Below are 55,232 nucleotides of genomic sequence, written 5' to 3'. Positions count from 1 at the left end.
GGTCGACGAACTGCGGGATGAACGCAAGGACGAAAAACCCAGGCTTCGGATTGAGTGCTGCGGAGAGTAATCCCGTGAGGAAAATGCTCGGCAGTGATTGCCGAGTCGCCGGCTGGAAGCTAATCAGGCTACGAGAGCGTAGGACTTTTATGCCAAGCCAAAGCAAATAACCGGCGCCGATAAGCTTGACGACCCAGAAGGCAACGGCGGACGTCTGCATCAGCAAAGTCAGTCCTAGCGAAGCGGTTGCCACATGAAAGAGAATTCCCGCCCCAGATGCCATCCCCGACACGATAGCGGCGATCTTGCCCTGGCTGAGTCCTCGGCCTACGGCCAGCAGATTGTCCGGGCCTGGTGCGAGCACCAATAGCAAGCACGCGGCAGTATAGGCAAGCCAGATATTGATCGGAAACACGGCATTCTCCTTAAGCCTCACCGAGGCATCCATCCTCACGTAGCGCCAGAATGTGCACGTACCAGGCTGCAAAGTCAAAGCCACTTCATTTGAGAATATGTGTTTGAAGAGCCTATTCGCGGGCTTGTTACGCAGCGGCAAACGTGCGGCTGCGATTATGAGTTTGAACCCGTCGGCACGGCTTAACGGCCATGATCCGTATGCGTATTCAAAGGGCGTGCTCACGCGACTGCCGATGCAGCGGGCGAGTGAGATTACCGAGTTGCTGCCGCATGGATGGGCGCCCATTTAACCTCGCAAGGTCTGTTGGGCGGACGCTTACTGTCCAGGGCCTGGCCAGAAGGTTTTAGAAAATGCGTAAGGGGGGCTTGAAACTGGAAGCAGGCTGCAGCTTCCGTCTTCTAGATGCTGACAGTTCAGTTGGAAGAGTTGTTCAGCTGCTGAAGCTCAAGTTGCTTGGCAGCACTGGCTTCGAGGTTTGCACGCTCTTCATCCAGATACCGATAAATGCTTTGGAGGTTGGCGATTTTCTGTTTGATTTCTGCCATCTTCTTTTCAATGAGCTTAGCGCCGTCAGCACAATCGATCAGCTTGTTCCGCTGCGCATCCAGAATCTCGCCTATTTCCCCCAGGGAAAACCCCATGCTTTGCGCGCGCTGGATAAAGTCCAGATCCTGCAGAGTTTGCGCTGTGTAAACGCGATAGTTGTTAGTTTGCCGCAGCGATGAGATCAGGCCGATTTGCTCGTAGTAACGCAGCGTATGGCGGCTGGCGCCACTGCGGGCTTCGAGTTCGCCGATTTTCATGAAAACACCGCTTGACTGTAGAGTTGGGTCGATAGTTTACGCTTGATTTCTCACCTTAAACAAGGAACAGGGAAATGAGCGTGGAGTGCTTTGTCACGGGGGGTACCGGCTTCGTCGGTCAACATTTGGTGGCGTACCTGAGTGCAAAAGGTCACACCATTCGGGTGTTGATGCGTCGCCCGGAGCGACTAGCTGCACTGCGCGAGCAAGTCGACAATTTGGGAGGGAACGCAACCCGGGTATTTGCCGTAGCTGGCGATCTGGAACGGGACAACCTCGGGCTGAGTCTTGCTGACCGAGAAGTGCTAAGGCACGCCAGAGTCGTATTCCACCTGGGCGCCCACTTCGCTTGGGGGCTTTCAGTGGAGCATTCTCGTGCGGTGAATGTGGAAGGGGCAAAGCGCGTGGCGCTGTTGGCGGCTGAGCAAAAAAGCCGGTTAGTGATGATCGGCGGCTACATGCTGAAGAATCATGAACATCTGCAACGCATCGGAATTGATCCTCGTTATCCGGAGCTGACGAATTGGCCTGCCGTCTACCGGCATGTCGGTGGTTACGAGGGGAGCAAGCTGGAGGCGCATTTTGCGACCCTGGAGGTCATGTCCGCCAAGGGCGGGGAGATTACCGTTGTCCACCCCGCGACAGTTTGTGGCCACAGCCGCACAGGGCATATCCTTGACGGTCAGCCGCTGGTGGAGCTGATACGCAACCTTGTGCAGGGAAAGCTGACTGCAGTGCCCGGTACCGCCGAGCACTGGCTGCCACTGGTCACCGTGGATTACCTGGTTGAGCTGGTGGCGGTTTGTGCTTTTGATCCTGCCATGGTGGGCCAGGAATTGCTGGCGCTTGATGACCAAACTCCCAACTTGCGAGAACTCCTGGTACAGGTGGCACAACCTTTGGGCTTAAAGTCTCCCAAGCATTACATTTCACTCCGATTGCTGAAGTTGCTACTGATTATTCCTCCCGTCGCGCGGTTTTTGAATACAAAACCCGAAGCCTTGGACTTTATCCAGACCACTCGTTTTGATACAGCGGCGGTCGAGCAATTTGCCAACAGGCATGGAATAGCCAAACCGGATATACGTCAGTCATTGCAGCACACTGCCACGTTCGTCAACTCAAATTGCATAGCCAAGGGCAAGGCCCGCTAGCAATGGCGGCAGAGCACGCGGAAGTTGCTAAACGATTGCTCATCCCATGTGACGGTGAAGTAATGAATATCCAAACCGTAAGGAGCGAGAGTAGGTACCTGGAAAATGGCCAGCTCTGCTGAGATAGTTGGCATTCGGGTTTAAAAAGGCTTCGATAGATGACTTTGATAGCGCTATGAGGACGGGGAAAGCATCCAAAAATTTTTCACCTGGGTTATTCGCCCAGCCTTCACCTCAACCGCCGATTGACTCATACATCTTAATGGAGAGTCGAAATCCTTCGACTCTCTCCAATCCTGATCCGATCAAGCGCCCGGTTTAGTGCATCCAAGGCATCCAGGAGGGCTTTCGCCTCAGCTTCCCGGCCATCACCCCAAAGGCGTTCTGCCATTTTGTTCAGGGCCTGGATGGAGCGCTCAATTTCAGCAGCAGTCGCCGCTTTGCTTTCCGGTTGTTTCTTCAACATGAGTACCCTTCGGCAGGGAGGACGCGAATTAATTAAAAAGGGTCGCGAGATTTTACCTCGCGACCCTTTTTATTTGTCTCAGTTTTACTATTGATGCAATCAGCGCCGATCCAACCAAACCGTCTGCGCGTTACAAAACTCCCGCACCCCGAAATGCGACAGCTCCCGGCCAAAACCGCTTTTCTTCACACCACCAAACGTGACACGCGGGTCCGTCGCGCAATAGCCATTGATGAACACACCACCAGTTTCCAGTTCACCAGCCATCTGCTCTGCCAGCTGAGCATTACCCGTGTAGATAGTTGAGGCCAGTCCGAATTCGCTGTCATTGGCCAGCTCCAGCGCATGGGCGGCGTCGCGTGCGGTGATGATCGAGGCTACCGGGCCGAACAGTTCCTGTTTGAATGAGGTCATCCGGTCGGTGACGTCAGCGAAGACGGTGGGCTCGTAAAAGTTGCCGGGGCCTTCAGCTTTCTTGCCGCCCATCAGCAATGTCGCGCCTTCTTCCAGGGTGTTGCGAACCTGACGATCCAGTTCATCGCGCAGGTCGAAGCGGGCCATGGGGCCAATATAGGTGTCTGGGGCCAGTGGATCGCCGACGATCAGTTGGCGGGTGGCTTCGACGAACTTGTGGGTGAATGCCTGGGCAATGCCTTGCTCAACGATCAGGCGCTTGGCGGCTGCGCAGACTTGTCCGGTGTTCTGATAGCGGCCAATGACGGCGGCTTTGACTGCCTCGTCGAGGTCGGCATCGTTGAGCACAATGAACGGATCGGAGCCGCCCAGTTCCAGCACACACTTTTTCAAGGCTGCACCGGCCTGTGCGCCGATGGCAATACCGGCCCGGACGCTGCCGGTGAGCGTCACTGCGGCGATGCGTGGGTCGGCGATGGCCGTGGAGACGCCGTCCGGCGTGACGTTGATGACCTCGAAAACACCTTCGGGAAACTCAGCGTGTTTGAAGGCATCGCGTAACAGCCAGGCGCAGCCCATCACGTTGGGGGCATGTTTGAGGACGTAGGTGTTGCCGGCGATCAGCGCTGGAACGGCGCCGCGCAGGACCTGCCAGATCGGGAAATTCCACGGCATCACGGCGAGAATCGGCCCGAGCGGGCGGTATTCAATGCGTGCCTTGCCGCCCTCGACCATTGTCGGTTCGGCACTCAGCATGGCAGGGCCGTGTTCGGCGTACCACTGGCAAAGCTGCGCGCACTTTTCGATTTCACCGCGTGCCTGAGTGATGGGCTTGCCCATTTCCTGGGTGATCATGTTCGCCATCGTGGCGGCGTTGTCGCGCAATACCTGAGCCAGGGTGATCAACAACTGCGAGCGTTGATCAACGGGTTTGCTGCGCCAGACGCGGAAGCCGGCAGCGGCACGCGACAGTGCGGCGTCCAGGGTCGATGGGGATTCGAAAGGGTAGTGGCCGATCTGCTCGCCAGTGGCGGGGTTGATCGAAATGGCATGGGTGAGACTGGAAATTGGGGTCATGACACCGTCCTGCAGGGTGAGAATCAAAATGGCTGGTTCGCGCGCGCCAGAATGGCTTGGGCACGACCAATGACCGGTGCATCGACCATTTGCCCATCCATCACGAACACGCCTTCCCCGGAGCTGGCGGCATCGATGATGCGTCGCGCCCAGTGCAATTCTTCAGTGGTGGGTTGTAATGCCTGATGGATGATCGCCACTTGGCTCGGATGGATGCACAGTGCGCCGCCAAAGCCCATGTCGCGGGCAAATTCAACGGCGGCGTGCAGGCCGGTGGTGTCCTCGATCGAGGGGAAAACACCGTCCAGCGCAGGCGCCAGTCCGGCAACCCGGGTCCAGAGCAACACGGCATAACGGGCGTGGCTGAGCACTTCATCGGCGGCGCGGCTGCCGGTGGTCAGGTTCAGGTCCAGGCCCAGATCGAGACTGCCGAACGACAGCCTCTCAATACCTTGGGCGATGGCAATCGAGCCCAGTGCAGCCAAGCCTTTGGCGCTTTCGATGATCGGCCAGACCGGTTTGCCGGTGCTGCCTGCGGTGTGCACTTGCGCACAGGTTTCAGCCTTGGGCAGCAGAATGGCGGTCACACCGGCATGGCGTCGGCAAAGATCCAGGTCTGCAGCGTGTGCCCAGTGATCCGGGGCATTCACGCGAACCAGAATCCGGGCGTCCGGGTGGTCACTCAAGAAGCGCTGCAGGTTATCCCTGGCCTGTTCCTTGAGGTTTTCCTGTACGGCATCTTCCAGGTCGACGATGACCCGGTCCGCGCCGGTGGCGATGGCTTTGGGGATGCGCTCTGGACGCGTGGCCGGGACAAACAGGGCGGTGCGAACGATCGATGGATTCATGGGGTTTCTCCCTCGCTGAACTCGACTTCACCGATTTGTGCGGTGCCGTCCTGATTGCCCGCCCAAACCTGCGCCTTGCCGCTGTCGATCAGACGCCCGCCCACTTCGAAGGGTTGTGGTGAAATCAGCGGCCTGACACCTCGGAACGTGAAGCGCTTCAAGCGCGCGGTCGGGTGCGCTCTGGTGAAGGCACGCAAGTTGAGGGTGGCGATCAATGGACCATGCACTACCAACCCCGGATAGCCTTCGGTCTCTGTGACGTAGGGCCAGTCATAGTGAATCCGGTGGCCATTGAAGGTGACCGCGGAATAGCGGAACAGCAGGGTCGGCGAGGGGGCGACCGGGTCTCGCCATTGGCCTTCAGGGAGCGCTTCGGTGCCGCTCAGTTTGGGCGGTGTCGGTTCCCGGTAGACGATGTCTTGATCATCTTGCAGGGCGCGTTGGCCGTCCTGGAAATACTCATGGCGTACCGTGACGAACAGCAACGACCCGGTGCGACCGTGCTTCTCTTCGACGTTGAGAATGGTCGATACGCAGGTCACATCCGCCTCTACCTTCAAGGGCTGGTAGAACTCGATTCGGCTACCGGCCCACATGCGATTGCGGTTGTGGGCTGGTGGCAGGAAGCCGCCGAGCGCGGGATGGCCGTCCGGGCCCAGTTCGCTGGCGGCAACCGGCTCCTGAAAAAACGCCCAGTGCCACAGCGGCGGCAGCGCTTCGCCAGGCAGTGGCGCCACTTCGCTCAAGGTGGCGGCAATGCGTTTGACCAGGTTGAAGCTGATCCGGTCCTGGCTTTCCTGATGACGTCCGATCCACGCTGAAAAATCGATATTGCTCATACATGTCGCTCCTGTCGGTCGGTGATCAGGCCAGGGCGGCCATTTCTGGAATCGCTTCGAACAAATCCGCCACCAGGCCGTAATCGGCCACCTGGAAGATCGGCGCTTCTTCGTCCTTGTTGATCGCCACGATCACTTTGGAGTCTTTCATGCCGGCCAGGTGCTGGATCGCGCCGGAGATACCGACGGCGATGTACAGCTGTGGCGCAACGATCTTGCCGGTCTGACCGACTTGCATGTCGTTGGGGACGAAACCTGCGTCGACCGCGGCGCGCGAAGCACCGACGCCAGCGCCGAGCTTGTCGGCCAGGGCGTACAGGTGTTTGAAGTTGTCGCCGTTCTGCATGCCGCGCCCGCCGGAAACGACGATCCTGGCAGCGGTCAGTTCCGGACGATCGGACTTGGCCAGTTCTTCACTGACGAAGCTGGATTTCCCCTCGTCGAAAACGGTGGCGACCGCTTCGATGATCGCCGAACCACCTTCAGCGGCCACCGGGTCGAAACCGGTAGCCCGCACGGTGATCACTTTGACCGCCGCGTTGGACTGTACGGTGGCGATGGCGTTACCGGCGTAGATCGGGCGTTTGAAGGTGTCGGCGCTTTCGACCGAGATGATCTCGGAGATCTGGTCAACGTCCAGCTGAGCGGCTACGCGTGGCAGGATGTTTTTGCCGTTGGAAGTGGCCGAGGCCAGCACATGGCTGTAAATCGTGCGTTGCTCGATCACCAGACCTGCCACTAACGGGGCAACGTTTTCCGGCAGTTGATGCGCGTAGGCGGCGTTGTCGGCCACCAACACTTTCGCCACACCGGCAATTTTCGCCGCGGCTTCAGCCACGGCACCAACACCCGCGCCGGCCACCAGAACGTGGATGTCGCCACCGATTTTCGCGGCGGCAGCCACGGTGTTCAGCGTGGCCGGGGCCAGCACGTTGTTGTCCTGCTGGTCATTTGAATAGTCAGCAATTACCAGGATCGTCATTCAGATCACCTTCGCTTCGTTCTTCAATTTCTCCACCAGCTCAGCCACCGACTTGACCTTGATACCCGCGCTGCGTGCAGCTGGCGCTTCGACTTTCAGGGTCGAGTGGGTGGAGGCGGTGGAAACGCCCAAAGCGTCCGGAGTCAGCGTCTCGAGAGGCTTCTTCTTGGCTTTCATGATGTTTGGCAGAGACGCGTAGCGCGGCTCGTTCAAACGCAGGTCGGTGGTGACGATGGCCGGCAGTTTCAGGGAAACGGTCTGCGCGCCGCCGTCGATTTCACGGGTCACAGCAACGCTGTCGCCGCTGACTTCGACTTTCGACGCGAACGTGCCCTGACCGTAGCCGCTCAATGCCGCGAGCATCTGGCCAGTCTGGTTGTTGTCGCTGTCGATCGCTTGTTTGCCGAGGATCACCAGCTGAGGCTGTTCCTTGTCGACAACAGCCTTGAGCAGCTTGGCCACGGCCAGGGAAGTCAGGTCTTCAGCGGATTCGACGAGGATGGCGCGGTCGGCGCCCAGAGCCAGCGCGGTGCGCAGTTGCTCTTGAGCGGTGGACGGGCCGATGGAAACAACGACGATTTCAGTCGCAATACCGCTCTCTTTCAGACGTACCGCTTCTTCCACGGCGATTTCGCAGAACGGGTTCATCGACATCTTGACGTTAGCGAGGTCGACGCCGGAATGGTCCGCTTTCACACGAACCTTCACGTTGTAATCGACCACGCGTTTCACAGCTACGAGGATCTTCATTGGGCAGTGTTCTCTCGAAAAACGTTGATCGTTGCAGTCAGATAGCCCCGGCGGCGCGCATTTCTTCAATGCGCTCCGCTCCCAGCCCCAGTTCCCTGAGCAACTGTTCGGTGTGTTGACCAAGGCCCGGTACGGCATCCATGCGTGGCTCGAATGCGCTGTTGCTGCCGGGCGGGATCAGGCTTGGGACAGGGCCGGCAGAGGTTTCAACGGCTCGCCAACGGTCACGGGCCTGAAGTTGCGGGTGGTCCCAGACACCTTGCATGTCATTCACCCGAGCGTTGGCGATTTGCGCATGGTCGAGGCGATCGATCACCGCATCGAAGTTGAGCGTGGAGAACGATTCGATGATCAGTTCCCGTAGGGCGTTGCGGTTCTCGACGCGTTTGAAGTTGGCCGAGAAACGCGGGTCTTTTGCCAGTTCGGGGGCAAGCAGGACCTTCTCGCAAAACAGCTGCCATTCACGCTCGTTCTGCAAACCCAGCATCACGGTGGTGCCGTCACCGATAGGGAAGGGGCCATAGGGGTAAATGGTGGCGTGCGCTGCACCGGCGCGAGGGGGCGGAGGCGCGCCGTCGTAGGCGTAGTACATCGGGTAGTTCATCCATTCGACCAGGCTTTCGAGCATCGACACATCGAGGTGGCTGCCTTCGCCGGTTCGTTCGCGCAGCAGTAGGGCAGACAGAATTCCGGTGTAGGCGTACATGCCGGCCGCGATGTCGGCGATGGAGCAACCGGCCTTGGCCATTTCGTCCTCGCCCGGGCTGCCGGTGACCGACAGAAAGCCGCCTTCACTCTGGATCAACAGGTCGTAGGCTTTCTTCTTCTCGTAGGGACCACCGACGCCATAGCCTGAAATGTCACAGACAATCAGGCGTGGAAAGCGCTGGTGCAACACCTCAAATGACAATCCCATCCGCGCAGCGGCACCGGGCGCCAGGTTCTGTACGAGCACGTCGGCAGTGGCCAGCAAACTGTCCAGCACCTCGGTGGCCGAGTCCTGTTTCAGGTCGAGGGTCAGGCTTTCTTTCGAACGGTTGGTCCAGACGAAGTGCGAAGCCAGGCCGTTGACGCGTTGGTCGTAGCCCCGGGCGAAATCACCTGTGCCTGGACGTTCGACCTTGATTACCCGGGCGCCGAGGTCGGCCAATTGGCGTGTGCAGAAGGGCGCTGCAATAGCGTGCTCAAGGCTGACGACGGTCACGCCATCGAGCGGGCGGAGGCCTTTGGGCTGGCTCATGATGTTTATCTCTCTTGTTATTAGAAAGAGCGCGGCAGTTCGAGCAGGTGTTCGGCAACGTACGACAGGATCAGGTTGGTGGAGATGGGCGCTACCTGATACAGACGGGTTTCGCGGAACTTGCGCTCGACGTCGTATTCGCAGGCAAAGCCAAATCCGCCGTGGGTTTGCAGGCAAGCATTCGCGGCCTCCCAGGACGCCTTGGCCGCCAGGTACTTGGCCATGTTGGCGCTGGCCCCGGCGTTGAGGCCGCTGTCGTATTCCTCGCAGGCACGCCAGCGCATCAGGTCGGCCGCTTCGATCTCGATGTGGGCTTCGGCGATCGGGAACTGCACGCCCTGGTTCTGCCCGATCGGGCGCCCGAACACCACGCGGTCGCGGGCATAGGCACTGGCCTTTTCGATAAACCAGCGACCGTCACCGATGCACTCGGCGGCGATCAGGGTGCGTTCGGCATTCAGTCCGTCGAGGATGTACCGGAAGCCTTTGCCTTCTTCGCCAATCAGGCTGTCAGCGGGGATTTCCAGGTTGTCGAAGAACAACTCGTTGGTCTCGTGGTTGACCATGTTGGCGATGGGCTGCACGGTCATGCCATTGCCGATGGCCTCACGCAGGTCGACGAGGAAGATCGACATGCCTTCGGACTTTTTCTTCACGTCGGCCAAGGGTGTGGTGCGCGCCAGCAGGATCATCAGGTCGGAATGCTGGATCCGCGAGATCCACACCTTCTGCCCGTTGATCACGTACTTGTCGCCTTTGCGTACGGCGGTGGTCTTGATCTTGGTGGTGTCGGTGCCGGTGGTGGGCTCGGTCACGCCCATCGATTGCAGGCGCAATTCACCGTTGGCCAGCTTCGGCAGGTAGTAACTTTTCTGCGCCTCGCTGCCGTGACGCAGCAGGGTGAACATGTTGTACATCTGCCCGTGCACGGTCCCGGAATTGCCGCCGCAGCGGTTCACTTCTTCGAGGATCACCGAGGCCTCGGCAAGCCCCAGGCCGGAGCCGCCGTATTCAACCGGGATCATCGCCGCCAACCAACCAGCATCGGTCAGGGCCTTGACGAAGGTTTCCGGAAAGCCTTTTTCTTCGTCGATTTTGCGCCAGTAAGCGGCATCGAATTCTGCGCAAAGAGCGCGTACGCCCTCGCGGATGGCATTGAGTTCTTCAGCGTTGCGATCAGTCATTATTATTCTCCTCAACGTGCCACGCCTGGAATCAGCCCGGCGTGACTCGGTCCGGGTAGGGCGCAATCAGATCGGGTTGAAACCCAGCGCAGCACGAAAGCGATTCTTGATGTAGTGACCATCACGCGGTGGCAGCACCCGTGGCGGGTTTTCCGCTTTGATCTTGATCGTTGCGAGCTTGACGCCATCGCGGGTGGCGAAGCGCTCGCGCAGGTCGTGCACGCCTTGCATGTCGCGGATTTCGTCGGTCCAGCTGAAGCCGCAGGTCTTCGCCACCTGGTCCAGGGAAATACCGAAACCGGCGTGGCTGACTTGCATGCCGGTTTCGCCAAAGTGACCGTTATCCAGCACGGCGATGGTCAGGTTGGCGGGTTTTTGCAGCGCGACGGTGGCCAGTGCGCCGAAGCCCATGAGCAACTCGCCGTCGCCGGTGACCACCACCACCGACTTGTCCGGCTGGGCATTCGCCAGGCCCAGGCCGACCGTGATGGCGCTGCCCATGGCAGCCCAGAGGTAATAATTCAGGTCGTGGTCACCGGCGGCCATGACGTCATAGGACGCCGAGCCCAGGCCGGTCACGACCAGCACGTCTTTACGGTCGGCCAGCAAGGCCTTGACCACTTCGCGGCGGCACAGGGTGTGGTTGGCGCTTACTTGACCCATTTCTTTTCTCCAATCAGGCGCTGGCCGAGCAGCAGGGCAGTGGACGAATCACCGTTGAAGGCCATGGTCGCGGCACCGTGCAGCAGCGGGGCGACGTCTTCGGGAACGTCCGCGCGCCAGGTCATGACTTTCATCAGGTTCAGGGAGGCTTCGGTGGCCTGGCCCATCGGGTTCTGCCACGCGTTGAATTCGGCCCAGTCACCGCGCATGGTCACCACCATCAACAGTGGGAAACCGGCGCAGACTTGGAGCGCGAGGGTATTGATGCAGTTACCGACACCGCTGGACTGCATCAACAGGGCACCGCGTTCACCGCCCAGCCAGGCGCCGGCGAGGTAGCCGATACCTTCTTCTTCGGTGGTGAGGACGACGGCCTTGATGTCCGGGTCGGCATACGACATGCGGATGGCCGCCGAGTGGCCTGCATCCGGTACGAAGACCACATGTTTGACGTCGTGGGCCTTGAGCACGCGGAACACGTCCTCCTGCCAATCCTGTCCCACGGTTTGTTCAGCTTCTGTTGACATGCCAGTCTCCCAAGCAGTGCTGCTTTTGTGTTTTCACACATTCTGGGAGTGCTGATTGCTGCCGACGACTACCGTTTTTGTCTTTGAGATATGCCTGTTTTGTATAGCTTGGAGGTGAGTGCGTGGCGCAGCAGGGAACGGCGATAACCGCACATTATGGGAAGGGCAAAACCGAGCAGCAGCCTTGCGCAAAGCTGCCGAGCCTGGGCGCCGGGCCATAGCATTCGGGCATATCAGCTAGAGCGTGATCCGCTCTTATTGAGGAGGTGGGGCTAGGGTAGTTTTCCGGCTACGGGGTTACAGCGCGTAACCGACGCAACAACAATAAGAAGGGGTTACACCTAATGAAAAACAGGCTACCGGCTGCGGCAGGCATTCTGATCGCCATGCTATTGGGGGTTCTTATCGGTTACATGATTTTCCTGAACTTCCCGGACAAAGCGATGGCGACCAGGATCGCCGGTTATATCTCGATCATCTCTGACATTTTTCTACGCCTGATCAAAATGCTCATCGCTCCTCTGGTGTTCTCGACCCTGGTGGTGGGCATCGCTCATATGGGGGATGCAAGCGCTATCGGCCGGGTATTCGGCAAGGCACTGGGCTGGTTCGTGACAGCCTCATTGATCTCGCTGTCGGTGGGGTTGGTCATGGCGAACATGTTGCAGCCCGGGCACAACCTGGGGTTGCCGCTGCCAGACGTGACCAGTACGACCAACTTGCAAACGTCGGTATTTACCCTCAAGGATTTCATGACCCATCTGGTGCCCAAATCCTTCGCGGAGGCCATGGCCACCAACGAAATTCTGCAAATCGTGGTGTTCTCGATATTTTTCGGCGTCGCGTTGGCCTCCTTGGGCAAGAAAGCCGCCGGCCTGGTGAATGTCATCGAAGACCTGTCCCACGCAATGTTGAAGGTCACCGGTTATGTGATGAAGCTTGCACCACTGGCGGTGATGGCGGCCATGGCAGCGACCGTTGCAATCAATGGCCTGTCCATTCTGGTCAAGTTCGCCGTGTTCATGCGCGACTTCTATCTCGGGCTGATCGTGCTCTGGGGCATGTTGGTGTTTGCCGGCTGGATGTTCCTCGGACGGCGTGTGTTCAAACTGGTGGTGTTGATCAGAGAAGCGTTCCTTCTGTCTTTTGCCACTGCCAGTTCCGAGTCGGCTTACCCGAAGATTCTTCACGCGCTGGATCGTTTTGGAGTCAAACGCAGAATCTCCAGTTTCGTCATGCCCATGGGCTATTCCTTCAATCTGGATGGCTCGATGATGTACTGCACCTTTGCCGTGCTGTTCATCGCTCAGGCGTATGGCATCGAGATGTCTATCGGTACGCAGATCACCATGCTGTTGACGCTGATGCTGACCTCCAAAGGCATGGCCGGCGTGCCGCGTGCTTCGCTGGTGGTCATTGCAGCGACCCTGACTCAGTTCGATATCCCCGAAGCCGGTCTGCTGCTGATTCTAGGGATCGATACCTTTCTGGACATGGGCCGCTCGGCGACCAACGCGGTGGGCAATTCCATCGCAACCGCGGTGGTGGCCAAATGGGAGGGCGAGTTGGTGAGTGAGGACGAGGCCGAACGTCATGCAGCTGCGCTGGATATTCAGGGTGATACAGGAGAAAAACCGCTGACGGTCTGACCTGTTATCGGTGCATCTTCAAGATCAAAGGGTGAGCATTCACAGAGGTGGGTGCTCGCCCTTTGTCATGATCAGGACTTGCGTTGCAGGGTGTGATAACCCAGCTCTGACCTGGCTTCCCTGAGGGATTTGCCTTCAGCGATCAGGGCGCGGATACGGGCTTCCACCGCTTCGATCGAGCGGGCGCAGGCGGCCACTTCACGGGCACGTTCCCAAGGCACGATGACCACACCGTTGGCATCGGCGACCACAATGTCTCTGGCGCACACGCGGGCCTGGCCGATGGACACCGGCTGATTGACCGATGCTACTTCGACCCGATCTTTCCCGGTACGCATGAACCGGCCTTTGCTGAACAGTGGATAGCCGTCACCGAGTGCCTTGCTGACATCTCGGCAGACACCGTCGATAACGGTCGCTGCAATCCGTTGGTTCCCTGCATATTGGGTCATGATGTCGCCCCAGACGGTGCAATCGGTGCGCCCGTCGTTGTCGATCACCACCACGTCGCCTTCGGCCACATCGTCGATGAAATCTCCGACCGTTCCCGGTGGGCAACTGGCGCTGACGTAGCGCACGGTGAAGGCTGGCCCGACCACCACTTGCCGATAGTTATCCAGTGGCATGATGCCCAGGCACTGGCCAGGCAGGCCCAGCTTATCCAGGGCATCGGACACACCCGGCGTATCCAGGCCTTCAAACAGGGCAACCAATTCTTTGTCTTGGGGGGACATGTGTAACGCCTCGCAGTGATGACAGAATCGTTCAAACAGAAGCCGCTCACATGAGCGGCTCGGCTTTGTTCGCAATGCACTTCAAACCCGGGCGTTCAATCTCGCCCGAGGCTCGGAAATGGTCAGCAAGAGGATGAAGCTGATAAATGAGCCGACCGCCAACCAGGCGAACACATAGTTCCAGCCATAGTTGTCCAGCAGCAGCCCGGTAATGAACGGCGTCGCTGCGGCGCCCAACTGACCGACCATGTTCACGATGGCGTTGGAGATGGGGAACGTCTTTTTGGTGGTCAGCCCCATTGGGTAAACCATGTAGGAGGAGAAGCCCAGGCTCAGCACAACACCGGTCAGCATCAGCAACAAGCCATAGGGCAGGGGTTCGGCGGGCGAATTGATCAGCAGATACATCATCAGCGACGTGCCGAGCGCAGACAGCAGCATGCCGGGTTTGCGCCGCCCGTCCATTAGCCGGTCCGAGCAGAAACCACCCAGCAGGTTGCCGAGCACGGCGCCCACCCATGGCGCAGCCGACACCAGCCCCATGTTCATGATCGAGAACTGTTTGACCGTCATCAGGTAGGTCGGAATCCAGGCCAGCAGTACGCTCGATACGCCCAGTTGGAAACAATAACTGGTGGCGCAGCCCCAGATATTCCAGGACTTGAACACCTGCCGGTTGGTTTCCAGGGGCGTTTCATGGCGGGCACGTATGACTCGATCAAGTTTGCCCACCCAGGCTGGAATCTTCCGGGGGCGGGTTGGCTGAGTCGCTTCAGTGCTGCCGGTTTCTTCGATGATGTAGTTGAGTTCGGCTGCGTTGACGAATCGGCTCCGGGAAGGGTGATCGGTGACCATGAAGTACCAGATCACCGCCAGTACGATGCCGGGCAGGGCGAAAAAGTAGAAGATCTCTCGCCAGCCCCATACCGAAATGATCACTGCACAGAGCGGAGGCACGATCACTGGCCCGAACTTGACGGCGGACAGAAAGATCCCTGACGCGGTGCCTTTTTCCCGCGCTGGAAACCAGTTGTTGATGGTCGTGGTCATGCTGATCGGCAGTGGGCCTTCAGCGACGCCAAGTCCCAGGCGATACAGTTTCAATGCCAACAGTGAGCTGGCAGTACCGACCAGGCCGGTCAGCAATGAGGTCAGCACCATGGCGCCAGGCAGGATCCTGCTGACGCCGAAACGGCCGAAGGCAAACCCGGAAGGGATTTGTGCCAGGGCATAGGCCAGCAGAAACAGGCTCATCAAGCCACCGGCCTCGGCATTGCTCATTTCAAACTCTTTACGAATGAACGGCAGCGCGACACCCAGGTTGGCCCGGTCGGCGGCAGCGATGGTGTAAATCAGAAAAATCAGGGCCGCAACCACCCAGCGGTAATTGCTGCGCACAGCAGGTTTTATGACTTCAGGCATAGACATGGGCTGGACCTTGTTTTTGTAGGTGTTGTCCGGCCAAAGTAATGAGTGTGAATCTGCAAAAAAAGCGACAAATATTCCGCTCAACGGATCACTTTTATTGATGAAAGAGCGTGGCCGAACGGGCATGATCCATCCGCTTGGATAAGCCGCCCCGAAGGTCTGCTTATGGCGAAAAGCAACGAGGTAACACAGGCTCTGTCGAAGCGCCGATCAGCAAGCGAAAAGTGGAATAACGTATTCAGCAAGCTCGTCCAATGTATCGCTCACCGCTCTCTGGGACAGTCTCAGGTTCAACGCAACGTGAGAGACACCCTCTTCACGTTGGCGCTCCCACAAATCGATCAACGCATTGCGACCTGCGTGTAATCCACGACCTGTGCGTAATGGCGCATTCGGGTCTTTGTCGAGCTCGAAGAAAGCACCATAACCGTAGGGTTTGAACACTTCAGGGCCACAACTTTTTCGCCAGAGATCAATGACAGCTGGCAATTGTTCGAAGTTACTCTGGTGCCAGATCCAGCCGTCCAAATGGGATGCCAGCCATTCTATTTCTTGTCCACAGCGACCAATCGCAAGCATCGGCAAGCGAGCCTGGAAGGGCTTTGGAATCAAATCCAGCGCGCCCTCCAGTGATCCGTAAAAGGCGCTCTCGTGGATGGGAAAGCTTTGCTCCGTGACAACCCGTAAAAGTGCATGAGCTGCGCGGAACCTTTCGGATCTGTTGTTGAAGTCGCTACCGAACGCCGGGTATTCAATAGGTCTATCCCCAGTAGACAGCCCGAGCAGAAAGCGGCCTCCAGTCAAATGATCCAGAGAGGTTGCCTGTTTGGCGACAATCAATGGGTCTCTGAGAGGAAGGACTATTCCGGCGGTGCCAATTGCGATGTTCCGCGTTGCAGCAGCAAGCCATGCACCGTACACCATCGGGTCGTAGATCTGGCCGACATCACCGAACGATGGATCAAAGAATGGAACATCTCTAAGCCAGATGGCGGAGAAGCCGCCTTCGTCTGCTTGTTTCGCCAACTCAGTATGTTGGTGCATCGTCGGAATAGCAGATTCCGGATAGCCCTCTAGCGGTGCAATCAATCCGAAGGTAAGCGCACCCGGTCGAAAAACTTTGGAAAAAATACCCTGATCAAGTCCATCAGGAAACTTCATTACAGCCGTTGTCATCTGCATTGCTCCCTCTGCTCAAGGGCAGGGAACCATCCGATCGTGGCGGTGGCCCGAGCCCTGAGACGGGTGAGTTAGAACGAGTAGCGACGCATACCGCCATCCACCAGCAATACGGTGCCGGTGATGTAGCTTGCGCGAGGGGAAGCAAGGAAGGTCACTGCGTTAGCCACATCTTCAGGCTGGCCAAAGTCACGCAGTGCAATCTCTCGGTCGGCGAATTTTTTACGCTCTTCGCCCGGATACAGACGGCGGATCTGAGCCGTATCGATCAGCCCAGGCTGTACACAGTTCACCGTGATACCGTGCTGGCCAAGCTGTTCAGAAAGACCTTTTGACCATACGACGATACCGGCTTTAGCCACCATTGCCGCGTTGACGACTTCCGGCTCAAGATTGCCGGAGAGGCTGATGATTGCTCCGGACTTACGCTGAAGGAAGTTTGGCAACAGTTTTTGGGTCAGCTGACGATGACGGTCAAAGTTCAGCGTCATGCCTTCGATCCATTGTTCTTCAGGAGCATCAATGTCCATCGGACGGCTGCCGCCCGCGTTGTTGACCAGGATGTCGATGTGACCCATAGCGGCCAGAGCAGCACTTGCAATTCTTTCTGGGCCGTCAGCCGCGACAAAATCCTGAACGTAGGTGATCGGTGTTATACCACCCGCATCGGTGATTTCGCCTGCCAAACTGGCCAACAGCTCTTCGTTTCGTGCAGTAGCAAATACCTTCACACCTTCAGCGGCCAGGCTTTTGACAATGGCTCGTCCGAGCCCTTGGCTAGCACCGGTTACCAAAGCAGTTTTTCCAGCAAGTTGCATATCCATGGCGAGTCCTCGAATAGACAGATTGAAAAATACAGTGGGGACGAACTGAGTGTTCGTCCTGATTCGAGGAGCAATTTAGGCCTTGCTGAATGGGGGATAAACGGCCCGATTAGAACTTGATTAGTACTGTGTCGTTACCAATCGCTCTCACTTAAGACCTGCCTCGGAGAACAGTTCCATCAACCACTCCATGAACACACGAACTTTTGGTGAAAGGTGACGACGGTCGGTCAGGAGCATGGATACGGGCTTTGCGACTGTACGCAGTTGCGGAAGGACTTCAATCAGTTCTCCCGAGTCGATATGCCTCTGTAGCGAGGGCCGCAATCCTTGAAGCAATCCGAGCCCGGCCAGGCCGCAAGAGAGAAAAGCTTCGGAGTCGTCGACCACGATCCCGCTTTGGACTTTGACGGAAATGACGCCATCTCCATCCTGAAATTTCCACGGCATGATCTTGCGTCGATGCTCAATGAGGAAGTTGACTGCCAGGTGGTTATCCAGTTCATCCAGGGATTTAGGCGTACCGAATCGCTCAAGATAAGAAGGCGCGGCACAGGTCACCATAGGCACCAACCCGATACGGCGCGCTATCAAACTCGAGTCGTCCAGCTCGCCCAGGCGGACGGCGCAATCTATGCCCTCAGCAATGAGATCAATTTGATGATCAGTCGATCCCAGCGTCAGTTCGACTTGTGGGTAGAGGTCTCGAAATACGGGAAGCGCAGGAATGATGATCGCTTTTGCCAGTACGACAGGAACGTCCACCCGTAGCTTGCCTCGCGGTGGGCGTGTGGGCGAAAACCAGTCGAAGGTATCTGCAAGATCGCCCAATAATTGCTTACATCGGTTGTAAAACTCCTCACCCTCCGGAGTGACGTTGACCCGTCGAGTGGTTCTATGAAGCAGCTGGACGTTCAACTCACTCTCAAGGTTCTGGATAGCCTTCGAGAGTGCAGGGCGGTGCAACTGGAGAGCTTCCGCTGCGCGCGTATAGCTACGTTGCTCAACAACGGCAACGAATATCTCCATCGCCTCGATCATATTCATCTAGAAGCCTCGAAGTTGCAGTTCTCAGCGGGAATCTGCCGATCGCTGCAAGTGTAATCGAGTGCGAAATATTGCACGTTCTTCACCTACGGGTTAACGCAGGGCGCTACAGAACGCCCGGATGGCCTCGCAAGCCTTGCGCAATGAAGCGTCATCCAACGCATAGGCAATGCGAATATAGGGGCCAAGGCCAAAAGCGCTGCCATGCACCACGGCCACATCCGCTTCGTCGAGCAGCGCATGCGCCACATCTTCGTCGGTGTGCAGCACTCGACCGCCCGCCGAGGTACGGCCGATCAAGCCGGCACAGGAGGCAAATGCGTAAAAGGCTCCGGCCGGACTCACGCATTCAAGACCTGGGGTGTCGTTGAGCAGCGCCACCATCAGATCGCGACGACTCTGGAACGCGACACGGCTTTCGCGAATGAAGTCTTTCGGTCCTTCCAGTGCGGCGAGTGCCGCCTGTTGCGAGATCGAACTGGCGCCAGAGGTTTGCTGGCCTTGCAGTTTTTCCATGGCCTCCAGCAACCAGCGCGGCCCGGTGGCAAAACCGATGCGCCAGCCGGTCATGGCGTAGGCCTTGGAGACACCGTTCATGGTCAGGGTTCGCGGAGCCAGTCGTGGCTCCACCTGGGCCAGGGTGTGGAACGCTTGATCGTCGAAGATCAGGTGTTCATAGATGTCGTCGGCCAGGATCAGTACATGGGGGTGATCCAGCAACACCGCCGCCAGAGCGCGAAGTTCAGCCTCGCTGTACACCGCGCCAGTGGGATTGGACGGTGAATTGAGGATCAACCAACGGGTTTGCGGGGTGATCGCGGCGGCCAGTGCCGCGGGCGTCAGTTTGAAACCGGTGTCGGCATTGCAGGTAACGATCCGCGCTTCACCGCCGCACAGTTGCACCATCTCCGGGTAGCTGACCCAGTACGGCGCCGGCACGATCACCTGGTCGCCCTCGTTGAGGGTCGCGGCCAGGGCGTTGTAGATCACCTGTTTGCCGCCGTTGCAGACGAGGGTGTCTTGCCAGGTGATGTCCAGGCCATTCTCGCGGCGGAACTTGGCGGCCACCGCTTCTCGCAGTGAACGGACCCCGGCGACCTGGGTGTAGCGGGTATGGCCGTGTTCAATGGCATTAATGGCCGCTTCGCGCACATGCCTGGGGGTATCGAAGTCAGGCTCGCCGGCGCACAGCGAAATGATCTTCGCGCCTTGTGCCCGGCGTTCCGCCACCCGGTCCATGATCCGGTAGGTCGCGGAAGGTTGCGCGCTGGCCAGGCGCTGGTTCAGTCGTTGGATATCAACGCTCATGCGCGGGTTCTCCACTCGGTCAGGTTCATCAGTTCCAGGGTCGAGCGGCCTTCGGTCAGCGCCTGCATCATCTGCGTTTCCTTGTTCGCGCGCGCCTCGCCTTCGGCCAGGGTACGTGCCGCATCCGCCTTGGGGATGATGATGACGCCGTCATCGTCGGCCACCACCAGATCACCCTGAGCCACCAAGGCGCCGTTGAAATTGAACGGTTGCCCCACCGAAGGGGCGCTGGCCTTGACCGTGCCTTTGACCGAGATGCCACGGGCAAATACCGGGAACCGGCGTTTCTTCAGGGCCGCGATATCGCGTACGCCGCCATCGATCACCAGACCGACCACGCCAGCCGCCTCGGCTGCCACGGTGAGCACTTCGCCCCAATAACCGGCGATGAAACCACCCGTGCCCACGACCAGTACGCTGCCACGGGGCACTCGTTCCATCGCCAGGTGCAGGGCCAGGTTGTCGCCCGGAGAACATTCCAGAGGGTAGGCGGGGGCGGCGATGAAGGCGCCGTCCCAGATCGGGCGGATCGCACTGTCGACCGCGCAGGGCAGATGGGACGCTTCATACAGCGTCGAACTGCCCAGTACTTTTGCCCGTTGGTGAAAATCCGCGGGGAAGGGGAGCGTGCTCATCAGGCTTTCCTCTGCAGGCTGTGGTAACCCAGGGCGGTCCGGGCTTCTTTAAGGGTTTTGCCCTGAGCGATCAGGGCGCGAATGTCGGCTTCGACCGATTCGATCTGACGGGCACACGCCGCCACTTCCGCCGCACGCGCGCGAGGCACGATCACCACGCCGTTGGCGTCGGCGACCACGATGTCTCGGGAGCAGACCCGCGCCGTGCCGATCGACACTGGCTGGTTGACGGACTGCACCTGCACCCGGTCTTTGCCGGTGCGCATGAAACGGCCCTTGCTGAAGATCGGGTAGCCATCGCCCAGCGCCTTGTTCACGTCACGGCAAACGCCATCGATGACCGTGGCTGCGATCTGCCGAGTGCCGGCGTACTGGGTCATGATGTCGCCCCAGACGGTGCAGTCGGTGCGACCGCTGTTGTCGATGACCACCACGTCGCCGGGCGCCACGTCGTCGATGAAATCGCCCACGGTGCCAGGCGGTACGCTGGCCGAGACGTACTGCACGGTGAACGCCGGTCCGACGACGACCTTGCTGTAGTTGTCCAGTGGCGCCACACCGAGGCATTGGCCGGGCAGGCCGAGTTTATCCAGGGCATCGGAGACGCCTGGGGTGTCCAGGCCTTCAAACAAGGCGACCAGTTCTTTGTCGTCGATATTCATCAGGCGTGCTCCGCGTGGATCGCTTCGAATTGGGTGTCATGCATCACTTCGGCTACCGAGCGACCGCTGCGGACCGCCTCGACCATGCCGTCCTGGCGACGGGCGATACGCTCGCCAAGGTCGACCACTTTCTCGATATGGGTTGAGGGCACGAACACCGTGCCGCAGGTATCGGCGATGATATAGTCGTTCTCGCTGACATCGACGCCGGCGACGTTGATCGTCACGCCAGCATCGATCTGCACCACCCGATTGCGCGCGCTGATCATGGTCACGCCACGGCCGTAAACCGGGTAACCGATGGCTTCGCTGCCGTCGATGTCGCGACTGAAACCGTCGATCACCGTGCCGCGCACTTTCTTGCCGGCCGCTGCGTTGGCGAGGATGTCGCCCCAGCAGGAGATGCCTTCGATACCACCGGCAATCACCAGCACGCGATCGTCGCCGTCGATCTGTTCAACCACCGGGGTAATCAGGTGCACTGTGGGCGCACTGTCGGATTTCGGCGCCAGCAGCACCGTACTGGCGCGGCCGACGATCCTTGGGCAGTTCCACAACGGGCGCAGCCCAACGGTGGCACCCGGCAGGCCGAGGAAGTCGAGCGCATCGGAAACCGTATTGGTATCCAGCGCCGCCAAGCGATCCAGCAAACTCTTGTGGATCATGCTCTTGTTAATCATTGGAAAAGCCCCAGTGGTGACGGAGGCGCCCAGTGTCTGCGAGAGCATTTGATAGGTATATTACGAATCACAGAAGCGTTGGATACGCTAAACCTATGGATTAATCATGATCAATTTTCGTCTGATTCGTCATCTCTGGCTGTTCCTCGCGGTGGCCGAAGAACAGAATTTCGGCCGCGCAGCCAAGCGGCTGGGCATGTCCCAGCCACCGCTGAGCGAGCAGATCCAGGTGCTGGAGCAGGCGCTCAAGGTCAAGCTGTTCGACCGTTCGCGACGCGGGGCGAAACTGACCCCTGTTGGCGCCGCGATCCTGCCGGCGGTGCGCAAGTTCGCCGACCAACTGGAGCGCCTGGAACTCGCCGTGGAGGAGGCGGTGGCGGGGCAGTCGGGGATGTTGACCATTGGTGCGATTTCCACGGCGATGTTCGATGTGTTGCCGGGGCTGATCGAGCAGTTGAAGAACGATTACCCGCACCTCACCGTGTCCGTGCGCGAAATCGACAGCGTCGAAGCCGTCCCGGCGCTGGAGGCCGGCGACATCGATTTGGCCTTCGCCCGGCTGGACGGTGATCTTGGCGCTTCGATCAATTCACTGCCGCTGCTGGAGGATCGCCTGGTGGTGGCGCTGCCCAGTGATCACCCGTTGGCTTCGCGCACACGAATCAGTCTGTCCAGTCTGTCCAACGAGCCGTTGGTGATGTTTTCCCGAAAGGTCAGCCCGGTGTACTTCGACAATCTGATCGCAACCTGCCGGGCCAGCGGGTTTTCCCCTAGGGTGCTGCATGAAGTGCGTTCCGTCGCTTCGCAAATTGCCTTTGTCAGCTATGGCCAAGGCATCGCACTGGTGCCGGCGTCACTGAAAAAACTGGCGCCGGACAACGTTGTGTTTCGAGCGCTGAGCCAGAAGCTCAATGTCGTGACCACCGCAGTGGCCTGGAATGCCGATCGACCCAACCCGGTGGTGGAGGACGTCGTTGCCCGGTTCCGGGCCAAGGCGTGAGTTGGCCCAGGGATTGTGTGTGAACACCGATTGATAGGATTGGCCTATGAAAGCCTTCCTCAATCAGGATTTTACAGAACACCCGATTCCCTTGAAATTGCGAGCCTGGCCGCCGGCAACCCAGGCTCGGCGCAACCTTTTCGCTCAAGGAGTCCAATATCGTGCCCTCACCAGAAACGTTCACTCACGTGCAACTCCCTCTGACGGTGGAGGGTGTCCAACTGAACGTGGCCGCCATCCATCGCGACGGCGTGCTGGCGCCGATTGTGTTCCTGCATGGGTTTGGTTCGACCAAGGAGGACTACGCCGATATCGTGCATCAGCCCGCGTTTGCCGGTCACCCTTTCATCGCTTACGACGCACCGGGTTGCGGTGAAAGCCAGTGCAGTGACCTTTCCAGGATTTCCATTCCCTTTTTGTTGCAGACGGCGCTGCAGGTGCTGGCGCATTTCGGTATCGAGCGCTTCCATCTGGTCGGCCACTCGATGGGCGGGCTGACCGCGCTGATGCTGGCCCATCAGTTCCCGGATCGGGTGCTCAGCTTTGTCGATATCGAGGGCAATATCGCCCCGGAAGACTGCTTCCTCAGCCGGCAGATCGTTGACTACCCGAGCGACGATCCCGAGGCGTTTTTCGCCGCTTTCATCGAGCGTGCCCGACACGCTCCGGCGTATGCCAGCGCACTCTATTCCGCGAGCTTGCGGCACAAGGTGCGTGCCGGTGCGGTGCGAGGCATTTTCCAGTCGATGGTCGACCTCTCCGATAACGCCGACCTGATGGGCAAATTCCTCGGGTTGAAGTGCCCGCGCATGCTCATGTACGGCGAACAGAACGCGTCATTGTCCTACTTGCCACACATCCAGGCTGAAGGTGTGCGGCTGGCGCCCATTCCCGAGTGTGGGCATTTCCCGATGTATTCCAACCCGATCGCGATGTGGCAACAGATCGCCGATTTCCAGGCGAGCACTGCGCAATAACAAAACAGGGCGCAGAACCTGTGGGATCGCGGCACCGCGCGCTCCCACAGGACTTTTGGCGCTCAAATTTCTTGGTCAGACCCCGGCAGCGCTCGGTTTTGAATAACCCTTGAGCCCGGTGCGCTCTTCGACTTCACCCGAACCGCTGATGTACCCGTAGCGAGACAGATTCGGCATCAACATCGCGGCGATGAAGGTGATGGTCACTACCGCGGCGACATAGAAGAAGAAATACTCCTCGATCCCCTGCGAACGAAGCGACAAGGCGACGTACTCGGCAGTGCCGCCGAATGCCGCATTGCCGACGGCATACGGAAAGCCCACGCCCAACGCGCGTACGGCAGGTGGAAACAGTTCGGCTTTGACGATCCCGGCGATCGGGGTGTAGAGCGATGCGATGGTCAGCCCGCCAAACACCAGTAGAAACGCCATGAACGGACTGCTGACCGACTGCAATGAATAGAGCAGGGGGATCACCAGCAACATGGCGAACCCGGAAAACATCAGCATGTGCGCCTTGATCCCGATACGGTCAGCGAGCAGGCCAAAGAGCGGTTGGCAGAGCATGAAGCCGACGAGGGCGGCGGTCATGATGAAGCTCACCGTTTCCGGGCTGAAGCCTGCGGAGATCACCAGGAATTTCTGCATGTAGGTGGTGAAGGTGTAGAAGTACAGCGAGCCACCGATGGTGAACGCCACCACCAGGGCGACCGCCCGTTTGTGTTTGAACATACCGCGCAGAGAGCCGGCATCTTTGCGGTTCATGTCTTTTTTGGTCGCGGTTTCATGCATGGCCCGCCGCAGATACACCACCACGATCGAGCTCACGGCGCCGATGAAGAACGGAATCCTCCAGCCCCATTCGCGCAACTCTTCGCCGGTCAGGGTTTGCTGGAGAATGACCACGGTCATCAAGGCCAGCAGCTGCCCGGCAATGATGGTGAAGTACTGAAACGATCCATAGAAACAGCGGCGTCCCGGTGTCGCGATTTCGCTGATGTAGGTGGCGCCGGTGCCGTACTCCGCGCCGACGGACAGGCCCTGAATCAACCTGGCTACCACCAGCAGGATCGGTGCCGCGACGCCTATGGATGCGTAGGTGGGCATGACGGCGATCAGCAGCGAGCCGGCGCACATCATGAACACCGAGATAATCATCGACACCTTGCGGCCACGAGTGTCGGCAATCCAGCCGAAGATCCAGCCTCCGAGCGGGCGCATGAAAAAGCCGACGGCGAAGACCCCCGCAGTCGACAATAACTGGCTGGTGGTGTCCCCCTTGGGGAAAAACGAAGCGGCAAAATAGATGGCGGTGTAGGCGTAAATGAAAAAGTCGTACCACTCCACCAGATTGCCCGAGCAGGCACCCATGATGGCTTTGACGCGGTTCGGCGCTCTCATCGGAGCGGCTTCGCCAGCGTGGTCTTTGGCGTCTGTGATTGATGCGCACATGCTGTTCACCCTTTCTTCAAGGCGAGGCGATACGAGGAGCACGCTGATGCGTGTCCGACGTGACGGGCTCGATGGGTTGTCGGGTTTAACGAAGCGGCGTGGACCCGTTCGTGGCCGGGTTTACTGAAGAGAAAGGGGAGGGAGGATGCACGAGCATGGCGAGTTGTACGTGGCCCGGGGAAACCGGGCAGGTCAGGTAAGACGAAGCATTGAACATCATGGCGCGAGCCCTCGAATCTTATTCTTGTAGTGAGTCGGACGCTCTTTGGCGCCGACGTTGATTGCACGCTACCGCAGAGTCAGGGGGCTAATAAGCCGTCAGGCAGGCCTAACTGATATACCTGAATTCTATAGCTTGGCATGCAGCCCCGGCGCGCTGGGGGATACAGCCGACTCGCCAGTCCTGAGGCCCCGCGACACACGGTTGGCGAGGCATTCCAAGGTGCGCAAATGCGATTACACTCACAACACTTTCGACGCATGTCGCGCCGAGCCCGATGCTGACTGGCCTGGTAATGGATGTCGTTCAACTCAAGACCCTGATTCATGTGGCCGAGCTGGGCAGTCTCAGCAAGGCCTCGGATCGTCTTCACATCGCGCAGCCGGCCCTGAGCCGGCAAATCCGATTACTGGAAAAGGAACTCGGCACCTACCTGTTCGACCGACATGGGCGAGGCATGGAAATTACCGAGGCCGGCCGCGAAGTGCTGGCCCATGCCACCCGAATCATGGAAGAGATGGAGTCCATCCGAAGCTCGGTGGTGGGCGGGAAGACCTCTTTTCGGGGAACGGTGGTCATCGGGACAACGCCGACGGTCGCGGAAATCGTCACCGTCCCTCTGGTGCGCAAGATCAAAGAGGCGCATCCGAATCTCGGCATCAGGTTTTCCTCGGCCTTCAGCGGCTACCTGCTGGATTGGGTTCAGCGTGGCGAGTTGGAACTGGCGATTTCCTACGATCCGCAACCCCTGCACACGCTGCGTATCGTGCCGGTGATGATGGAAAACCTGCTGCTGGTCGGCCCTGCCAGCGCCAACCTGCGTCTTGATACGCCGGTGTCGTTCGCGTCTCTGGCCGAGCAGCAATTGGTACTGCCCAGCGCCCGACATGGCCTTCGGGTGATTCTGGATAACTGTGCGCGTGAAGTCGGGATCAAGCTCAAGACCAGCGTTGAAGCCGATTCTTTCGGCGCGATGATCGATCTGGTCCGCAATGGCTTCGGTTTGACCGCTTTGCCGTTGGCCTCGATTTACGCGCAAATCGAAGCGGGCGTGCTCAGTGCGGCACCGTTGGTCGACCCCGCTCCCATGCGTAAATTGGTCCTGGTCTTTCCCGCGGACAGGCGCGTCAGCCCGGCCGCGAAATTTGTCGGGGAGGCTTTTATCGAGATCGCCGCTGATCTGGTCAATCGCAAGATTTGGGCCGGGCACATGCTTTGAGCCATCGGCCAATCTGTTAGCCCCTATCCGTTGTTGCGTAGCTGCTCACGACTTCTGTTTTTTTCTCACCACTGATGACACTGTCTTGAACCATCAAACGCGACTGCCTGGCGTATTCGGCATTTTTATATTGGGGATGCTGCAAGTTCTGGTCTGGGGAGGTTCGTTCTTCCTGATGGCCGTCATGGCCGATCCGATCATGAGAGAGACCGGTTGGGCTAGCCAATGGGTGTATGGCGCGCTGTCTCTGAGCATTCTGGTTTCTGCAATGCTGGCGCCATTGACCAGTCGGCTTATCGCCCGCTACGGCGGCCGCCCCATCCTTGCCAGTAGCGGCCTGGGCGTCGCCATCGGGTTGTTTCTGATGGCGAGCTCGACCTCGTTGCCGATGTTTCTTTTGTCTTGGGCAGTGATTGGCGTCGGTATGGCGCTGGGGCTGTATGAAGCGTTGTTCGCCGCTTTAGGTTCTCTGTACGGGGAGCGGGCGGGCAGTGCGATTACCGGGATCACGCTTATTTCAGGGTTTGCGACAACGCTGTCATGGCCAGCGGTTGCGTTGGTCATCGAGCACGTTGGCTGGCGCACGACGTGCTTGGCTTACGGGGTGTTATTGGTCATTGCCGTAGCACCGCTTTATCTCTGGGTGCTGGCGCGGGGCGCGGGGCCACTCGCAAAAAGCCGTGCCATGAGTGATGAACGCCTCTCGATCGACCGGCGGATCTACCTGCTGCTCACACTGATTTTTGCGTTGGGTGCAGTGATCATGACGGCGATGTCTGTCCAGCTGATTTCATTGTTGCAGGGGCAGGGCTATTCGCTCGCAGCCGCCATCGGACTGAGCGCCTTGCTGGGTCCAAGTCAGGTCGGTTCACGTGTTCTACAAGTGTTTTCGCGAAAGAGACATCCAATCTGGACGACATTGATCTGCGTGGTATTCGTGGCAGTTGGTCTGTTGCTGGTGACCATGGCGCCGGCAATGACCGCAGTGGGACTGGTGATCTACGGCGCGGGTAATGGTTTGCGGGCGATCGTTCGAGGACTACTGCCGCTGGCCCTTATGTCGCCCACCCATTATGTTTTGCTGATGGGGCGCATGGCTCGGCCTTCGCTCATTGGACAAGCCTTGACTCCCCTCGCTGGCGGCTACCTATTGCAGACCTGGGGCGCCGGCGGAGTGCTTGCGGGCTTGAGTTCGTTGGCCGTGTTGAATGTGCTGTTGGTCTTGCTGCTCATTAGGCTGGTGTGAAAAGAACAGTGCCGACCCTGCGACAAGGTCAGCCATGCACGCTGCTCAGATACTCGAACAACTTGGCCGCTTCCGGGGTCAGTTGCGCCTGACTCGCAACCCCCACGAACAAGGTGCGGTGCGCCCAGTCATCGCTCAGGTCGACAGCAATCAGACGGCTGCCGAGCAATTCGGCACGCACGGATGACAACGGCAAGATCCCGATGCCCAAGCCGGCTTCGATCATCCGACAGATGCCGTCGAAGCTGCTGACCTGGATCCGCACCTTGAGGATCTTGCCCGCACTGACGGCGGCATCGGTGATTCTGCGCAGCAACGAGCTGCCCTGGTTGAGCGCGACATAATCGAAGCCAAGCGTGTCGGCAAAGGACACGTTGCGCTCATTCGCCAGTTCATGGCCGACCGGCACCAAGAGCACGAGTCGGTCGTCGCGATAGGGCAGTTTGTACAGGCCCTCGGCCGGTACGTTGTCGGCAAAAATGCCGATGTCGGCGCGCCCGTTTTCCACGGCTTGAATAATCGGTTCGCTGAGTGCTTCTTCCAGCCCGATACGCACGTTCGGATTGGCGCGCAGGAAAGACGCGAGGTCGTCCGGCAGAAACTGGACGACGGCGGAAGTGTTGGCGAACAGCCGCACATGCCCGCGCACCCCGACCGCGTAATCGCTGGCGTCGCACGCCATCCGGTTCACGCCTTCCAGAATCGTTCTGGCATGTTCAACGATCCCTTGTCCCGCGGCGGTCAGTTCGAGCCCCCTTGGCAGGCGCACGAACAGTGGGCACTGGGTGGTTCGCTCCAGCTCGGCTAACCGTTTGCTGGCCGCCGAGACCGTCATGTTGGCCTTTTCGGCGGCACGGGTCAGGTTGCCGGATTCGGCGGCGAAGATCAGCAGGCGCAACGACAGCAGATCGAAATGCAGGGGATTGATCATCAAGAGGATCCAAGGTTTTCCATTCTGGAAAGAGTAGTGGCGAAATTTGAAATTTTCATCTGCCCGGTTTGTGTCGATTATCCATGCCACAAGCACTCAACAAGAACGGGAAACGTCATGAGGTTACCTCTGCAAGGTGTCAAGGTCGTGGAGCTCGGTCAACTGATTGCCGGGCCGTTTGCGGCGAAAATGCTCGGTGAATTTGGCGCCGACGTGATCAAGATCGAGCCTCCGGTCACCGGTGACCCATTGCGCAAATGGCGCTTGCTGCATGACGGTACTTCCGTCTGGTGGGCCGCGCAATCGCGCAACAAACGCTCGCTGACCCTTGATTTGCGCCAGGCTGAAGCCCAACAAGTGGTGCGCCAGTTGCTGGCCGACGCGGATGTACTGATAGAGAACTTTCGCCCAGGGACTCTGGAAAACTGGGGGCTGGGTTGGGACACGCTGCATGCGCTGAATCCGAAACTCGTCATGCTCCGGGTCTCCGGTTACGGCCAGACCGGGCCTTACCGTGACCGTCCCGGCTTTGGCGTGATCGGTGAAGCGATGGGCGGGTTGCGGCATCTATCCGGCGAGCCCGGGCGGACCCCGGTCAGGGTTGGCGTTTCCATTGGCGACTCGTTGTCGGCCTTGCACGGGGTTATAGGGATTCTGCTTGCCCTGCGTCATCGCGAGCAGAACGGCGGTGACGGCCAGCAGATCGACGTGGCGCTGTACGAGTCGGTGTTCAACATGATGGAAAGCCTGTTGCCCGAATACTCGGTATTCAATGCCGTTCGTGAGCCCGCCGGCAGCAGTTTGCCGGGTATCGCGCCGACCAATGCCTATCGCTGCCGTGACGGTGGTTTTGCCTTGATCGCCGGCAATGGCGACAGCATCTATCAACGCCTGATGGAAGTGATTGGGCGCCGCGATCTGGGGGCTGATCCAGCGCTTGCGCAGAACCACGGCCGAGTACTGCAGGTTGAGCGCATCGATGCCGCCATCTCCGAATGGACCGCGCGACTCAGCCTCGACGAAGTCTTGTCGATCCTGACCGAGGCGCGCATCCCGGCCGGCCGGATTTACAACGCTGCCGACATTGCCCAGGACCCGCATTACCGGGCGCGCGACATGCTGCTCGACAGCCAGCTGGACGACGGCACGCCGGTGACCTTGCCCGGCATCGTCCCCAAGCTGGGTACCACGCCTGGCAGCGTGACTCGCTCGGCGCCGACCCTGGGTCAGCACACCGCCGAGATTCTTGGCGAGCTCGGCATCGACGCTGCGCAGCAAGCCGACTGGCGCCAACGCGGCATCATTTGAACCGGAGAATCAACATGCAACGTCTTTTCTTGCAGGAAGTCGCGACCCGTGACGGCTTCCAGAATGAAGCGCGCTTTATTGAAACCGTCGACAAGATCGCCATGATCGACGCCCTCAGCCAGTGTGGTTTCGCCAAGATCGAGGTCACCTCGTTCACCTCGCCCAAGGCCATTACCGCGCTGCGCGATGCTGAGGCGGTGATGCAGGGTATCCGGCGCAATCCGGCGGTGGAGTACACCGTGCTGGTGCCTAACGTGCGCGGTGCCGAGCGGGCCCTGACGTGCAACATCGATGAAGCCAACCTGGTGATGTCGGTAAGCGAACCGCACAACCGTTCCAATCTGCGCATGAGCCGCGAACAGTCGTTTGCCCAGCTCAGCGAAGTGGTCAGCGTGATCGGCCAGGGGCCGGTGGCGATCAATGTGTCGTTGTCGACCGTGTTCGGCTGCCCGATGCAGGGCGATGTTCCGGTGGGGGAGGTGTTGCACTGGGTCGAGCGTTTCGCCGAGCTGGGAGCTCGCGGCGTGACCCTGTGTGACACCACCGGCATGGCGTACCCGAGTCAGGTCGAGATGCTGTCCCGGGCCGTCCGTGAGCGTTTTCCGGCGCTGCAGCTGACCCTGCATTTCCACAATACCCGTGGCATGGGCCTGGCCAATGCGCTGGCGGCCATCGAGGCCGGGGTCGATCGTTTCGATTCGTCCCTTGGCGGCCTGGGCGGTTGCCCTTATGCGCCGGGGGCCAGCGGCAATGTGTGCACCGAAGACCTGTTGCACATGCTGCAGTTGATGGGCTTCAACACCGGGGTTGATCTGGACCGGGTGCTGGCTGTCGCCGCGCAGTTGCCGGGTCTGGTCGGTCACGACATTCCCAGCCAGATCCTCAAGGCCGGCAAACGCCTGGACCTGCACCCGATTCCCGCCCATGTCGCCAACCTGGAAAAACAGGTGCCGTCGGCCCGAGCCCAGGAGCTGCACTCATGATCGATCATCTCGACCATTTAGTGCTGACCACCATCGACCCCGTGGCTGCCGAGGATTTTTACGTGCGGGTCATGGGCATGCAGGTGCAAACCTTTGCTGGTGGGCGCAAGGCGTTCGCTTTCGGCCAGCAGAAAATCAACCTGCACGTGCGTGGCCACGAGTTCGAGCCCAAGGCGCATTTGCCGGTGCCGGGAGCGCTGGACCTGTGTTTTATCGCCTCGATCCCTCTGGACCAAATGATCGCGCACCTGGCCCGTGTCGACTGGCCCATCATCGAAGGCCCGGTGTTACGTACCGGTGCCACCGGGCCGATACGTTCGGTGTATGTGCGTGATCCGGACCTGAACCTGATCGAGATTTCCGAACCCGTCCAGCCGGAGCGTGCAGCATGAAAGTGGTATTTCTTGATGGCGATAGCCTGCCCGTGAGCATTGCTCGCCCGGCCTGGGTCACCGACTGGCAGGACCGCCCCGACACGACGCCAGACCAGGTGGTGGAAGCCGCCCGGGATGCCGATGCGGTGATCACCAACAAGGTGCGCATCGGTCGGGCCGAACTTGAGCAACTGCCGAACCTGCGCTTCATCTGCGTCGCGGCCACCGGTTACGACTGTATTGATCTGGCGGCCTGCCGTGATTTTGCCGTGACGGTGTGTAACGTCCCGGCCTACTCGGCACAAAGCGTCGCCGAGTCGGTGATCGCGTCAATCTTCGCCCTGCGTCGACAGCTGTTCGCTTACCAGTCTGCTGCGCTGCGGGACTGGTCGGACTCGCGGCATTTCTGCGTCCATCGCGCGCCGATCCGCGATGTTCAGGGCTGTGTGTTGGGCATCGTCGGTCGGGGCGGAATCGGTTTGGCTACGGCGCGTCTGGCGAGTGCGCTGGGCATGCAGTTGTTGTTTGCCGAACACCGTGGCGTGGTCCCGGTGCGCAAGGGGTATCAGTCCTTTGAAACGGTGCTGGCGCAAAGCGACGTGATTTCTCTGCACTGTCCATTGACCGAGCGTACCCGACACCTGATCGGGGCACTGGAACTGGCGCAGATGAAACCCGGCGCGTTGCTGATCAATACCGCTCGCGGACCGTTGGTGGATGAAGCGGCGGTACTCGATGCGCTGGACAGCGGCCGCCTCGGTGGCGCGGCCCTCGATGTGCTTTGCCAGGAGCCACCACCGGCCGACCATCTTTTGCTCAATAGCCGCCATGCCAACCTGATCGTCACCCCCCATGTGGCCTGGGCCAGCCAGAGCAGCCTGCAACGGCTGGCCGACGGCATCCTTGGCAACCTGCAGGGCTACCACTCGGGGAACCTGATCAACCTCGTGTCGTGAAGGCTTCACCACCCAACAAGAAGGTCCACTCATGAAAACAATAACAATCACACCGGTCCGTCAGTTTGTCTCGTTGTTCATTGCCGCGCTGTCCCTGGGCGCATTGCTGCAGGTAACGCCTGCCGTGGCGACCGCCATCGTGCCGCCAGGTGCTCCGGTGGTTGGGATGATCGATCACGTCGACCACATCGTCCTGACTGCCACCGACCCGCAAGCGACCATTCATTTCTACACCGAGGTGATGGGCATGCACCTGGAGAAATTCGGCGAGGGCCGGGTGGCTTTCACGTTCGGCAACCAGAAAATCAACATGCACGTGCGCGGTCATGAAATCGAACCCAAGGCCCACGTGCCCGTGCCAGGGGCCCTGGACCTGTGCTTTATCGCCAGCGCGCCACTGGACGAAGTCATCGCCCACCTCAAAACGGTGAACTGGCCGCTGGTGGAAGGTCCGGTGACCCGAACCGGGGCCCGGGGGCCCATTCGCTCGGTGTACCTGCGCGATCCCGATCTCAACCTGATCGAGATTTCCGAGTACATCCAGAAGTAATCATTCCCCCGAACACTCTTTCCCAGGCGATCGGTCGTGCACCGATGTGGCGGTCGGCTACCTGGGGAAATGCATCACGCCTGCGAGGAAGCCATCATGACAACAACAATTACACCCTCGATTGCCGAAAAAAAGCCGAGCCATTCACGCCTGCGCCGAGTGTTCCGCCACCTGTATGTGCAGGTGCTGCTGGCGATTGTGCTGGGCATCATCTTCGGTCATTTCTATCCCAGTCTCGGCGAAGAAATGAAGCCCCTGGGCGATACGTTCATCAAGCTGATCAAGATGCTGATTGCACCGATCATCTTCTGCACCGTGGTCAGTGGCATTGCCAGCATGCAGAGCCTCAAGCGCATCGGCCGGGTCGGCTTCAAATCGTTGCTGTACTTCGAAGTGCTGACCACCCTGGCGCTGGTGATCGGGCTGATCGGGGTCAACCTGATGCAGCCTGGTACGGGCATGCACATCAACCCGGCGACCCTCGACGGCCATGCCATCGACAGCTACAGCAAGCTGGCCCATGAACAGAGTGTGGTGGGCTTTCTCACCCATATCGTGCCCAGTACCGTGTTTGGTGCCTTTGCCGAAGGCGATATTCTCCAGGTGCTGTTCATTTCCATCCTGTTTGCCTTCGCCTTGCAGATGCTCGGTGCTGCCGGCAAGCCGTTGCTGAACCTGATCGATCTGGTAGCCCAGGCGTTTTTCCGCATGGTCAAGATCGTGATGTATGTCTCGCCGCTCGGGGCCTTCGGCGGCATGGCCTTTACGATCGGCAAGTACGGCGTCGGCTCCCTGGGGGCGTATGGCAACTTGCTGATCTGCTATTACGTGACGGCGCTGTTTTTTGTGTTCGTGATTCTCAACCTGGTCGCGCGCCTGGCCGGTTTCAGCCTGTGGCAGTTTCTCAAGTACATCCGCGATGAGCTGTTTCTGGTGTTGGGCACCTCATCTTCGGAGTCAGCCTTGCCTCGGTTGATGGGCAAGCTCGAGCGTCTGGGGTGCGAGAAGTCGGTGGTGGGATTGGTGGTGCCTTCGGGATACTGTTTTAACCTCGATGGCAGCTGCATCAACATGACAGTGTTGGCGATTTTCATCGCCCAAGCGCTGGATATCCCGCTCGACCTGTGGCACCAGGTCACCCTGTTGTTGATTCTGTTGTTGACCTCCAAGGGCGCGGCCAGCGTCACCGGCGGTGCGTTCATTACCCTCGCGGCCACCCTTGGCAGCCTGGATGTGATTCCGGCGGCCGGGTTGGTGTTGGTGCTTGGGGTCTACCGGTTTATTTCCGAAGGCGGGGCGTTGATCAACGTCATCGGCAACGGTGTCGCCACGCTGTTCATCGCCAAGTGGGAAGGGGCGCTGGACGAACAGACGTTGGCGTCAGAGTTGCGCAATGGCTGTACCCGGGAGGTTGAGGCACAGTCCTGAACGAGTTGTCGCAAGACAGCCCCAAGACCGCCCGGTCCACGAAAGCCGGGCGGTTTTGGGTTTCCAGATTGCCCATGGGGCAAGCCCTGTCAGATATCACTTCTTCGACGATTTGCTGCTGGCAGGAATATGCAAGTAAGACATCACGCTCTCGGTCAGCTCGGTCGCCAGCTTGACCGCTTCTTTATTGCGCGCCATCACACCCGCCACCAAACCTTCGATCAAGGCGAGCACGGCGATGTTGGAGCTGGTCATTACCGGATGGTCGGCGGGGGCAAACAGCACGTGTTCGGCAATGCTGGTGAGCGGCGATGCGGGTGAGTCGGTGATCGCCAGCACCGAGGCGCCGCGCTCATTGGCGAAGCGGGCGAGTTGCAGGGTGTCGAGGGAATAGCGCGGCAGGGAGATCGCCAGCAACACATCCTGATCGGTGATGGCGGCCAGGCGGTAAGCAGCGTTTTCGTTGCCGCCCTCCATGCTGATGGCGGTGGCGTCCGCACAGAAGGGCATCAGGGTCGAGGCGGCGAGGCCGGCGAAGTAGACGCTGTTGCCAAAGCCCAGGATGTAAATTTTGCGCGCTTCGATCAGGCGGGTGACGAACGCTTCAAAGGTGTCGGCGTGGTTGTTGGTGGCTGCCGTGGCGAGGTTGCTGGTGGCGCTCTGGATTTGCTCATGCAGGCCAAATGCGCCGCCAGGACGATGCGCCAGTTCGTTGCGCAGTTTGTCGACCGGCGACACCATCTGCTGCAACGTCGCGACCAGCTCGGCCTTCATGCCGGTGTAGCCACCCAGGTTCAGTGCCTTGGCCAGACGATTGACCGCGGCCGGCGAGGTGGAGGTTTCATGGGCCATTTCTTCGATGGTCAGCGTCGCGGCCCTTAGCGGGTGACGCAGGATAAAATCCGCCACCTTGCGCAGTGACGGCTGTAGATCGGAAACGATTTCCGCCAGTTTACGCATCACCGGCGCGGCATAGACCGTGGTGTCTTTCGAAGGGGTCGGCATGTCCGGCTCTACAGTTCCTGAAGGGTTGGAGAAGGCTTGGTTCGAGGTTGGCTGGAGTGTATCGCATGCCAAACCTCGTTGTGCATCGCCAAGCCAGGGAGCGGTGAGCGAGCCGGTGGTTATTTCAAGCTGCCGGCCAGAAACTGCCGAAGCCGCTCGGACTGTGGATTGACCAGCACTTCACGCGGATTGCCGCGCTCCTCGACCAGGCCCTTGTGCAGGAACACCAGCTGGTTCGAGACCTCGCGGGCAAAGCCCATTTCGTGGGTCACGACTACCATGGTGCGGCCTTCGAGTGCGAGGTCCTGCATGACTTTCAGCACTTCGCCGACCAGCTCGGGGTCGAGGGCTGAAGTCGGTTCATCGAACAGCATCACTTCCGGCTCCATGGCCAGCGCCCGGGCAATCGCTACCCGCTGCTGCTCACCACCCGACATGTGCGCCGGCCAGGCGTCCATGCGGTGCGCCACGCCAACTTTGTTCAGGTAATGCTCGGCCTTTTCCCGTGCTTCTTTCTTGTTGATGCCCAACACATGCACCGGGGCCTCCATGACGTTTTCAAGGGCACTCATGTGCGACCAGAGGTTGAAGTGCTGAAACACCATCGACAGTCGCGAACGCATGCGTTGTAGCTGTTTGGGCTCGGCAGCCTTGAGCCCGCCGAGTTTGTTGGTCACCAGCTTGAGCGGTTCGCCATTGAGCACGATGTTGCCGGCGTTGGGCTGCTCCAGCAGGTTGATGCAACGCAGGAAGGTGCTTTTGCCGGAACCGCTGGAGCCGATGATGCTGATCACGTCACCGGCCTTCGCTTCCAGGGACACGCCCTTGAGCACTTCGTGGGTGCCATAGCTTTTGTGAAGATCCTGAATTTCAAGTTTGTACATGGTTTCAACTCTCTGGAATCAGTCGCTGAGCAAGCGGCCTTGGCGAATAGGGCGAGTACCGGCCACTTTGGCCAGCCACAAACCGGGCTGGGCAAAGCGCAGACGTTCACGGGCATAGAGGATGCCGTCGGTGCTGGCGCGCACGATGCTGTGGCGATCGGTCAGCGGATCAATCACTTCGAACAGCGGGTCGCCGACCCTGACCCGGGCACCCAGCGGTTGCAGATAACTCACCACCCCCGGGTGCGGTGCGTAGGCGTACTGCGCACCGGCGAATGGCGTCGCTTCACACTCGGTCGGTGGCGCGGCGGGCCAGTCACCGCTGATCAGGCCTTGTTCGGCGAGATAGCCGAGAATGGCCTGCGCGCTGTCGATGCAGGGCTCGCGTTCGGTATCGGCCATGCCGCGCAGTTCAATGGTGGTCGCCACACAGGCCAAAGAAATATCGGCTTCAGGAAAGAGTTCGGCCAGACGCAACCAGGGAATCGCGCAGGCTTCATCAAAGGCACTGCCGCCCGCATCCTCGGCCAGCAATGCGGCGCCGGCACCCAGTCGAGCGGCCAATGAGCGCAGGCGCGGCCAGTGTTGCGGCATGGCGTAAAGCAGCATGATCGACTCGAAATCGCAGTGCAGGTCCAGCACCACATCGGCGTCACAGGCATGTGAAAGCAACAGGCGGCGCAGGCCATCGAGTTCCGAGGTCGGCGGTGGCATGTCGGCGAGAACATCGGCCATGGCGCGGCGGATCAGCCCGGTGTTGACGTCGGCGTGGGCGCCCAGTTGACCTTTCACCAGCGCCGCCACAGCTTCGGCCAGCTCTGGAAAATCACGATTGAAGTTCTTCCCGCTGGAGAACTCAAAACGACCTTGATGGGTGGCCTGGAACATCTGGGCGATGCCAATCGGGTTGGCCATCGGCACCAACTCGACGACCCCATTCAGGCGACCTTGTTCTTCCAGCACGCGCAGACGCTGCTTAAGTTCAACCGCCACACGCATCCCCGGCAACTCATCGGCATGCAGGGAGGCCTGGATGTAAGCCTTGCGCGGCCCGCTGCCAAAACGAAACAGCGACAGCCGTCGTTCTGTGCCCGAGGCACCCCACGGCAACAGGTATTCAATGTGCTCCATAACAGCTCCTTAGTGCTTGCGCGGTGCCAGATAGGCCAGCCAGCGGCGCTCGGCCAGCTTGAACAGACGAACCAGGATGAAGGTCAGGGCCAGATAGATAAGGCCGGCGGTGATGAACGCTTCGAACGGCAGATAGAACCGCGAACTGACCGTACGAGCGGCTCCGGTGATGTCGACCAGGGTGACGATCGACGCCAGGCTGGTGGTCTGCAGCATCATCAACACTTCGTTGCTGTATTGCGGCAGTGCCCGGCGCAAGGCCGACGGCAGGAGCACGCGGCGGTACAAGGTAAAGCGCGACATGCCCATGGCCTTGGCGGCTTCGATCTCGCCGTGGGCCGTGGCCTTCAAACTGCCGGCCAGCAGTTCCGCGCTATAGGCGCTGGTATTGATCGCGAAGGCCAGGCAGGCACAAAAGGTTGCGCTGGACAGGTAAGGCCAGAGCACGCTTTGGCGTACCGCTTCGAACTGCGCCAAGCCGTAATAGATCAGGAACAATTGCACCAGCATCGGGGTGCCGCGAATCACATAGGTGTAGAGCCAGGCCGGGAAGCTGATCAACGGCGATCGGGAGACGCGCATCAGCGCTAAAGGAATCGCCAGCACCAGGCCAACGGCCAGGGAAATCAGCAGGACTTTGAGGGTCAACAAGGCGCCATTGAGGTACAGCGGCAGGTTTTCCCAGATCAGGTTGTAGTCGAGAATCATGGCTGTGCTCCCCGTCACAGTTCGGCGGCTTTGATGCCGACCGAGTAGTGGTTTTCCAGATAGCGCAGCACCAGCAATGACACGCTGGTCAGCATCAGGTAGAGCGCGGCAACCGCGAGGAAAAACGTGAACGGCTCATGGGTGGCGTCCGCTGCGTTTTTGGCTTTGAACATCATGTCCTGCAACCCGATCACCGAGATCAGCGCGGTGGATTTGGTCAGCACCAACCAGTTGTTGGTGAACCCCGGAATGGCGAAACGAATCATCTGCGGCACCAGAATCCGCCAGAACACCTGAGCGCCGCTCATGCCATAAGCCACACCGGCCTCGCCCTGGCCTTTGGGGATTGCCATAAAGGCGCCGCGAAAGGTCTCCGAGAGGTAGGCACCAAAAATGAAACCCATGGTGCAGACGCCGGCGATAAAGGGGTTGATGTCGATGTAGCGGGTGTAACCGAGCGCGAGGGCAATGCGGTTCACCAGATCCTGGCCGCCGTAGAAAATCAGCAGGATCAACACCAGGTCGGGAATACCGCGAATCAGGGTGGTATAGCCTTCGCCCAGCATCGCCAGCCATTTGAACGGTGACAAACGAAAGGCGGCGCCGATCAGACCCAGGGCAATCGCCATGGTCATGGAGGTCAGGGCCAGATTAATGGTCAGCCAGGCGCCATCGAGAATGCTCGATCCGTAGCCGTGAAGCATGATGAAGTTCCTCAAGCGAGCGCCGGGAGGCGCGCGAGACAAGCCAGAAGTGGCACCCGCAAACGCCGGCGCCAGGGTTTCGGGTAACGGCTTATTCGCCGTAGATATCGAAGGCGAAGTACTTGGCCATCACTTGCTGGTACTTGCCATTGGCGCGGATGGCGTCAATCGCTGCGCTCAGGCGTGCAACGTTCGCACTGTCGCCTTTACGCACCGCGATCCCGGCGCCTCTGCCGAAGTATTTCGGGTCGTTGATGTCCGGCCCAACCAGCGCGAAACCTTTACCTATGGGGGTTTTGATAAAGCTCTCGTCGGTGTTGACGATGTCGGCGAGGGTGGCGTCCAGGCGACCTGATGCCAGATCGAGGAAGGCTTCATTTTGTGAGCCGTAGCGGACCACTTCGACGCCGGCTTGCGCCAGCTGCTCGGTGGCGAAACGGTCGTAGGTCGAGGCGCGTTGCACGCCGACTTTCTTGCCTTTGAGATCGACCAGCGGGTCGTTGATCACGCTGCCGCTCTTCATCGCGAACTTGCCCGGCGTGTGGTAGTACTTTTTGCTGAAGTCGACCGATTTCAAGCGGTCTTCAGTGATCGACATCGACGACAGCACAGCGTCGATCTTGCGCACTTTGAGCGACGGGATCATGCCGTCGAATTCCTGGATGACCCACTCGCATTTGACCTTCATCTCTGCGCACAGCGCGTTGCCGATGTCGTAATCGAAACCACTGACATTGCCCTCCGGCGTCTTGAAGGAGAAGGGCGGGTAGGCGGCTTCGATGCCGATACGCAGGCTGTCCTCGTCGGCGTGTGCCAGCAAGCTTGCGGCGCACAGTGCCAGAGCACCTAGAAGTTCTGTCTTGTTCATATTGTTGACTCCTTGGATGGGGCGTTGGTGATACGGGGCTGCCGTCCGGTCTGGCGAGGTGGACTGTCCTGATGATTTGCGAGGATATAAATGACATAAAATATTTCACAAATCAACTGCGTGAAAATAAACATGTCAAAATAGGGTGAGGATTCATGGACGTACCTGGCTAGGGCGCCGAAGGTATGGCGTCAGCTTTTGGCCCAGAGTGGCAGGGATAAGAGGCAGATCTTCAGCAAGATCGCGGGAAGGGGGAAGCGGGCTAGTCAGTCTTGTCTCTGTCATCTATAACGGCACACTGGGTGACGATGCGCATCACCCAGTGTGTAGGCTCTTACAGAATATTCAGCGGGTAGCTGATGATCACTCGATGCTCATCACTGTCCCGTTGCGTGGACACTTCAGTGCGCAACGAAGCGTGGCGCAGGGCGATGCTCAGGTCTTTGAGCGGCCCTTGCTGGACCACATAACTCACGGTCAGGTTGCGCTCCCATTCGCTTTTGTCGCCGGTGGGAGTACGGATGTTGGAACCGCTTTCGTACATGCCCATGAAACTCAAACCCGGAACCCCGACCTTGGCGAAGTCATAGCCGTAGCGAACCTGCCAGGTGGTTTCGCCGGCGCGCTGGAACTTGCCGATCATCGACTCCGTCATGAAATAGGCGGTGGAGCCGTCACCCTGGTTCAGCCAGACCGCGTCGCTGTCGCCGCTGACTTGCTGCAGGCCGGCGGCGATGGTGTGGCCGTTCACCAGGTAGGTGAATTGCGCGCTGCTCAGGCGACTGTCGACTTTGCCTTTGGTGACGCCGTCGCCGTAGTAGCCAAACGTGTAGAAAGCCGGGTCATGACCGTTGGCGCCATCGGAGCGGTTGTCGAAGTGACGCAGGTCGGTGCGCAGGGTGCCGGGGCCGACCTGCCAATCGTATTTGAGGCCCAGAAAGTTCTGTTTGTAGAAGTCCTGCAGGTTGCCGTAGTAGTACTGTAAGGTCAGGTCTTTGGTCGCTTTGTAGTCCACGCCACCGTAATAGAACTTGTTGACGAACTCGCCCGTCTGCGCGTTGTTTGCACCGGGAATGGACATGCCCATCTGGTTGCTTGAGCCGCGACCTTTGACATGCTCCAGCTGGCCGAGGGTGAAGGTGAAGTTCTCCAGATCCTTGGACTGGATCTGCCCGCCATTGAAGGTTTGTTGCAGCATGCGGTCGGTGGACATTACCACCGGCAACATCGGGACCAGCGTGCCGTATTTCAGTTCAGTGTTGGAGAACTTCGCCTTGGCCGTCAGGCCCAGGCTGCCGAACTCATCCACGGCACGCCCGTCGCTGTCGGTCGGAAAGATGTTGCCGTTGAAGTTTTTGCTTTCGGGGTTGTAGTGCCGGCCCTTGCCGGAGTCCAGCCGGATACCGTACATGCCAATGGCGTCCACGCCGAAACCGACCGTGCCCTGGGTGTAGCCGGACTGAAAGTTGGCGATGAAACCCTGGCCCCATTCCTGGGTGTAGTTGGGGTCGGCGGCGCCGCTGCGGTTGTCGGCATTACTGAAAAAGTTGCGGGCCAGCACGCTGAGCTTGCTGTCTTCTACCAGGCCTGCGGCGTAACCCTGTTGAGCGATGATCAGGCCGCAAATGCCGGCCACTACTTTAGGTGCGCGATTGAAAAGCTCCATCGGAGTCATCCCCATGAGTTGTCGAATGTTGTGAGAGGCAGTCAAAAGCGGCAGTAAAGGTTTTTATTGTTTTTCAGGAGCAGCGGTGGCCGGCAAGACGTTCAGTCTCACGGGCGGCAAGCGGTACAGGATGAACAGTGCGAGCACGCCGATGCCGGCGCAGAGCAGCAGGCCGACGCCCACCGACTGGGCCAGTGCATCGCGGGCCAGGTTCAGCCATTGTGGGTGTTCGAGCAGTGCGGCGTCGGGGTGCAAAAGGATCTGCGGGTCGGCGTACAACGCCAGTCCGTCGGCGTGCCCTTGGGCGATAAAAAGTCGTTGCAGGTTGGCGCTGTAAAGCAGGTTGACCAGCACGCCCATCGAAGCGGTTCCGAGCAATCCGCCCACCAGGCGCAGCGATTGGGTCAGCGCGGTGGCGATCCCGAGGAACTGGCGCTCGGCGAGGGTTTGAGTGAATACCGTCAGGTTCAGCAGGATGAATCCCAAGCCAAGACCCGCCAGCAGGATTAAGCCGAGCAACACATTGAAGGAGGCGCTACGCCCGGCGAGAGCCAGGCAGAAACATGCCAGCAGCAGCGCCACAAAACCGCACAGCGGTAACAGGTTTGGATTACGCAAACGGGTCACGATGCGGCTGTTGACGATCGCCCCCAGGGTGATACTCAGTGCCAGTGGTGTGATCAACAGGCCGGCATCTTGCGGCGAGTAGCCATAGCTGCCCTGCAGCAACAGCGGTAGATAGAACAGCAGCGAAAACATGATCGCGCCGGCCGCCATCGACAGCAGAAACAGCAGGCGCATGCTCGGTAGTCGCAGCAATGCCGAGGGCAGCAATGCATGCGTGCAGCGCTGTTCCCAAACGCACAGCGCGACAGTCGCCGCCACGCAGATCAAACCCAGTGCCGCACTCAGCATCAGGCTGGAATGCCCCAGCCATTCGACGAACAACTGCAGACTGCCCAATGCCAGGGCGATCAGCAGCGCGCCCGGCCAATCGAGGCTGATCTTTGTCAGTTGCTGCGGGCGGTAATAAGGCAGGTAGCGCCAGGCAAAAAACAGCGCCAGGCAACCCAGCGGCAGATTGAGATAGAACACCGAGCGCCAGCCAAACGCCCCCGTCAGGTAGCCACCCAGCCCGGGGCCGATGGCGTTGACCACACTGAACAGGGCGCTGAGCAGCATCTGCCAGCGCAGGCGTTGCCTGGTGTCGGGAAACAGTTCCGGAATGCAGGCGAATGCGGTGCCGATCAACATGCCGCCGCCGACGCCCTGCAAGGCGCGACCGATCACCAGCAACAGCATGTCACTGGCCAGTGCGCAGGCCAGTGAAGCCAAGGTGAAAATCAGGGTGGCGGCGATCACGAAGGGCTTGCGCCCATAGTAATCCCCCAGTCGACCAAAGATCGGGATGGTGACGATAGACGCCAGCATGTAGCCCGTGGCGACCCACGCGTAAAGTTCAAAGCCCTTGAGTTCGGCGACGATGCTTGGCAAGGCATTGCCGATCACCGTCTGGTCGAGTGCCGAGAGCATCAACACCAGCGAGATGCCCAGCATCGCCAGCAAGGCCTGTTTGAAACTCAGGGGAGGGAGGGTCGCCACGGCCATCGTCGGTCCTCAGCTCAACGCCGCAACGGCAGCAGCAATGCGCGAGCAACCTTCGTCGAGGGTCTTGATGTCGGTGGCAATCGACATCCGGAAGAACGGCGCCAGGCCATATGCGGTGCCTGCCACCACGGCCACACCCTGGCTTTCCAGCAGGTACATGACCACGTCGTAGTCGCTGTCCAGCTGCTTGCCCTGGGCCGTGGTTCTACCGAGCAAACCTGAGCAGTTCACATAGAGGTAGAACGCCCCGTCGGGCTTGCGGCAACTCAAGCCGTCAATGGCGTTGAGCAGTACCAGGCAGCGATCCCGACGTTGCTGATAGACCGCCACGCTTTCCTTGACGAACGCCTGGTCGCCATTGAGCGCTTCGACGGCGGCGGCCTGGCTGACCGAACAGGCATTGCTGGTCGATTGCGATTGCAGGGTCGCCATGGCAGCGATCAGGTCGGCCGGGCCTGCGGCGTAGCCGATACGCCAGCCAGTCATGGCATAAGTCTTGGACACGCCGTTGACCACCAGGGTGCGCTCGGTCAACGCTGGTTCGATGGCGAGGATGTGCGGGTTGTCCAGGCCTTCGTAGCGGATGTGCTCGTAAATGTCGTCGGTCATCAGCAACACCTGCGGATAATCCAACAGCACATCGGCCAGGGCGCGCAGTTCGGCGGCGCTGTAGCTGGCGCCGGTCGGGTTGCTGGGAGAGTTGAGCAGCAGCCAGCGAGTGCGTTCGGTGATCGCGCCGCGCAGTTGCGCCGGGGTCAGCTTGAAGGCGTGTCCTTCCGGGCAGGCGAGGGTGACGGGTTCACCTTCGCAGGCCAGCACCATGTCGGGGTACGACACCCAGTACGGCGCCGGAATCAACACTTCCTCGCCCACGCCGAGGGTGGCGGCGAAGGCATTGAAGATCGCGCTCTTCGCACCGCTGGTGACCAGGATCTGATTCGTACCGTAGGTCAGGCCGTTTTCTCGGGCCAGCTTGGCGACGATGGCCTGGCGCAACTCCGGGGTGCCGGCATTTTGCGTGTAACGGGTTTCGCCGCGTTCGATGGCGGCGCTGGCCGCTTGCCGAATGTGCACCGGGGTATCGAAGTCCGGCTCGCCGACGACCAGATTGATGATGGACTTGCCTTGCCGGCGCAGTTCGTTCGCACGGTCGGATGCGGCGCTGCTGGGCGATGGTTTGATACGTTGCACACGGGCGGCGATGCGGGAGGCGGTCACGTGTCGTTCCTCGTTGATGACGTTGACGAGGCCCTACAGTACGAGTCGCTACCCTGGCCGCCATAAGACGAGATCGTTCTGGTCGGATAGGCATCGCTTATGGCTGGAACTGCACAGTGCTTGCACTAATACGGTGCGCCCAGGCCTGTATGCCCTTGGCGGGTATCAACGCCGGCAGCAACGATCAAGCCATAGCAAAGGCTTATGGTTGAGCCTTGCCGTTCACCACGTGTGCAATGTTCGGGGCTGGCCTGGCTCTTGCTAAAGCTTGTGGGCAGCCCCCCTTTGTTGAGCAAGAGCATCGCCACCGTGAACCTGCGTCGTTTGAAGTATTTCGTGAAACTCGTCGATATCGGCAGCATGACCCAGGCCGCTGATGTGCTGCATGTCGCCCAACCGGCACTCAGTCAGCAACTGGCCACGCTGGAGGCGGAGTTGCAGCAACAATTGCTGATCCGCACCAAACGCGGCGTCACCCCGACCGAGGCGGGGAAGGTGCTCTATGGGCACGCGCAAATCATTCTGCGCCAGTGCGAACAAGCTCAGAGCGATATCAACGCCACGGGGCGGGCCTTGTCCGGGCAAGTGTCGGTCGGGCTGGCGCCAGGCACTGCCGCTTCGACGCTGTCCCTGCCGCTGTTGCGCAGGGTGCGCGAGCGTCATCCGGGCATTCTGCTGTACCTCAATGAAAACTTCGGCACCACCTTGAGCGAGTTGATCATGAATGGCCGGATGGACATGGCCGTGCTCTATGGCGGGCGTGAAGTCCATGGCTTGAGCTTCGTCTCGCTGCTGCGCGAGCACCTCTATCTGGTGAGTGCCGATTCTGCTGTCAGCGCTCTCGACGAGATCCCTCTGGCCGACCTGGCGGACATGGACATGCTCCTGCCGCGTCCCTACAACGTCATGCGCCGACTGGTGGATGAAGCCTTCCTGCGCATCGGCCTGAGTGCGCGGGTGGTGGCTGAAATCGAATCTTCGATCACCCTGACCGCTGCGGTCGCCGAGCACTTCGGTTCGACGATCCTGCCCGAGTCCTCGGCGCGGGTGATGGTCGCCGCCACCTCGATGCACATGTGTCGCATTGTCGAGCCCGAGGTCGAGGCGCCACTGGCGCTGTGTCTGTCCGGTCACCTGCCGCTGTCGGTGCCGGCCCAAGCGGTCAAGGCGATCCTGCTGGAACTGGTCGCCGAGATGCGCGGCAGCCTGATCTGAGTGGTCATAAGGACGGCTTATCACCCCAAAGCCAAAGCGTCTTGGTCGTCGTTCGGCGGGCTCGCTACATTGACCCCATCCACTTAAGACACGCTCGACAGGCAGGGGCCCACGCATGGATTCAGAACGCATCAAGGGGTTGATCGATTTGCTCGCCGAATCCGATCTGCTCGAACTGAGTCTGACCGAAGGTGACAGTACGGTTCGTCTTTTCAAGCAGGCCGGAAAGGTTTTGACCGCAGAGCCGTTGACCGGGCCATTGCCGGTATCGGCACCGCCGCCATCCACGGCAGATACCCCGACGGTGCAGGCCATCGAGGTCAAGGCCAGCCTGTACGGCGTACTACATCTGACGCCCGCCGCAGGGGAAGCACCGTTTGTCACGGTCGGCGGGCAGGTCGAAGCCGGGCAGACCCTGGCGGTCATCGAGGCGATGAAAATGTTCCACCCGGTCAAGGCCAAAGCCGCCGGACGGATCGCCGCGATCCTCGCCCAGAGTGGCGCCGAAGTCGAAGCCGGTCAGTCGTTGTTCCGTCTCGACTGATCCCAAAGCCCATCCTCTTTCAGGTGAATTCAATGTTCGACAAAGTGCTGATCGCCAACCGTGGCGAAATCGCCCTGCGCATTCAGCGTGCCTGCCGTGGCCTGGGGATACAGACCGTGGTCGTGCACTCCGAGGCCGATCGCTACGCCCAGTACGTGCAAAACGCCGATCAGGCCCTGTGCATCGGGCCGGCGTCTCCCGGCCAGAGTTATTTGAACCAGGCTGCACTGCTGTTCGCGGCCAAGGTCAGCGGTGCTCAGGCGATCCATCCGGGTTATGGCTTTCTGTCGGAGAATGCCGGGTTTGCCGAACGCATCGAAGCCGCCGGCCTGACCTTTATCGGGCCGAGCGCCGAATGCATTCGCACCATGGGTGACAAGGTCGCCGCCAAACGGGCGATGCGCGAAGCCGGCGTACCGTGCGTGCCGGGTCCGGATTCGGTGATGCCCACCGATGATGAAAGCATCCAGGCCATCGCACGTGAAATCGGTTATCCGGTGATCGTCAAGGCCGCTGGCGGCGGCGGTGGTCGTGGCATGCGCGTGGTGAAAGAGGAGGGTGAACTGCTCGATGCCATCGCGCTGACCCGTGAAGAAGCACGGCTGGCCTTTGGTAATCCGGAGCTCTACATCGAGAAGTTTCTCGGTCATCCGCGGCACGTGGAAATACAGGTGTTGTGCGATGCCCATGGCCATGCGATCTGGCTGGGTTGCCGCGATTGCTCCTTGCAACGCAGGCATCAAAAGGTGCTTGAAGAAGCGCCGGCACCTGGCATTGATGCCGAGCTGATTGCCAAAGTCGGTGAACGCTGTGCCGCTGCTTGCCGGCAGATCGGCTATCGCGGCGTCGGCACCTTCGAGTTTCTGTATGAGGACGGTGAGTTCTTCTTCATCGAGATGAACACCCGGCTGCAAGTCGAACACCCGGTGACGGAGATGACCACCGGCATCGACATCGTCCAGCAGCAACTGCGCATGGCCCGAGGTGAAGTGCTTGAGCTGCGTCAACAAGACGTGCAGCTCAACGGTCACTCGCTGGAATGCCGGATCAACGCCGAAGACCCGATCTCGTTCATGCCGACCCCGGGGCTGATTCAGCGCTGGGAAGTCCCCGGGGGCTTTGGTGTGCGGGTCGACTCTCATGTCACCGCCGGCTATCGGGTGCCGCCTTACTACGACTCGATGGTGGCCAAGGTCATCACCCACGGCGCGACACGCGATGAGGCCATGGCCCGGATGCGTCTGGCCCTGAGTGAAATGTACGTGGAAGGCATCTCGACCAATATCCCGCTGCACCGCGACATTCTCGACGACCCGGCGTTCTGCAGCGGTGGCGTGGACATTCACCACCTGGAGCGCTGGCTGCAACAACGGAGTCCGACATGAGTACTGCTTCTGTATCGCTGCGTCCGCACATCAGCCTGCTGGGGTCCACGGCTTTGCTGTTCGAAGCCCCCGGCGAGCTGGATCTGGCGCCGCAACAACGCATTTGGAGCCTGGCTTTGCAGGCTGGGCAATGGGCCGACATACACGAAGCGGTCCCTGGCATGAACAACCTGATGCTGACCTTCACCAAGCCGCCGCGCGACCTCAACGGATTGTGCGAGCGATTGCTTGAGGCCTGGGAGCAGAGTCAACCGCTGCCGCTCGAAGGGCGCATTGTCGAGTTGCCGGTGGTGTATGGCGGTGAGTTCGGTCCGCACATGGCTGATGTGGTGGCGCACACCGGGCTGGATATCGACACCATCGCCAACCTGCATTGCGAACCGTTGTATCCGGTGTACGCCTTGGGCAGCCATCCCGGTTACTGCTACCTCGGCGGCATGGACCCGCGTCTGGCCACGCCACGGCGGCAGGTGCCGGTGATCAGTATTGCCGCTGGCTCCGTGTCGATCGGTGGGGTGCAGACCGGTGTTTCGGCATCGGCCGGTCCCAGCGGCTGGAACACCATTGGCCGCACCGAAATGTCATTTTTTGACCCGACCCAAAACCCTCCGGCCATGCTGCGGCCGGGCGATATGTTGCGCTTGCGCATCGAGAGGATCATTCGATGATCGAGATTTTATCGGCCACCGCCCTGGCCACCGTGCAGGACTTCGGCCGCTTCGGCAGCCTCGGTTACGGGGTGGGAACCTCCGGCGCGATGGACCATCTGGCGCTGGCGTTGGGCAACCTGTTGTTGGGCAATCCCGAGGACGCGGCGGCGATCGAAATTCCGCTGTTTCCATTTGAGGTGCGGTTTGTTCAGGACTGTGCTTTCGCGGTGACCGGCGCGGCCTGCGAAGCCTCCCTCGACGGTCAGCCACTACCGCCGTTCTGGGTGGCGCAGGCCAGGGAGGGCCAGGTGCTCAGCCTTGGTTATCCGACCTCCGGTAGTCGTGCCTATCTGTGCCTGGCCGGCGGAATCGATGTGCCGCAGGTGCTTGGCTCGCGCAGCACTCAATTGCGTGGTGAGTTCGGTGGCTTGCAGGGACGAGCCCTGCAGCAGGGCGACCGACTCGCAGCGCTGCGTCCGGGAAAGAGTGCGCTGCCCACTGATTTCGGGGTGGTGTCGCCGAGCCAGGCGTTGCCATTGCAACGCGATGGGCTGCCGGCCATGCGCGTACTGCCAGCGGCTGAATACGAGTGCTTTCTGGAGGATTCCCGTGCGGCATTCTGGGCTGGCGAGTGGAAGGTCACCACCCAGAGCAACCGTTACGGTTACCGCCTCGAAGGCACGCCGATCTTGCCCAAGGCCGCCATGGAAATCCGTTCCCACGGCATCGTTCCCGGGGTGATTCAGGTGCCCCACGGTGGCCAACCGATCATCCAGATGCGCGACGCGCAACCCAGTGGCGGTTATCCGAAATTCGGCACAGTGATCGAGGCCGACCTGTGGCGCCTGGGTCAGGCACCGATCGGTAGCAAAGTGCGGTTTATCGAGTGCAGCTACAGCGAAGCCGTCGCAGCCCTGGAAGACAATCAGCGCTATCTCGAGGAGGTTCGCCGCTTGGTCGAGCTTCACGGGCTGGCCTCGCGTTAAGGACATTTGAACATGACAAATCAGGAAATCCGCCAGTTGGCGGTATGGCTCAAGGAGACCCACCTGGCTGGCGCGGAAATACGTCGTCCGGGGCTGCACCTGGTGCTCAAGCGCAGTGCCGACGAAGTTGCCGTACCGGCTCGAATCGCGGTGTCAGCGGCAGCAAACGCAACCGATGAACCGCTATTGAAAACCCCAGGCCTGGGCCGATTGCTGCTGACGCACCCCGAGCAGAGCGACGTGCTGGCATCGGTTGGCAGTCGGGTGGAACAAGGGCAACTGATTGCCCTGCTGCAAGTCGGCGACCTGCTGCTGCCGGTCCGCAGCGACAGGGCCGGGCGGGTGACGGCGGTGCTGGTGCCTTGTGGCACGACGGTCGGTTATGGCGAGGCGTTCATGCGCCTGGATGCGGCATGAACGGGCGAGGAAAGCAGTGATGAAAATTGATTTGAACGCTGATCTGGGCGAGGGCTTCGGTCCGTGGCGCATGGGCGAGGATGAGGCGTTGATGAGCTTGATCTCCTCGGCGAACGTGGCGTGCGGTTTCCATGCCGGCGATCCGCTGATCATGGACAACACCGTGCACCTGGCCAAGGCCGGTGGCATCGATCTGGGCGCTCATGTGGGCTTCCCCGACTTGATGGGGTTCGGTCGGCGGCAGATGAACATCGACCTCAAGGAGCTCGCGACTTATGTGATCTATCAGCTCGGCGCGCTGGCGGGGATGGCGGCGGTCAATGGTCACCGCATGAGCCACATGAGCTTTCACGGCGCGCTGGGCAACATGGTCGCGGCCGATGCGGCGCTGGCTGAGCCATTGGTGTGTGCGGTGGCGGCGTTCGATCCGACGCTAATCATCAGTTCGTCTAGCAGTCGCGCCATCGAAAACGCTGCTGAGAAATGCGGACTGCGGGTCGCCACGACGTTTCTCGCCGACCGCGCCTACGACGATGACTGCCTGCTGGTGCCGCGAAAAGTGCCGGGGTCGGTGATCAAGGAACCGGCCGCCGTGCTGCTGCGGGTTCGGCAGTTGCTGGAGGAGGGCACGGTGACCAGTCTCAATGGCAAGCGCATTGCCGTGCCGGCGCACTCGATCCTGTTGCATGGCGACACGCCCGGTGCAGTGGAACTGGCACGTACGATCCGTCGTGAAATCGAGTTGGCCGGCGGCTGTATCACACCGATTTCGCAGCTGTTGGCGTAACGGCCGCACGGTCATAAGCAGGGCTTATTGCCACACAGTCATTCCGTCTTGGTCCAGCGCTTCAGGGCTGGATAGAGTCGAAGCCATTGCGATCACCCGAGTGATCCGCACACGTAATACGAGGACAGCTTCATGCCATTTTCAGATTACAAAACCGCGCTGGTGACCGGCGCTTCTTCCGGGATTGGCGCCGCCGTCGTCGAGCGTCTCTGTCAGGAAGGCGTGCAGGTGCATGCCTTGGCCCGCAGCGCCGACAAGCTGCAAGAACTGGCCGCTAAAACCGGCTGTATCGCTCACGCCATCGATGTCACCGACCTGGCCGGGCTGACGCGCCTGTTCGAAACCCAGCCGTTCGACATTCTGGTGAACAACGCCGGTGTCGACAAACCGGGCTCGATTCTCAAGGCCGACGCCGAAGGCATCGACTTGCTGATTGACGTCAACCTGCGTGCGGTATTGCACCTGGCTCGTCTGGCGTTGCCGGGGATGGTCGAGCGCGATTGCGGCCACATCATCAACATCAGTTCGATTGCCGCGGCGTACAACTTCGGCGGCAACTCGACTTATCACGCGACCAAAGCGGCGGTGAGCATGCTGTCGCGACAGTTGCGCATCGATGCCTTTGGCAAGCGGGTGCGGGTCACCGAGATCTGCCCAGGCCGAGTGGCCACCGACATCTTCGCCCACGTCCACGGTGACTCCGAAGAGACCTACAAGCGCTTTGTCGAAGGGTTCGAACTGCCTCAGGCCAAGGACATCGCCGACGCCATCGCGTTTGCCATTGCCGCACCGATTGCGGTCAACGTCGGGCACATGGAAATCACCCCGACCCTGCAAGTGCCCGGCGGCCTTTCCACCGCCCGTCCGCAGGATTACCAGGGCTGAGTTCCCCCGCACGAAACGCTACAGAAGAACGGATTGATCCGTCATCGCGGTACCCACGCCAAGCCTGTGCCTGGCGCCTTATCCCTGCCCTTATCCCAATGCCGATGGGGATTGACCATGAAGCATGACTTCGATTTGGCCGCGGTTCTGCAAGGCGAATATGCCGAGCTGATCGTCAAGGGCATCGAAATAACTCTACAGCTGGCGCTGTTCGCCTGGCTGCTGGCAATGGCCCTGGCGCTGTTGCTGGTAACCGTACGCCTGACCGGCAACAAGTATGCCGACCGACTGGTGGCCGGCTACGTGTCTTACCACCGCAACGTGCCGACACTGGTGCAATTGATGCTCTGGTATTTCGGTGTGCCGACCTTGCTCAGCGAGTCCACGCAACTGTGGCTGGCGAACTACAGCACTGAATACCTGTTCTCGGTGATTGCCCTGGGGCTGTGTCAGGCGGCGTATTTCTGTGAAGACATCCGCAGTGGCCTGCGCGCCATTCCGGCCGGGCAGACCGAAGCCTCCAGGGCGCTCGGGTTGGGTTATGTGCGCTCGATGCGTTACGTGATCCTGCCGCAAGGCGTACGCAACTGCCTGCCGTCCTTGATCAACCACACCGTGCTGTTGTTCAAGAACACCAGCCTGGCCATGGCCATCGGCGTGGTGGAGCTGACTTACGCCACCCGCGAGGTCGAGAACTACACCTTCCGCACGTTCGAGTCTTACCTGGTCGCCACGGTGTTCTACCTGGTCTTTTCATTGCTGTTGATGGGGCTCGGCGCGCTGTTGGCACGACGCTTCAACAAAGCGCTGGCGAGGTAGACGACGATGTTCGATATCTTTTCGATTGTGCAGCAAAACTGGACCTTGTTTCTGATCGGCCAGTACCCGCACGGCCCTTTGGGCGGGTTGGCGAGTACGTTGATTCTGGCGGCACTGGCGCTGTTGCTGGCATTCCCTTTCGGCTTGCTGCTGGCGTTGGCGCGGGTTTCGCCATGGACCGGACTGCGCTGGGCCGCCACGGTCTGGGTGTATGTGCTGCGAGGCATCCCGCTGCTGATGGTGATCTTCTGGACCTACTTCCTGGTGCCGTTGCTGATCGGCCATAACATCACCGGGTTCGTGACCATGCTCTGCACACTGGTGATCTACCAGAGCGCCTACCTGTGCGAAATCATTCGCGGCGGCATTCAGGCACTGCCGGCGGGGCAGTACGAAGCGTCCCGGGCGCTGGGCCTTGGTTACCTGCGCACGACGATCTGGGTGATCTTGCCGCAAGCGCTGTACAACGCTCTACCCAGCCTGATCAGCCAGTTCATCTCGATCATCAAGGAAACCTCCCTGGGTTATGTGATCAACGTCCAGGAAGTGACCTTCGCCGCCAACCAGGTCAACAACCAACTGCTGACCAAGCCGTTCCAGGTGTTTTTCATCCTGGCGATCATCTACTACCTGCTCTGTTTCGGCCTGACCCATCTGGCCGGCTGGGTGGAGCGCCGTATCGCTCGCAAGCGTCTGGGCAATGGCGGTCAGGCCGTGGCGGCCGACCCCTTGCTGGCCATCGATAATTGAAGAGGGTTGCGTCCATGCATCCAATGATCATGTTTTCCAACATCAATAAATGGTACGGCGAGTACCACGCGCTGACCGACATCACTGCTGAGGTGAAACCCGGAGAAGTGGTGGTGTTGTGCGGCCCGTCAGGGTCTGGCAAGTCGACGTTGATCCGTACGGTCAATCGTCTGGAAGACATCCAGAAAGGCCAGATACTGTTCGATGGCCAGGACGTGCACGGCACTGATGCACACATCAATCGGCTGCGCAGCCGTGTAGGTTTCGTGTTCCAGAGTTTCAATCTTTTTCCGCACCTGTCGGTGCTGGAAAACATCACATTGGCACCGACCAAAATCCGCAGCCTGAAAGGCTCGGCGGCCAAGCAACAAGCCATGCAGTTGCTTGATCGGGTAGGCCTGGCGCACAAGGCCGGTGCGTATCCGGCGCAGTTGTCCGGCGGTCAGCAGCAACGGGTGGCGATCGCCCGGGCGCTGGCGATGGAGCCGCCGGTGATGTTGTTCGATGAACCCACCAGTGCCCTCGACCCGGAAATGGTCGGTGAAGTGCTGAACGTCATGAAGAGTTTGGCCAAGGATGGAATGACCATGATGTGTGTGACCCACGAGATGAATTTCGCCCGTGAAGTCGCCGACACCATCTGGTTCATGGACGCGGGTCAGATTCTGGAAAAGAGCACGCCCGAGAGCTTTTTCAATCAGCCCTCGCACCCGCGGGCACAACGCTTTATTGCCGATCTGCGTGCCCATTGAGCCGCAGTGATTTTGCTCCCTCTGCCATCCGACTTTCCAATCCCAGGAGTTTTTCCATGCGTATGAAGCATCTGTTTGTCACGCTGGCGTTAGGTCCTCTGGCTGTTGCGGTAGCGCAGGCCGATCAATTGAGCGACATCATGGCCAAGAAGTCGTTGAGCTGCGGTGTGTACGCCGACGTGCCGCCATTTTCCGCCCCGGACCCGAAAACCCGTGAGCTGGTGGGCATGGACGTCGACCTGTGCAAGGCACTGGCCAAGACCATGGGCGTCGCATTGGAGCTCAAGCCGCTGTCTGTCGAAGCACGGATTCCTGAAGTGAAAATGGGCCGAGTCGATGTGATCTTCGCCAACCTGGCTTACACAAAAACGCGGGCTGAACAGATCCAGTTCAGCGATCCGTACTACATCGCCAAGGAAACCCTTGTGGTGCGCGCGGCCCACGCCGATCAGCCGAAGAGCTACTTCAAGGACAAGCGCATCAGCTCCACCAAAGGCTCGACCTCCGAGCAGTCGATCCGCATTGCCGGGGCCACACCGGTGACGTTCCAGGACACCGGTTCGGCCTACATGGCCTTGCAGCAGAACAAGGTCGTGGGCCTGGTCACCAACACCATGACCGCCCTGAAACTGGTCAATCAGGCCAAGGCCAGCGGCGTCGAATTGGCGCTCGCCAAGGAGCCGATGGCGCTCGAGCCAATTGGCGCGGGCATGCGCAGGGATGAGCCGGCGTTCCTCGCCAAGGTCAACGAGTCGTTGGCGACCATGGAAAAAGCCGGCGAGATCGACGCGATCTGGGATCGCTGGATCGGCCCGAACACCGAGTACAAAATGGTTCGCGAGGACAAAGTGCAGAGCCTCAGCAGCTTGAAGTTCGATCCTTTGCCTTGAACCGATACACCGTCATTGCCGGGCAATGATAGAAAAAGTCCGGCGAGTGTTCCAGCGTCGGGCTTTTTTACGTGTGCGGATGGTGCGAAAGAAACGATCAGCAGACGTTCATTCCTCGGCTTTCGTCGATTTGATGAGATTGCTGCGCAGTTTCACGATCGCGTTCTGCAACTGTGCGAACTCGTCCGGTTCCAGACCGGTTGCGTGGGAAAGGCCCTTCTCAGGGCGGTCTTCGCGTAGCTGTCGACCGCTTTTCGTCAGGCTGATCCGCACCTGTCTTTCGTCCTCGGGATCACGCTGCCTCTGCAGATAGCCCATCGCTTCCAGTTTTTTCAGGATCGGTGTGAGCGTGTTCGATTCGAGAAACAACTTCTCGCCCAGGCTGCCCACGGTTTGGTGGTCTTCCTCCCATAGCGCAACGATGGTGATGTATTGCGTATAGGTGAGCCCCAAGTGCTCGAGTATCGGCTTGTAGGCCTTGCCGAAGGCCAGGTTCGTGGAATAAACCGCAAAACACAGGAAGTCGGAGAGCTTCAGATCAGCGGGGACGGTCTTGTCGGTGCGTTTCATGTGCTTCCTCATTGGCCAAAGTAGAAGGCTCGCAAAAGCAAAATATACCTCGTGTACGATTTTATCGGAATGGGTTTGGCCTTGTTATTCGCATGCGCTTAAAGCGCATGCGATGTATGTGGGTAAAAAAAATGCCAATCGCGGTGCGTTAAACCGTGAGGACGTTCAGGGCCACGTCGATATTGCCGCGCGTCGCCTTCGAGTACGGGCAAATCTGATCGGCGGTGTGCGCCAGTGTCGTTGCAACGTCGTGCGCCAGACCCGGCACGCGGAGCGTCAATCGAGCCTGAAGGAAGTAGGCCGCACCGGTCTGGCCCAGATCGACTTCGATGTCGACCGACAAATCAGACGGCAGCACCACGTTCATGTCATTGGCCACCAGCCCGACAGCGGCGGTGTAACAGGCCGACCATGCACCGGCGAACAGTTGCTCGGCGGTCGGGTGTGGCTGAATGGCGGTGAACACGTGCGCCGGTTTCGCGCTTCCAGGCGACGACAGCGTAATGTCGAGGCTGCCGTTATGACCACGCGACGTGTTGCCAGCGGCGCTGGCGGTGGTGTGAGTTTTGCCGGTCATCAGGACTTTTTCGATCTTGCTCATGGGGTGGATCCTCAGTGTTTCGAATGATGTGATT

The 55,232-nt window shown here is 59.8% G+C and carries 58 protein-coding genes and 1 pseudogene (1 of these 59 running past the window's edge); 25 read left to right on the top strand and 34 right to left on the bottom strand.

Annotated elements, in window-relative coordinates; translation table 11 throughout:
* A protein-coding gene (locus JUI81_RS13420; RefSeq protein ID WP_204124452.1) for a LysE family translocator crosses the window boundary here: on the bottom strand, positions 1–415 show its 5' portion. It extends 212 nt beyond the left edge of the window; 415 of the gene's 627 nt are visible here — the first part of the coding sequence; it begins with the start codon at positions 413–415; its stop codon lies beyond the left edge, outside the window.
* A 112-nt stretch (positions 416–527) separates the two neighbouring features.
* Here JUI81_RS13420 and JUI81_RS13415 point away from each other — a divergent pair.
* Positions 528–707, top strand: a pseudogene (locus tag JUI81_RS13415) (transposase domain-containing protein); the annotation flags it as partial.
* Between the two features lie 124 nt (positions 708–831).
* On the opposite strand, the gene JUI81_RS13410 reads toward JUI81_RS13415, so the two are convergent.
* A complete protein-coding gene (locus JUI81_RS13410) occupies positions 832–1,221 on the bottom strand; it encodes a MerR family transcriptional regulator (RefSeq protein WP_019582817.1) in 390 nt (129 codons plus the stop codon).
* A gap of 74 nt (positions 1,222–1,295) precedes the next feature.
* Between JUI81_RS13410 and JUI81_RS13405 the strand changes: the two genes are divergently transcribed.
* Positions 1,296–2,375 (top strand): SDR family oxidoreductase, encoded by a 1,080-nt coding sequence (locus JUI81_RS13405; RefSeq protein WP_204124451.1) that lies wholly within the window; start codon positions 1,296–1,298, stop codon positions 2,373–2,375.
* Positions 2,376–2,634: 259 nt separating this feature from the next.
* Here JUI81_RS13405 and JUI81_RS13400 read toward each other — a convergent pair whose 3' ends face one another.
* From JUI81_RS13400 to JUI81_RS13355, 10 genes are all read right to left on the bottom strand, one after another.
* Positions 2,635–2,841 carry a hypothetical protein gene (locus tag JUI81_RS13400; RefSeq protein WP_018930267.1) on the bottom strand — a complete coding sequence of 69 codons (207 nt, stop codon included), beginning with the start codon at positions 2,839–2,841 and terminating at the stop codon, positions 2,635–2,637.
* A gap of 99 nt (positions 2,842–2,940) precedes the next feature.
* A complete protein-coding gene (locus JUI81_RS13395; RefSeq protein ID WP_204124450.1) occupies positions 2,941–4,332 on the bottom strand; it encodes an aldehyde dehydrogenase family protein in 1,392 nt (463 codons plus the stop codon).
* 23 nt (positions 4,333–4,355) lie between these two features.
* Positions 4,356–5,180: a CoA ester lyase gene (locus tag JUI81_RS13390; protein ID WP_204124449.1), complete on the bottom strand. Its 825-nt coding sequence runs from the start codon at positions 5,178–5,180 to the stop codon at positions 4,356–4,358.
* A complete protein-coding gene (locus tag JUI81_RS13385) occupies positions 5,177–6,019 on the bottom strand; it encodes a MaoC family dehydratase N-terminal domain-containing protein (RefSeq protein ID WP_204124448.1) in 843 nt (280 codons plus the stop codon). The genes JUI81_RS13390 and JUI81_RS13385 overlap by 4 nt, the downstream gene beginning before the upstream one ends.
* 25 nt (positions 6,020–6,044) lie before the next feature.
* Positions 6,045–7,001 carry an electron transfer flavoprotein subunit alpha/FixB family protein gene (locus JUI81_RS13380; protein WP_204124447.1) on the bottom strand — a complete coding sequence of 319 codons (957 nt, stop codon included), beginning with the start codon at positions 6,999–7,001 and terminating at the stop codon, positions 6,045–6,047.
* Positions 7,002–7,751, bottom strand: a complete 750-nt coding sequence (locus tag JUI81_RS13375; protein ID WP_179056912.1) for an electron transfer flavoprotein subunit beta/FixA family protein — start codon at positions 7,749–7,751, stop codon at positions 7,002–7,004.
* Positions 7,752–7,788: 37 nt separating this feature from the next.
* Entirely contained in the window at positions 7,789–8,991 is a 1,203-nt protein-coding gene (locus JUI81_RS13370; RefSeq protein ID WP_179056913.1) for a CaiB/BaiF CoA-transferase family protein, read from the bottom strand.
* A gap of 20 nt (positions 8,992–9,011) precedes the next feature.
* A complete protein-coding gene (locus JUI81_RS13365) occupies positions 9,012–10,175 on the bottom strand; it encodes an acyl-CoA dehydrogenase family protein (protein ID WP_204124446.1) in 1,164 nt (387 codons plus the stop codon).
* A gap of 66 nt (positions 10,176–10,241) precedes the next feature.
* Positions 10,242–10,838: a thiamine pyrophosphate-dependent enzyme gene (locus JUI81_RS13360; RefSeq protein ID WP_019581903.1), complete on the bottom strand. Its 597-nt coding sequence runs from the start codon at positions 10,836–10,838 to the stop codon at positions 10,242–10,244.
* Entirely contained in the window at positions 10,826–11,365 is a 540-nt protein-coding gene (locus JUI81_RS13355) for a thiamine pyrophosphate-binding protein (protein WP_018928360.1), read from the bottom strand. Before JUI81_RS13355 ends, JUI81_RS13360 begins: the two co-directional genes overlap by 13 nt.
* 344 nt (positions 11,366–11,709) lie before the next feature.
* Between JUI81_RS13355 and JUI81_RS13350 the strand changes: the two genes are divergently transcribed.
* The gene (locus tag JUI81_RS13350; RefSeq protein WP_019581904.1) at positions 11,710–13,014 is read left to right on the top strand and encodes a dicarboxylate/amino acid:cation symporter; all 1,305 of its coding nucleotides are present in this window, start codon (positions 11,710–11,712) and stop codon (positions 13,012–13,014) included.
* Positions 13,015–13,085: 71 nt separating this feature from the next.
* Here the strand turns inward: JUI81_RS13350 and JUI81_RS13345 are convergent, their stop codons facing one another.
* The 9 genes from JUI81_RS13345 to JUI81_RS13305 all read right to left on the bottom strand — a co-directional run bounded on the left by JUI81_RS13345 (position 13,086) and on the right by JUI81_RS13305 (position 21,496).
* Positions 13,086–13,748: an RraA family protein gene (locus JUI81_RS13345; protein ID WP_019581905.1), complete on the bottom strand. Its 663-nt coding sequence runs from the start codon at positions 13,746–13,748 to the stop codon at positions 13,086–13,088.
* 81 nt (positions 13,749–13,829) lie between these two features.
* Positions 13,830–15,176: an MFS transporter gene (locus JUI81_RS13340; RefSeq protein WP_239077695.1), complete on the bottom strand. Its 1,347-nt coding sequence runs from the start codon at positions 15,174–15,176 to the stop codon at positions 13,830–13,832.
* Between the two features lie 210 nt (positions 15,177–15,386).
* Positions 15,387–16,352, bottom strand: coding sequence for an LLM class oxidoreductase (locus JUI81_RS13335; RefSeq protein WP_138867084.1), 966 nt, complete (start codon positions 16,350–16,352; stop codon positions 15,387–15,389).
* 74 nt (positions 16,353–16,426) lie between these two features.
* Positions 16,427–17,179: an SDR family NAD(P)-dependent oxidoreductase gene (locus tag JUI81_RS13330; protein ID WP_019581908.1), complete on the bottom strand. Its 753-nt coding sequence runs from the start codon at positions 17,177–17,179 to the stop codon at positions 16,427–16,429.
* A gap of 147 nt (positions 17,180–17,326) precedes the next feature.
* Positions 17,327–18,226, bottom strand: coding sequence for a LysR family transcriptional regulator (locus JUI81_RS13325; protein WP_204124445.1), 900 nt, complete (start codon positions 18,224–18,226; stop codon positions 17,327–17,329).
* Between the two features lie 93 nt (positions 18,227–18,319).
* Positions 18,320–19,534 (bottom strand): pyridoxal phosphate-dependent aminotransferase, encoded by a 1,215-nt coding sequence (locus JUI81_RS13320; protein ID WP_204124444.1) that lies wholly within the window; start codon positions 19,532–19,534, stop codon positions 18,320–18,322.
* Positions 19,531–20,169: an RraA family protein gene (locus JUI81_RS13315; protein WP_019581911.1), complete on the bottom strand. Its 639-nt coding sequence runs from the start codon at positions 20,167–20,169 to the stop codon at positions 19,531–19,533. Before JUI81_RS13315 ends, JUI81_RS13320 begins: the two co-directional genes overlap by 4 nt.
* Positions 20,169–20,831, bottom strand: coding sequence for an RraA family protein (locus JUI81_RS13310; RefSeq protein WP_204124443.1), 663 nt, complete (start codon positions 20,829–20,831; stop codon positions 20,169–20,171). Before JUI81_RS13310 ends, JUI81_RS13315 begins: the two co-directional genes overlap by 1 nt.
* Positions 20,831–21,496 carry an RraA family protein gene (locus JUI81_RS13305; RefSeq protein ID WP_204124472.1) on the bottom strand — a complete coding sequence of 222 codons (666 nt, stop codon included), beginning with the start codon at positions 21,494–21,496 and terminating at the stop codon, positions 20,831–20,833. Before JUI81_RS13305 ends, JUI81_RS13310 begins: the two co-directional genes overlap by 1 nt.
* 121 nt (positions 21,497–21,617) lie before the next feature.
* Between JUI81_RS13305 and JUI81_RS13300 the strand changes: the two genes are divergently transcribed.
* Entirely contained in the window at positions 21,618–22,511 is an 894-nt protein-coding gene (locus JUI81_RS13300) for a LysR family transcriptional regulator (RefSeq protein ID WP_019581914.1), read from the top strand.
* A gap of 161 nt (positions 22,512–22,672) precedes the next feature.
* Positions 22,673–23,488: an alpha/beta fold hydrolase gene (locus JUI81_RS13295; RefSeq protein WP_204124442.1), complete on the top strand. Its 816-nt coding sequence runs from the start codon at positions 22,673–22,675 to the stop codon at positions 23,486–23,488.
* A gap of 75 nt (positions 23,489–23,563) precedes the next feature.
* Here the strand turns inward: JUI81_RS13295 and JUI81_RS13290 are convergent, their stop codons facing one another.
* Positions 23,564–24,940, bottom strand: coding sequence for an MFS family transporter (locus tag JUI81_RS13290; RefSeq protein ID WP_204124441.1), 1,377 nt, complete (start codon positions 24,938–24,940; stop codon positions 23,564–23,566).
* A gap of 497 nt (positions 24,941–25,437) precedes the next feature.
* Between JUI81_RS13290 and JUI81_RS13285 the strand changes: the two genes are divergently transcribed.
* Entirely contained in the window at positions 25,438–26,379 is a 942-nt protein-coding gene (locus JUI81_RS13285; protein ID WP_204124440.1) for a LysR substrate-binding domain-containing protein, read from the top strand.
* A 136-nt stretch (positions 26,380–26,515) separates the two neighbouring features.
* Entirely contained in the window at positions 26,516–27,625 is a 1,110-nt protein-coding gene (locus JUI81_RS13280) for an MFS transporter (RefSeq protein ID WP_019581918.1), read from the top strand.
* A 28-nt stretch (positions 27,626–27,653) separates the two neighbouring features.
* Here JUI81_RS13280 and JUI81_RS13275 read toward each other — a convergent pair whose 3' ends face one another.
* Positions 27,654–28,556, bottom strand: a complete 903-nt coding sequence (locus JUI81_RS13275; RefSeq protein ID WP_018928337.1) for a LysR family transcriptional regulator — start codon at positions 28,554–28,556, stop codon at positions 27,654–27,656.
* Between the two features lie 117 nt (positions 28,557–28,673).
* Here JUI81_RS13275 and JUI81_RS13270 point away from each other — a divergent pair, with 117 nt between their 5' ends.
* From JUI81_RS13270 to JUI81_RS13245, 6 genes are all read left to right on the top strand, one after another.
* A complete protein-coding gene (locus tag JUI81_RS13270; RefSeq protein ID WP_019581919.1) occupies positions 28,674–29,864 on the top strand; it encodes a CaiB/BaiF CoA-transferase family protein in 1,191 nt (396 codons plus the stop codon).
* Positions 29,865–29,878: 14 nt separating this feature from the next.
* Positions 29,879–30,847, top strand: a complete 969-nt coding sequence (locus JUI81_RS13265) for a hydroxymethylglutaryl-CoA lyase (RefSeq protein ID WP_204124439.1) — start codon at positions 29,879–29,881, stop codon at positions 30,845–30,847.
* A complete protein-coding gene (locus JUI81_RS13260; RefSeq protein ID WP_138867096.1) occupies positions 30,844–31,239 on the top strand; it encodes a VOC family protein in 396 nt (131 codons plus the stop codon). Before JUI81_RS13265 ends, JUI81_RS13260 begins: the two co-directional genes overlap by 4 nt.
* Positions 31,236–32,177, top strand: coding sequence for a D-2-hydroxyacid dehydrogenase (locus JUI81_RS13255; protein ID WP_204124438.1), 942 nt, complete (start codon positions 31,236–31,238; stop codon positions 32,175–32,177). Before JUI81_RS13260 ends, JUI81_RS13255 begins: the two co-directional genes overlap by 4 nt.
* A gap of 166 nt (positions 32,178–32,343) precedes the next feature.
* Positions 32,344–32,727 (top strand): VOC family protein, encoded by a 384-nt coding sequence (locus JUI81_RS13250; protein WP_026345858.1) that lies wholly within the window; start codon positions 32,344–32,346, stop codon positions 32,725–32,727.
* Between the two features lie 96 nt (positions 32,728–32,823).
* Positions 32,824–34,155: a dicarboxylate/amino acid:cation symporter gene (locus tag JUI81_RS13245; protein WP_204124437.1), complete on the top strand. Its 1,332-nt coding sequence runs from the start codon at positions 32,824–32,826 to the stop codon at positions 34,153–34,155.
* Between the two features lie 96 nt (positions 34,156–34,251).
* Here the strand turns inward: JUI81_RS13245 and JUI81_RS13240 are convergent, their stop codons facing one another.
* The 9 genes from JUI81_RS13240 to JUI81_RS13200 form a co-directional block, all read right to left on the bottom strand.
* A complete protein-coding gene (locus JUI81_RS13240; protein WP_007940239.1) occupies positions 34,252–35,160 on the bottom strand; it encodes a MurR/RpiR family transcriptional regulator in 909 nt (302 codons plus the stop codon).
* Positions 35,161–35,279: 119 nt separating this feature from the next.
* The gene (locus tag JUI81_RS13235) at positions 35,280–36,044 is read right to left on the bottom strand and encodes an ABC transporter ATP-binding protein (protein WP_204124436.1); all 765 of its coding nucleotides are present in this window, start codon (positions 36,042–36,044) and stop codon (positions 35,280–35,282) included.
* Positions 36,045–36,062: 18 nt separating this feature from the next.
* The gene (locus JUI81_RS13230; RefSeq protein ID WP_019581926.1) at positions 36,063–37,175 is read right to left on the bottom strand and encodes a succinylglutamate desuccinylase/aspartoacylase family protein; all 1,113 of its coding nucleotides are present in this window, start codon (positions 37,173–37,175) and stop codon (positions 36,063–36,065) included.
* 9 nt (positions 37,176–37,184) lie between these two features.
* Positions 37,185–37,883 carry an ABC transporter permease gene (locus JUI81_RS13225; RefSeq protein WP_018928327.1) on the bottom strand — a complete coding sequence of 233 codons (699 nt, stop codon included), beginning with the start codon at positions 37,881–37,883 and terminating at the stop codon, positions 37,185–37,187.
* 14 nt (positions 37,884–37,897) lie between these two features.
* Entirely contained in the window at positions 37,898–38,587 is a 690-nt protein-coding gene (locus JUI81_RS13220) for an ABC transporter permease (protein WP_204124435.1), read from the bottom strand.
* 91 nt (positions 38,588–38,678) lie between these two features.
* Positions 38,679–39,455, bottom strand: coding sequence for an ABC transporter substrate-binding protein (locus JUI81_RS13215; RefSeq protein WP_204124434.1), 777 nt, complete (start codon positions 39,453–39,455; stop codon positions 38,679–38,681).
* Between the two features lie 334 nt (positions 39,456–39,789).
* Positions 39,790–41,121 (bottom strand): OprD family porin, encoded by a 1,332-nt coding sequence (locus JUI81_RS13210; protein ID WP_204124433.1) that lies wholly within the window; start codon positions 41,119–41,121, stop codon positions 39,790–39,792.
* A gap of 63 nt (positions 41,122–41,184) precedes the next feature.
* Positions 41,185–42,729, bottom strand: coding sequence for an MFS transporter (locus JUI81_RS13205; protein WP_204124432.1), 1,545 nt, complete (start codon positions 42,727–42,729; stop codon positions 41,185–41,187).
* A gap of 9 nt (positions 42,730–42,738) precedes the next feature.
* Entirely contained in the window at positions 42,739–43,947 is a 1,209-nt protein-coding gene (locus tag JUI81_RS13200; RefSeq protein WP_204124431.1) for an aspartate transaminase, read from the bottom strand.
* A gap of 309 nt (positions 43,948–44,256) precedes the next feature.
* On the opposite strand from JUI81_RS13200, the gene nac reads away from it, so the two are divergent.
* From nac to JUI81_RS13140, 12 genes are all read left to right on the top strand, one after another.
* Positions 44,257–45,162: a nitrogen assimilation transcriptional regulator NAC gene (nac, locus tag JUI81_RS13195; protein WP_204124430.1), complete on the top strand. Its 906-nt coding sequence runs from the start codon at positions 44,257–44,259 to the stop codon at positions 45,160–45,162.
* Between the two features lie 115 nt (positions 45,163–45,277).
* Complete coding sequence (locus JUI81_RS13190; RefSeq protein ID WP_204124429.1) at positions 45,278–45,706, top strand: acetyl-CoA carboxylase biotin carboxyl carrier protein subunit; 429 nt, start codon at positions 45,278–45,280, stop codon at positions 45,704–45,706.
* 32 nt (positions 45,707–45,738) lie between these two features.
* Positions 45,739–47,091 carry an acetyl-CoA carboxylase biotin carboxylase subunit gene (accC, locus tag JUI81_RS13185; RefSeq protein ID WP_204124428.1) on the top strand — a complete coding sequence of 451 codons (1,353 nt, stop codon included), beginning with the start codon at positions 45,739–45,741 and terminating at the stop codon, positions 47,089–47,091.
* The gene (pxpB, locus tag JUI81_RS13180) at positions 47,088–47,759 is read left to right on the top strand and encodes a 5-oxoprolinase subunit PxpB (protein ID WP_204124427.1); all 672 of its coding nucleotides are present in this window, start codon (positions 47,088–47,090) and stop codon (positions 47,757–47,759) included. The genes accC and pxpB overlap by 4 nt, the downstream gene beginning before the upstream one ends.
* Complete coding sequence (locus JUI81_RS13175) at positions 47,756–48,727, top strand: biotin-dependent carboxyltransferase family protein (RefSeq protein WP_204124426.1); 972 nt, start codon at positions 47,756–47,758, stop codon at positions 48,725–48,727. Before pxpB ends, JUI81_RS13175 begins: the two co-directional genes overlap by 4 nt.
* 12 nt (positions 48,728–48,739) lie before the next feature.
* A complete protein-coding gene (locus JUI81_RS13170; RefSeq protein ID WP_204124425.1) occupies positions 48,740–49,144 on the top strand; it encodes a biotin/lipoyl-containing protein in 405 nt (134 codons plus the stop codon).
* 19 nt (positions 49,145–49,163) lie between these two features.
* Complete coding sequence (locus JUI81_RS13165) at positions 49,164–49,931, top strand: LamB/YcsF family protein (RefSeq protein WP_204124424.1); 768 nt, start codon at positions 49,164–49,166, stop codon at positions 49,929–49,931.
* A 132-nt stretch (positions 49,932–50,063) separates the two neighbouring features.
* Positions 50,064–50,816, top strand: coding sequence for an SDR family oxidoreductase (locus JUI81_RS13160; RefSeq protein ID WP_007935474.1), 753 nt, complete (start codon positions 50,064–50,066; stop codon positions 50,814–50,816).
* Between the two features lie 117 nt (positions 50,817–50,933).
* Entirely contained in the window at positions 50,934–51,635 is a 702-nt protein-coding gene (locus JUI81_RS13155; RefSeq protein WP_007935475.1) for an amino acid ABC transporter permease, read from the top strand.
* A gap of 6 nt (positions 51,636–51,641) precedes the next feature.
* Entirely contained in the window at positions 51,642–52,385 is a 744-nt protein-coding gene (locus tag JUI81_RS13150) for an amino acid ABC transporter permease (protein ID WP_007935477.1), read from the top strand.
* Positions 52,386–52,408: 23 nt separating this feature from the next.
* Positions 52,409–53,137 carry an amino acid ABC transporter ATP-binding protein gene (locus JUI81_RS13145; protein WP_177318277.1) on the top strand — a complete coding sequence of 243 codons (729 nt, stop codon included), beginning with the start codon at positions 52,409–52,411 and terminating at the stop codon, positions 53,135–53,137.
* A 56-nt stretch (positions 53,138–53,193) separates the two neighbouring features.
* Positions 53,194–54,027, top strand: a complete 834-nt coding sequence (locus tag JUI81_RS13140; protein ID WP_204124423.1) for an ABC transporter substrate-binding protein — start codon at positions 53,194–53,196, stop codon at positions 54,025–54,027.
* A 108-nt stretch (positions 54,028–54,135) separates the two neighbouring features.
* Here the strand turns inward: JUI81_RS13140 and JUI81_RS13135 are convergent, their stop codons facing one another.
* Both JUI81_RS13135 and JUI81_RS13130 read right to left on the bottom strand, forming a co-directional pair.
* On the bottom strand, positions 54,136–54,597 hold the full coding sequence (locus tag JUI81_RS13135; RefSeq protein ID WP_204124422.1) for a MarR family winged helix-turn-helix transcriptional regulator: 462 nt from the start codon (positions 54,595–54,597) through the stop codon (positions 54,136–54,138).
* Between the two features lie 148 nt (positions 54,598–54,745).
* Entirely contained in the window at positions 54,746–55,198 is a 453-nt protein-coding gene (locus JUI81_RS13130) for an Ohr family peroxiredoxin (protein WP_028939803.1), read from the bottom strand.
* Between the last annotated feature and the right edge of the window lie 34 nt (positions 55,199–55,232).

The sequence above is a fragment of the Pseudomonas sp. 008 genome, from assembly GCF_016861935.1.
Taxonomy (GTDB): Bacteria; Pseudomonadota; Gammaproteobacteria; order Pseudomonadales; family Pseudomonadaceae; genus Aquipseudomonas.
This window is presented reverse-complemented; position numbering and strand designations above follow the sequence as displayed.

Coding starts and splice junctions, on each gene's coding strand:
- JUI81_RS13410 (WP_019582817.1), bottom strand. CDS start 1,221: ATGAAAATCGGCGAACTCGAAGCCCGCAGTGGCGCCAGCCGCCATACG.
- JUI81_RS13405 (WP_204124451.1), top strand. CDS start 1,296: ATGAGCGTGGAGTGCTTTGTCACGGGGGGTACCGGCTTCGTCGGTCAA.
- JUI81_RS13400 (WP_018930267.1), bottom strand. CDS start 2,841: ATGTTGAAGAAACAACCGGAAAGCAAAGCGGCGACTGCTGCTGAAATT.
- JUI81_RS13395 (WP_204124450.1), bottom strand. CDS start 4,332: ATGACCCCAATTTCCAGTCTCACCCATGCCATTTCGATCAACCCCGCC.
- JUI81_RS13390 (WP_204124449.1), bottom strand. CDS start 5,180: ATGAATCCATCGATCGTTCGCACCGCCCTGTTTGTCCCGGCCACGCGT.
- JUI81_RS13385 (WP_204124448.1), bottom strand. CDS start 6,019: ATGAGCAATATCGATTTTTCAGCGTGGATCGGACGTCATCAGGAAAGC.
- JUI81_RS13380 (WP_204124447.1), bottom strand. CDS start 7,001: ATGACGATCCTGGTAATTGCTGACTATTCAAATGACCAGCAGGACAAC.
- JUI81_RS13375 (WP_179056912.1), bottom strand. CDS start 7,751: ATGAAGATCCTCGTAGCTGTGAAACGCGTGGTCGATTACAACGTGAAG.
- JUI81_RS13370 (WP_179056913.1), bottom strand. CDS start 8,991: ATGAGCCAGCCCAAAGGCCTCCGCCCGCTCGATGGCGTGACCGTCGTC.
- JUI81_RS13365 (WP_204124446.1), bottom strand. CDS start 10,175: ATGACTGATCGCAACGCTGAAGAACTCAATGCCATCCGCGAGGGCGTA.
- JUI81_RS13360 (WP_019581903.1), bottom strand. CDS start 10,838: ATGGGTCAAGTAAGCGCCAACCACACCCTGTGCCGCCGCGAAGTGGTC.
- JUI81_RS13355 (WP_018928360.1), bottom strand. CDS start 11,365: ATGTCAACAGAAGCTGAACAAACCGTGGGACAGGATTGGCAGGAGGAC.
- JUI81_RS13350 (WP_019581904.1), top strand. CDS start 11,710: ATGAAAAACAGGCTACCGGCTGCGGCAGGCATTCTGATCGCCATGCTA.
- JUI81_RS13345 (WP_019581905.1), bottom strand. CDS start 13,748: ATGTCCCCCCAAGACAAAGAATTGGTTGCCCTGTTTGAAGGCCTGGAT.
- JUI81_RS13340 (WP_239077695.1), bottom strand. CDS start 15,176: ATGTCTATGCCTGAAGTCATAAAACCTGCTGTGCGCAGCAATTACCGC.
- JUI81_RS13335 (WP_138867084.1), bottom strand. CDS start 16,352: ATGACAACGGCTGTAATGAAGTTTCCTGATGGACTTGATCAGGGTATT.
- JUI81_RS13330 (WP_019581908.1), bottom strand. CDS start 17,179: ATGGATATGCAACTTGCTGGAAAAACTGCTTTGGTAACCGGTGCTAGC.
- JUI81_RS13325 (WP_204124445.1), bottom strand. CDS start 18,226: ATGAATATGATCGAGGCGATGGAGATATTCGTTGCCGTTGTTGAGCAA.
- JUI81_RS13320 (WP_204124444.1), bottom strand. CDS start 19,534: ATGAGCGTTGATATCCAACGACTGAACCAGCGCCTGGCCAGCGCGCAA.
- JUI81_RS13315 (WP_019581911.1), bottom strand. CDS start 20,169: ATGAGCACGCTCCCCTTCCCCGCGGATTTTCACCAACGGGCAAAAGTA.
- JUI81_RS13310 (WP_204124443.1), bottom strand. CDS start 20,831: ATGAATATCGACGACAAAGAACTGGTCGCCTTGTTTGAAGGCCTGGAC.
- JUI81_RS13305 (WP_204124472.1), bottom strand. CDS start 21,496: ATGATCCACAAGAGTTTGCTGGATCGCTTGGCGGCGCTGGATACCAAT.
- JUI81_RS13300 (WP_019581914.1), top strand. CDS start 21,618: ATGATCAATTTTCGTCTGATTCGTCATCTCTGGCTGTTCCTCGCGGTG.
- JUI81_RS13290 (WP_204124441.1), bottom strand. CDS start 24,940: ATGTGCGCATCAATCACAGACGCCAAAGACCACGCTGGCGAAGCCGCT.
- JUI81_RS13285 (WP_204124440.1), top strand. CDS start 25,438: ATGCTGACTGGCCTGGTAATGGATGTCGTTCAACTCAAGACCCTGATT.
- JUI81_RS13280 (WP_019581918.1), top strand. CDS start 26,516: ATGCTGCAAGTTCTGGTCTGGGGAGGTTCGTTCTTCCTGATGGCCGTC.
- JUI81_RS13275 (WP_018928337.1), bottom strand. CDS start 28,556: ATGATCAATCCCCTGCATTTCGATCTGCTGTCGTTGCGCCTGCTGATC.
- JUI81_RS13270 (WP_019581919.1), top strand. CDS start 28,674: ATGAGGTTACCTCTGCAAGGTGTCAAGGTCGTGGAGCTCGGTCAACTG.
- JUI81_RS13265 (WP_204124439.1), top strand. CDS start 29,879: ATGCAACGTCTTTTCTTGCAGGAAGTCGCGACCCGTGACGGCTTCCAG.
- JUI81_RS13260 (WP_138867096.1), top strand. CDS start 30,844: ATGATCGATCATCTCGACCATTTAGTGCTGACCACCATCGACCCCGTG.
- JUI81_RS13255 (WP_204124438.1), top strand. CDS start 31,236: ATGAAAGTGGTATTTCTTGATGGCGATAGCCTGCCCGTGAGCATTGCT.
- JUI81_RS13250 (WP_026345858.1), top strand. CDS start 32,344: ATGATCGATCACGTCGACCACATCGTCCTGACTGCCACCGACCCGCAA.
- JUI81_RS13245 (WP_204124437.1), top strand. CDS start 32,824: ATGACAACAACAATTACACCCTCGATTGCCGAAAAAAAGCCGAGCCAT.
- JUI81_RS13240 (WP_007940239.1), bottom strand. CDS start 35,160: ATGCCGACCCCTTCGAAAGACACCACGGTCTATGCCGCGCCGGTGATG.
- JUI81_RS13235 (WP_204124436.1), bottom strand. CDS start 36,044: ATGTACAAACTTGAAATTCAGGATCTTCACAAAAGCTATGGCACCCAC.
- JUI81_RS13230 (WP_019581926.1), bottom strand. CDS start 37,175: ATGGAGCACATTGAATACCTGTTGCCGTGGGGTGCCTCGGGCACAGAA.
- JUI81_RS13225 (WP_018928327.1), bottom strand. CDS start 37,883: ATGATTCTCGACTACAACCTGATCTGGGAAAACCTGCCGCTGTACCTC.
- JUI81_RS13220 (WP_204124435.1), bottom strand. CDS start 38,587: ATGCTTCACGGCTACGGATCGAGCATTCTCGATGGCGCCTGGCTGACC.
- JUI81_RS13215 (WP_204124434.1), bottom strand. CDS start 39,455: ATGAACAAGACAGAACTTCTAGGTGCTCTGGCACTGTGCGCCGCAAGC.
- JUI81_RS13210 (WP_204124433.1), bottom strand. CDS start 41,121: ATGGAGCTTTTCAATCGCGCACCTAAAGTAGTGGCCGGCATTTGCGGC.
- JUI81_RS13205 (WP_204124432.1), bottom strand. CDS start 42,729: ATGGCCGTGGCGACCCTCCCTCCCCTGAGTTTCAAACAGGCCTTGCTG.
- JUI81_RS13190 (WP_204124429.1), top strand. CDS start 45,278: ATGGATTCAGAACGCATCAAGGGGTTGATCGATTTGCTCGCCGAATCC.
- accC (WP_204124428.1), top strand. CDS start 45,739: ATGTTCGACAAAGTGCTGATCGCCAACCGTGGCGAAATCGCCCTGCGC.
- pxpB (WP_204124427.1), top strand. CDS start 47,088: ATGAGTACTGCTTCTGTATCGCTGCGTCCGCACATCAGCCTGCTGGGG.
- JUI81_RS13175 (WP_204124426.1), top strand. CDS start 47,756: ATGATCGAGATTTTATCGGCCACCGCCCTGGCCACCGTGCAGGACTTC.
- JUI81_RS13170 (WP_204124425.1), top strand. CDS start 48,740: ATGACAAATCAGGAAATCCGCCAGTTGGCGGTATGGCTCAAGGAGACC.
- JUI81_RS13165 (WP_204124424.1), top strand. CDS start 49,164: ATGAAAATTGATTTGAACGCTGATCTGGGCGAGGGCTTCGGTCCGTGG.
- JUI81_RS13160 (WP_007935474.1), top strand. CDS start 50,064: ATGCCATTTTCAGATTACAAAACCGCGCTGGTGACCGGCGCTTCTTCC.
- JUI81_RS13155 (WP_007935475.1), top strand. CDS start 50,934: ATGAAGCATGACTTCGATTTGGCCGCGGTTCTGCAAGGCGAATATGCC.
- JUI81_RS13150 (WP_007935477.1), top strand. CDS start 51,642: ATGTTCGATATCTTTTCGATTGTGCAGCAAAACTGGACCTTGTTTCTG.
- JUI81_RS13145 (WP_177318277.1), top strand. CDS start 52,409: ATGATCATGTTTTCCAACATCAATAAATGGTACGGCGAGTACCACGCG.
- JUI81_RS13140 (WP_204124423.1), top strand. CDS start 53,194: ATGCGTATGAAGCATCTGTTTGTCACGCTGGCGTTAGGTCCTCTGGCT.
- JUI81_RS13135 (WP_204124422.1), bottom strand. CDS start 54,597: ATGAAACGCACCGACAAGACCGTCCCCGCTGATCTGAAGCTCTCCGAC.
- JUI81_RS13130 (WP_028939803.1), bottom strand. CDS start 55,198: ATGAGCAAGATCGAAAAAGTCCTGATGACCGGCAAAACTCACACCACC.